The 57,033-nt window shown below is 63.5% G+C and carries 57 protein-coding genes and 1 pseudogene (2 of these 58 only partly in view); 20 read left to right on the top strand and 38 right to left on the bottom strand.

Annotated elements, in window-relative coordinates:
• A protein-coding gene (locus WD006_RS09260) for a lysophospholipid acyltransferase family protein (RefSeq protein WP_035820417.1) crosses the window boundary here: on the top strand, positions 1-627 show its 3' portion. It extends 273 nt beyond the left edge of the window; the window shows 627 of its 900 coding nt (coding positions 274-900); the start codon falls outside the window, past its left edge; its stop codon occupies positions 625-627.
• Positions 628-696: 69 nt separating this feature from the next.
• Here the strand turns inward: WD006_RS09260 and WD006_RS09255 are convergent, their stop codons facing one another.
• The 7 genes from WD006_RS09255 to WD006_RS09225 form a co-directional block, all read right to left on the bottom strand.
• Positions 697-1,512 carry a crotonase/enoyl-CoA hydratase family protein gene (locus WD006_RS09255; protein WP_029306974.1) on the bottom strand — a complete coding sequence of 272 codons (816 nt, stop codon included), beginning with the start codon at positions 1,510-1,512 and terminating at the stop codon, positions 697-699.
• Between the two features lie 165 nt (positions 1,513-1,677).
• Positions 1,678-2,856 carry an acetyl-CoA C-acetyltransferase gene (locus tag WD006_RS09250; protein WP_029306973.1) on the bottom strand — a complete coding sequence of 393 codons (1,179 nt, stop codon included), beginning with the start codon at positions 2,854-2,856 and terminating at the stop codon, positions 1,678-1,680.
• A 76-nt stretch (positions 2,857-2,932) separates the two neighbouring features.
• Complete coding sequence (locus WD006_RS09245; protein WP_008641302.1) at positions 2,933-3,715, bottom strand: SDR family NAD(P)-dependent oxidoreductase; 783 nt, start codon at positions 3,713-3,715, stop codon at positions 2,933-2,935.
• 82 nt (positions 3,716-3,797) lie between these two features.
• A complete protein-coding gene (locus WD006_RS09240) occupies positions 3,798-4,769 on the bottom strand; it encodes an NAD(P)H-dependent flavin oxidoreductase (protein ID WP_060784771.1) in 972 nt (323 codons plus the stop codon).
• Positions 4,770-4,846: 77 nt separating this feature from the next.
• Complete coding sequence (locus tag WD006_RS09235; protein WP_029306971.1) at positions 4,847-5,959, bottom strand: CaiB/BaiF CoA transferase family protein; 1,113 nt, start codon at positions 5,957-5,959, stop codon at positions 4,847-4,849.
• A gap of 147 nt (positions 5,960-6,106) precedes the next feature.
• Entirely contained in the window at positions 6,107-8,782 is a 2,676-nt protein-coding gene (locus tag WD006_RS09230) for a LuxR C-terminal-related transcriptional regulator (protein ID WP_175582364.1), read from the bottom strand.
• 133 nt (positions 8,783-8,915) lie between these two features.
• Positions 8,916-10,079 (bottom strand): acyl-CoA dehydrogenase family protein, encoded by a 1,164-nt coding sequence (locus WD006_RS09225; RefSeq protein ID WP_011519843.1) that lies wholly within the window; start codon positions 10,077-10,079, stop codon positions 8,916-8,918.
• 197 nt (positions 10,080-10,276) lie between these two features.
• Between WD006_RS09225 and WD006_RS09220 the strand changes: the two genes are divergently transcribed.
• Complete coding sequence (locus tag WD006_RS09220) at positions 10,277-11,824, top strand: long-chain-fatty-acid--CoA ligase (RefSeq protein WP_024569974.1); 1,548 nt, start codon at positions 10,277-10,279, stop codon at positions 11,822-11,824.
• Between the two features lie 48 nt (positions 11,825-11,872).
• On the opposite strand, the gene WD006_RS09215 is transcribed toward WD006_RS09220, so the two are convergent.
• The 10 genes from WD006_RS09215 to WD006_RS09170 all read right to left on the bottom strand — a co-directional run bounded on the left by WD006_RS09215 (position 11,873) and on the right by WD006_RS09170 (position 22,273).
• Positions 11,873-13,510: a 3-(methylthio)propionyl-CoA ligase gene (locus WD006_RS09215; protein WP_011519845.1), complete on the bottom strand. Its 1,638-nt coding sequence runs from the start codon at positions 13,508-13,510 to the stop codon at positions 11,873-11,875.
• Between the two features lie 170 nt (positions 13,511-13,680).
• Positions 13,681-14,187: a thioesterase family protein gene (locus WD006_RS09210; protein ID WP_051722992.1), complete on the bottom strand. Its 507-nt coding sequence runs from the start codon at positions 14,185-14,187 to the stop codon at positions 13,681-13,683.
• Positions 14,188-14,384: 197 nt separating this feature from the next.
• Positions 14,385-14,693: a putative quinol monooxygenase gene (locus WD006_RS09205; RefSeq protein WP_029306968.1), complete on the bottom strand. Its 309-nt coding sequence runs from the start codon at positions 14,691-14,693 to the stop codon at positions 14,385-14,387.
• 4 nt (positions 14,694-14,697) lie between these two features.
• Positions 14,698-15,288 (bottom strand): glycerol-3-phosphate responsive antiterminator, encoded by a 591-nt coding sequence (locus tag WD006_RS09200; protein WP_011519848.1) that lies wholly within the window; start codon positions 15,286-15,288, stop codon positions 14,698-14,700.
• 3 nt (positions 15,289-15,291) lie between these two features.
• A complete protein-coding gene (locus WD006_RS09195) occupies positions 15,292-16,845 on the bottom strand; it encodes an FAD-binding oxidoreductase (RefSeq protein WP_029306967.1) in 1,554 nt (517 codons plus the stop codon).
• On the bottom strand, positions 16,842-18,521 hold the full coding sequence (locus tag WD006_RS09190; RefSeq protein WP_029306966.1) for a glycerol-3-phosphate dehydrogenase/oxidase: 1,680 nt from the start codon (positions 18,519-18,521) through the stop codon (positions 16,842-16,844). The genes WD006_RS09195 and WD006_RS09190 overlap by 4 nt, the downstream gene beginning before the upstream one ends.
• A 22-nt stretch (positions 18,522-18,543) precedes the next feature.
• A complete protein-coding gene (locus tag WD006_RS09185) occupies positions 18,544-20,064 on the bottom strand; it encodes an FGGY family carbohydrate kinase (protein WP_011519851.1) in 1,521 nt (506 codons plus the stop codon).
• A gap of 4 nt (positions 20,065-20,068) precedes the next feature.
• Complete coding sequence (locus WD006_RS09180) at positions 20,069-21,523, bottom strand: MFS transporter (RefSeq protein WP_011519852.1); 1,455 nt, start codon at positions 21,521-21,523, stop codon at positions 20,069-20,071.
• A 63-nt stretch (positions 21,524-21,586) separates the two neighbouring features.
• Entirely contained in the window at positions 21,587-21,976 is a 390-nt protein-coding gene (locus WD006_RS09175; RefSeq protein ID WP_011519853.1) for a hypothetical protein, read from the bottom strand.
• Positions 21,977-21,982: 6 nt separating this feature from the next.
• Entirely contained in the window at positions 21,983-22,273 is a 291-nt protein-coding gene (locus WD006_RS09170; protein ID WP_011519854.1) for a hypothetical protein, read from the bottom strand.
• A gap of 374 nt (positions 22,274-22,647) precedes the next feature.
• On the opposite strand from WD006_RS09170, the gene WD006_RS09165 reads away from it, so the two are divergent.
• The 10 genes from WD006_RS09165 to WD006_RS09120 all read left to right on the top strand — a co-directional run bounded on the left by WD006_RS09165 (position 22,648) and on the right by WD006_RS09120 (position 28,721).
• Positions 22,648-23,115 (top strand): ester cyclase, encoded by a 468-nt coding sequence (locus WD006_RS09165; RefSeq protein ID WP_011519855.1) that lies wholly within the window; start codon positions 22,648-22,650, stop codon positions 23,113-23,115.
• Positions 23,116-23,400: 285 nt separating this feature from the next.
• The gene (locus WD006_RS09160; RefSeq protein WP_049799811.1) at positions 23,401-23,655 is read left to right on the top strand and encodes a hypothetical protein; all 255 of its coding nucleotides are present in this window, start codon (positions 23,401-23,403) and stop codon (positions 23,653-23,655) included.
• Positions 23,652-24,344 carry a 2OG-Fe(II) oxygenase gene (locus WD006_RS09155; protein ID WP_029306965.1) on the top strand — a complete coding sequence of 231 codons (693 nt, stop codon included), beginning with the start codon at positions 23,652-23,654 and terminating at the stop codon, positions 24,342-24,344. Before WD006_RS09160 ends, WD006_RS09155 begins: the two co-directional genes overlap by 4 nt.
• A gap of 2 nt (positions 24,345-24,346) precedes the next feature.
• Positions 24,347-24,991: a DNA oxidative demethylase AlkB gene (gene alkB, locus WD006_RS09150; protein ID WP_029306964.1), complete on the top strand. Its 645-nt coding sequence runs from the start codon at positions 24,347-24,349 to the stop codon at positions 24,989-24,991.
• Between the two features lie 84 nt (positions 24,992-25,075).
• The gene (locus tag WD006_RS09145; RefSeq protein ID WP_029306963.1) at positions 25,076-25,267 is read left to right on the top strand and encodes a hypothetical protein; all 192 of its coding nucleotides are present in this window, start codon (positions 25,076-25,078) and stop codon (positions 25,265-25,267) included.
• 48 nt (positions 25,268-25,315) lie between these two features.
• Positions 25,316-25,867 (top strand): methylated-DNA--[protein]-cysteine S-methyltransferase, encoded by a 552-nt coding sequence (locus WD006_RS09140; protein ID WP_035832360.1) that lies wholly within the window; start codon positions 25,316-25,318, stop codon positions 25,865-25,867.
• 2 nt (positions 25,868-25,869) lie between these two features.
• Complete coding sequence (locus tag WD006_RS09135) at positions 25,870-26,526, top strand: DNA-3-methyladenine glycosylase family protein (protein ID WP_029306961.1); 657 nt, start codon at positions 25,870-25,872, stop codon at positions 26,524-26,526.
• 83 nt (positions 26,527-26,609) lie between these two features.
• Positions 26,610-27,674 carry a bifunctional DNA-binding transcriptional regulator/O6-methylguanine-DNA methyltransferase Ada gene (gene ada / locus WD006_RS09130; RefSeq protein ID WP_029306960.1) on the top strand — a complete coding sequence of 355 codons (1,065 nt, stop codon included), beginning with the start codon at positions 26,610-26,612 and terminating at the stop codon, positions 27,672-27,674.
• Positions 27,675-27,688: 14 nt separating this feature from the next.
• A complete protein-coding gene (locus WD006_RS09125; protein ID WP_029306959.1) occupies positions 27,689-28,393 on the top strand; it encodes a 2OG-Fe(II) oxygenase in 705 nt (234 codons plus the stop codon).
• 19 nt (positions 28,394-28,412) lie between these two features.
• Positions 28,413-28,721: an Ada metal-binding domain-containing protein gene (locus tag WD006_RS09120; RefSeq protein ID WP_035832358.1), complete on the top strand. Its 309-nt coding sequence runs from the start codon at positions 28,413-28,415 to the stop codon at positions 28,719-28,721.
• 417 nt (positions 28,722-29,138) lie between these two features.
• Here the strand turns inward: WD006_RS09120 and glsA are convergent, their stop codons facing one another.
• Complete coding sequence (gene glsA, locus WD006_RS09115) at positions 29,139-30,137, bottom strand: glutaminase A (RefSeq protein ID WP_029306957.1); 999 nt, start codon at positions 30,135-30,137, stop codon at positions 29,139-29,141.
• A gap of 88 nt (positions 30,138-30,225) precedes the next feature.
• Positions 30,226-30,678, bottom strand: coding sequence for a PH domain-containing protein (locus tag WD006_RS09110; RefSeq protein ID WP_227874021.1), 453 nt, complete (start codon positions 30,676-30,678; stop codon positions 30,226-30,228).
• A gap of 898 nt (positions 30,679-31,576) precedes the next feature.
• On the opposite strand from WD006_RS09110, the gene WD006_RS09105 reads away from it, so the two are divergent.
• Positions 31,577-32,200 carry a RidA family protein gene (locus tag WD006_RS09105; RefSeq protein ID WP_231108854.1) on the top strand — a complete coding sequence of 208 codons (624 nt, stop codon included), beginning with the start codon at positions 31,577-31,579 and terminating at the stop codon, positions 32,198-32,200.
• A gap of 83 nt (positions 32,201-32,283) precedes the next feature.
• Here WD006_RS09105 and WD006_RS09100 read toward each other — a convergent pair whose 3' ends face one another.
• From WD006_RS09100 to WD006_RS09080, 5 genes and pseudogenes are all read right to left on the bottom strand, one after another.
• Positions 32,284-32,535 (bottom strand): DUF1488 domain-containing protein, encoded by a 252-nt coding sequence (locus WD006_RS09100; protein WP_008641190.1) that lies wholly within the window; start codon positions 32,533-32,535, stop codon positions 32,284-32,286.
• Between the two features lie 69 nt (positions 32,536-32,604).
• Positions 32,605-32,922: a hypothetical protein gene (locus WD006_RS09095; protein WP_008641189.1), complete on the bottom strand. Its 318-nt coding sequence runs from the start codon at positions 32,920-32,922 to the stop codon at positions 32,605-32,607.
• Positions 32,923-33,257: 335 nt separating this feature from the next.
• Positions 33,258-33,560: a hypothetical protein gene (locus tag WD006_RS09090; protein WP_011518271.1), complete on the bottom strand. Its 303-nt coding sequence runs from the start codon at positions 33,558-33,560 to the stop codon at positions 33,258-33,260.
• 465 nt (positions 33,561-34,025) lie between these two features.
• Positions 34,026-34,721, bottom strand: coding sequence for a hypothetical protein (locus WD006_RS09085; RefSeq protein WP_227874156.1), 696 nt, complete (start codon positions 34,719-34,721; stop codon positions 34,026-34,028).
• 32 nt (positions 34,722-34,753) lie between these two features.
• Positions 34,754-34,966 (bottom strand): annotated as a pseudogene (locus tag WD006_RS09080) (HAD domain-containing protein); the annotation flags it as partial.
• Between the two features lie 160 nt (positions 34,967-35,126).
• Between WD006_RS09080 and WD006_RS09075 the strand changes: the two are divergent.
• Positions 35,127-35,366 (top strand): helix-turn-helix domain-containing protein, encoded by a 240-nt coding sequence (locus tag WD006_RS09075; RefSeq protein WP_035832302.1) that lies wholly within the window; start codon positions 35,127-35,129, stop codon positions 35,364-35,366.
• 1,468 nt (positions 35,367-36,834) lie between these two features.
• Here the strand turns inward: WD006_RS09075 and flgL are convergent.
• From flgL to flgB, 11 genes are all read right to left on the bottom strand, one after another.
• Positions 36,835-38,073, bottom strand: coding sequence for a flagellar hook-associated protein FlgL (flgL, locus tag WD006_RS09070; protein ID WP_011518262.1), 1,239 nt, complete (start codon positions 38,071-38,073; stop codon positions 36,835-36,837).
• A gap of 55 nt (positions 38,074-38,128) precedes the next feature.
• The gene (flgK, locus tag WD006_RS09065) at positions 38,129-40,024 is read right to left on the bottom strand and encodes a flagellar hook-associated protein FlgK (protein WP_011518261.1); all 1,896 of its coding nucleotides are present in this window, start codon (positions 40,022-40,024) and stop codon (positions 38,129-38,131) included.
• Positions 40,025-40,289: 265 nt separating this feature from the next.
• Positions 40,290-41,312, bottom strand: coding sequence for a flagellar assembly peptidoglycan hydrolase FlgJ (gene flgJ / locus WD006_RS09060; RefSeq protein WP_029306952.1), 1,023 nt, complete (start codon positions 41,310-41,312; stop codon positions 40,290-40,292).
• Positions 41,312-42,496, bottom strand: coding sequence for a flagellar basal body P-ring protein FlgI (locus WD006_RS09055; RefSeq protein ID WP_011518259.1), 1,185 nt, complete (start codon positions 42,494-42,496; stop codon positions 41,312-41,314). The genes flgJ and WD006_RS09055 overlap by 1 nt, the downstream gene beginning before the upstream one ends.
• A 7-nt stretch (positions 42,497-42,503) precedes the next feature.
• On the bottom strand, positions 42,504-43,217 hold the full coding sequence (gene flgH, locus WD006_RS09050) for a flagellar basal body L-ring protein FlgH (RefSeq protein ID WP_011518258.1): 714 nt from the start codon (positions 43,215-43,217) through the stop codon (positions 42,504-42,506).
• A 6-nt stretch (positions 43,218-43,223) separates the two neighbouring features.
• Positions 43,224-44,009, bottom strand: a complete 786-nt coding sequence (gene flgG / locus WD006_RS09045) for a flagellar basal-body rod protein FlgG (protein ID WP_008641159.1) — start codon at positions 44,007-44,009, stop codon at positions 43,224-43,226.
• Between the two features lie 48 nt (positions 44,010-44,057).
• Positions 44,058-44,801, bottom strand: a complete 744-nt coding sequence (gene flgF / locus WD006_RS09040) for a flagellar basal-body rod protein FlgF (RefSeq protein WP_011518257.1) — start codon at positions 44,799-44,801, stop codon at positions 44,058-44,060.
• A gap of 26 nt (positions 44,802-44,827) precedes the next feature.
• Positions 44,828-46,075, bottom strand: coding sequence for a flagellar hook protein FlgE (gene flgE / locus WD006_RS09035; RefSeq protein ID WP_011518256.1), 1,248 nt, complete (start codon positions 46,073-46,075; stop codon positions 44,828-44,830).
• 73 nt (positions 46,076-46,148) lie between these two features.
• Positions 46,149-46,817, bottom strand: a complete 669-nt coding sequence (locus WD006_RS09030; protein WP_011518255.1) for a flagellar hook assembly protein FlgD — start codon at positions 46,815-46,817, stop codon at positions 46,149-46,151.
• A gap of 41 nt (positions 46,818-46,858) precedes the next feature.
• Positions 46,859-47,266, bottom strand: a complete 408-nt coding sequence (flgC, locus tag WD006_RS09025; RefSeq protein ID WP_104669945.1) for a flagellar basal body rod protein FlgC — start codon at positions 47,264-47,266, stop codon at positions 46,859-46,861.
• Positions 47,267-47,277: 11 nt separating this feature from the next.
• Complete coding sequence (gene flgB, locus WD006_RS09020) at positions 47,278-47,685, bottom strand: flagellar basal body rod protein FlgB (RefSeq protein WP_024570479.1); 408 nt, start codon at positions 47,683-47,685, stop codon at positions 47,278-47,280.
• A 275-nt stretch (positions 47,686-47,960) separates the two neighbouring features.
• Here flgB and flgA point away from each other — a divergent pair, with 275 nt between their 5' ends.
• The 5 genes from flgA to WD006_RS08995 all read left to right on the top strand — a co-directional run bounded on the left by flgA (position 47,961) and on the right by WD006_RS08995 (position 53,493).
• Complete coding sequence (flgA, locus tag WD006_RS09015; RefSeq protein WP_029306950.1) at positions 47,961-48,698, top strand: flagellar basal body P-ring formation chaperone FlgA; 738 nt, start codon at positions 47,961-47,963, stop codon at positions 48,696-48,698.
• A gap of 238 nt (positions 48,699-48,936) precedes the next feature.
• Positions 48,937-49,257, top strand: a complete 321-nt coding sequence (gene flgM, locus WD006_RS09010) for a flagellar biosynthesis anti-sigma factor FlgM (protein ID WP_017510998.1) — start codon at positions 48,937-48,939, stop codon at positions 49,255-49,257.
• A 7-nt stretch (positions 49,258-49,264) separates the two neighbouring features.
• Positions 49,265-49,729 (top strand): flagellar protein FlgN, encoded by a 465-nt coding sequence (locus tag WD006_RS09005; RefSeq protein WP_029306949.1) that lies wholly within the window; start codon positions 49,265-49,267, stop codon positions 49,727-49,729.
• Positions 49,730-49,850: 121 nt separating this feature from the next.
• On the top strand, positions 49,851-50,882 hold the full coding sequence (locus tag WD006_RS09000) for an FUSC family protein (protein WP_029306948.1): 1,032 nt from the start codon (positions 49,851-49,853) through the stop codon (positions 50,880-50,882).
• Between the two features lie 367 nt (positions 50,883-51,249).
• Positions 51,250-53,493, top strand: a complete 2,244-nt coding sequence (locus WD006_RS08995; RefSeq protein ID WP_029306947.1) for an NADP-dependent isocitrate dehydrogenase — start codon at positions 51,250-51,252, stop codon at positions 53,491-53,493.
• Between the two features lie 152 nt (positions 53,494-53,645).
• Here WD006_RS08995 and WD006_RS08990 read toward each other — a convergent pair whose 3' ends face one another.
• Both WD006_RS08990 and WD006_RS08985 read right to left on the bottom strand, forming a co-directional pair.
• Positions 53,646-54,791 (bottom strand): acyl-CoA dehydrogenase family protein, encoded by a 1,146-nt coding sequence (locus WD006_RS08990; RefSeq protein ID WP_011518248.1) that lies wholly within the window; start codon positions 54,789-54,791, stop codon positions 53,646-53,648.
• 23 nt (positions 54,792-54,814) lie between these two features.
• Complete coding sequence (locus WD006_RS08985; RefSeq protein WP_029306946.1) at positions 54,815-56,014, bottom strand: acyl-CoA dehydrogenase; 1,200 nt, start codon at positions 56,012-56,014, stop codon at positions 54,815-54,817.
• A gap of 193 nt (positions 56,015-56,207) precedes the next feature.
• Between WD006_RS08985 and WD006_RS08980 the strand changes: the two genes are divergently transcribed.
• Entirely contained in the window at positions 56,208-56,693 is a 486-nt protein-coding gene (locus WD006_RS08980; protein ID WP_017512617.1) for an LEA type 2 family protein, read from the top strand.
• A gap of 82 nt (positions 56,694-56,775) precedes the next feature.
• Here the strand turns inward: WD006_RS08980 and WD006_RS08975 are convergent, their stop codons facing one another.
• A protein-coding gene (locus WD006_RS08975) for a nucleobase:cation symporter-2 family protein (protein WP_011518245.1) crosses the window boundary here: on the bottom strand, positions 56,776-57,033 show its end. Its footprint extends 1,080 nt past the window's final position; 258 of the gene's 1,338 nt are visible here — the last part of the coding sequence; its start codon lies beyond the right edge, outside the window; its stop codon occupies positions 56,776-56,778.

The following is a 57,033-nucleotide window of genomic DNA, read 5'->3' as shown; positions in this document are numbered from 1 at the left end:
CAGACCCTGGCGGAAGGTCGCGGACTCATCATGCTGACACCGCACCTTGGATGCTTCGAACTGGCAGCCCGCTATGCCGCGGAGCGCATCGCGCTGACAGTCATGTTCCGACCACACCGCAAGCCGATATTGCGGGACTTGCTTGAATCGGTACGTGCCACCTCGAGTCTGAAGACAGTTCCCGCGACTTCCCAAGGCGTGCGCGCGTTCGTCCGCGCGCTGCGCCAGGGTGAAGCGATCGGGCTATTGCCCGATCAGGCGCCCAAGGGTGAAGGCGTGTGGGTACCGTTCTTTGGCCGCAAGGCCTATACGATAACGCTGCCAGGAAAGCTCGCAGCGCAAACGGGGGCGCCGCTGATCGTTGCCGCGGGCGAACGCCTGCCCGGTGGGCGTGGCTGGCGCATGCATGTGAAGCGCCTGTCAGGACCATTGCCGCCGACCGCCGAGGCGCAGGCAGCATGGATCAACGCCGAACTGGAAGAGATGATCCGGCGCTTTCCGCTGCAGTACCTGTGGGGATACAACCGCTTCAAGGTCCCGTCCGGCGCTCCGGCTCCCGATTCAGCCGTTGTCCCAGAACACGACGCCTCCGTTATCCAGGGTCCGCCAGCACCTCTCGCCCCTTGATGTACCCGAAGGGCGTCCGCGCACGGCCTGCCACAGCGGTAGCGCGCCCCCGAGACAAGACTCAAGCCATCACGGCAGGAATCGCGGCGCCCGGTTCTCCATATTGGCGCGTACCGCCTCCGTCTGGTTGGGCGCGCCGATCAGCGCGTCCTGCTCGACAGACTCGGCCTGGAGAATCGCCAGCGCGTCGCCATCCTCGGTGACCCGCATCAGGCGTTTGCCCGCACGAATCGCGTCCGGGCTCTTCATGGCGATCTCGCGTGCGACGGCCATTGCCGCGACCCTTGGATCTTCACACACGCGCGTGGCCAGCCCCAGTTCCACCGCCTCGGTGCCGCTGATGATGCGTCCCGTGTAGATCAGTTCGTTCAGCACATCTGGCCGTACGAGCCCGCGCGTCAGCAACATGCCGCCCATATCCGGCACCAGACCCCACTTGATCTCCATGATCGAAAGCTTGGCATCGGCCGTCACGTAGCGCAGGTCCGCGCCCAGCGCCACCTGGAGCCCACCGCCAAAGGCAGCGCCATGCACCGCGGCGATCACTGGCACGGGCAGTTCGCGCCAGACCATGCAGGCGTATTGCGGGTGATTCGACATGCCATGCGTGCGCGGCGTCAGCCGGCCACGCTTGAGCGAGGGGTCGGTCCCTTCGCCCAGACTGGCCATGCGGCCCATGTCCAGACCCGCGCAGAACGCCTTGCCTTCACCGGAAAGCACGACAGCACGCAGACCTGGCATCTCGGCCAGTTGCCGGCCCGTGTCGACCAATGCGTCGAACATCGCCTGATCCAGCGCGTTCATCTTGTCGGGGCGATTCAGGCGGACTTCGGCCACGCCTTCCTCGATGGTTACAACGATACGTTGGGAGTTGTCAGCAGTCATTCCAAGGGCTTCTCTTTGATACAGCATGTTGCAGCGGTCACATCCCGGATTTCGGTAACTGGCTTCCAGGACGCGCCGAACATGGCACCGCAGACCAAAAAAATCCCGTCGGACACGCTCCACGCGTGCACTCCGACGGGGCTTTGGAAAACGTGTGCCGCGCGGTCAGAGCCTTTCGACGATCGTGACGTTGGCCATGCCGCCGCCCTCGCACATGGTCTGCAGGCCGTAGCGCTTGCCGCGCTGATGCAGCGCATGGACCAACGTCGTCATCAGCTTGGTGCCCGAGCCGCCCAGCGGATGGCCCAGTGCGATCGCGCCGCCGTTGACGTTCAGGCGATCCGCGTCGGCGCCCAGCGCCTGCAGCCAGGCCAGGGGGACCGGCGCGAACGCTTCGTTGACCTCGTAGAGATCGATATCGTCGATCCGCATGCCGGCCCGCTTCAGCGCGCGCTCGGTAGCAGGCAGCGGGGCCTCCAGCATGACCACCGGGTCATGTCCGAGCACGCTCATATGGTGGATGCGTGCCAGCGGCTTGACGCCCAGCATCTTCAACCCGCGTTCGTTGACGACCATGACGCCGCTCGCGCCGTCGCAGATCTGGCTGGCGGTGGCCGCCGTGACGCTACCGCCTTCGGCGATCAGCTTTACCGAGGCGATGCCCTCCAGCGTCGCGTCGAAACGAATACCTTCGTCGATGGTGTGGAACTCGCCGAGATCGCTGCCGTCATTCATGCGCGCGGCCAGCGGCAGGATCTCCTGCTCGAAGCGCCCCGCCTTCGTGGCCGCGGCGGCGAGCTGGTGGCTGCGCAGCGCATAGGCGTCGAGCGCGGCCTTGTCGAGCTTGTACTTCTTCGCGATCATCTCCGCGCCGGTGAACTGGCTGAACTCCACGCCCGGATAGCGCGCCTGCATTTGCGGGCTGACGTAGTGGCCCAGGCCGTTCTTTCGCGGCAGCGTGCTCGGGGTGCCCATCGGCACGCGGGACATGCTTTCCACGCCGGCGGCTATCACCACGTCCATGGTGCCCGACATCACGGCCTGCGCCGCGAAATGCAGCGCCTGTTGCGAAGATCCGCACTGGCGGTCGACCGAGGTGGCCGGCACCGATTCCGGCAGCTTCGAAGCCAAGACCGCGCCACGCGCGATGTTCGAAGACTGCTCGCCCGCCTGGCCGACGCAGCCCATGATGACGTCCTCCACCATGCTCGGGTCGGCCCCGCTGCGCTCGACAAGCGCGTCGAGCACCTGCCCCGCGAGGTCCGCGGGATGCCAGCCGGACAGGCGGCCATTGCGACGGCCGCCGGCGGTGCGGACGGCGGAAACGATATAGGCTTCGGACATGGTGTCTCCAGTGATGAGATGACGGGCTGGCGCCCGATCTTACGTCGGGCCGCCACCCTGAAAGCGGGAATGCCGGTTAGCGCGCCGCCATGCGAATCGCGCCGTCCAGACGCACGGATTCACCGTTGAAGTAGCGGTTGACGATCATGGTCTCGGCCAGTTGCGCGTATTCGTCCGGATCGCCGAGCCGCTTCGGAAACGGCACCGACGCGGCCAGCGCGGACTTCACGTTGTCGGGCAGGCCCTGCATCAGCGGCGTGTTGAACAGGCCAGGCATGATCGTGTTCACGCGGATGCCTTCGCTCATCAGATCGCGTGCGATCGGCAGCGTCATGCCAGTGATCGCCGCCTTTGACGCACTGTAGGCCGCCTGGCCCATCTGCCCGTCCTCCGCCGCCACCGACGCGGTATTGATGATGGTGCCGCGTTCGCCGTCATCGAGCGGGTCCAGCGTCAGCATTCCGGCAGCGGATTTGGCGATACAGCTGAAGGTGCCCACCAGGTTGATCTGAATGATCCGGTTGAAGTTGGCCACGGGGAAGTGGCGGATTTCTCCCGTCGATTTGTCCCGGCCCGCCGTCTTGGCGGAGAAACCGGTGCCGGCACAGTTCACGAGCACGCGCTCCTGCCCATGTGCCGCGCGCGCCTTGGCAAATGCGGCGTCGACCTGCTCCTCGTTGGTCACGTCAACCTTGCAGAACACGCCACCAAGCTCGCGCGCCAGCGCTTCCCCCAGCTCCGCATTCAGATCGAACAGCGCCACCTTGACGCCGGCGCCGGCCAGGCGTCGCGCGGTGGCGGCACCCAGGCCGGAAGCGCCACCGGTGATGACCGCGGCAATGCTGGAATCGAGTTTCATTGCATATCCTTGCGTGAATGGAAGACTGCCGTCGCATCTGGCCAGCCGGCGACACATGCCGCCGGCATCGGCAATGCGGGGTTCAGACGAAATACTTGCGCGTCGCTTCGATGCGGTTCTGACAATCGCTGACCATGCGCGAGATCAGTTCCGCGCAGGTCGGAATATCGTCGATCAGGCCGATGCACTGGCCGGCGCTGACCACGCCGTTGTCGACCTCGCCCGATTGCAGCGCCGCGCGGCCACGGGTACCGGTCACCAACGGACGGATGTCGTCGAACACGCAACCGCCAGGGCGCCGTTCCATGGACACCACCTCCTCGGCGATGGCATTGCGGAAGACGCGCGCCGTGTTCTTCAGCGTGCGGAAGATCAGAGCGGTGTCACGCTCGGAGCCATTGACCAGCGCCTGCTTGATGTTGTCGTGGATCGGCGCTTCCTTTGTCACGCAAAAGCGCGTGCCCATATTCACGCCCTCAGCGCCCAGCGCCAGCGCGGCGGCCATGCCACGTCCGTCCGCGATGCCGCCGGATGCGATCACCGGAATCTCCAGCGCCCGTGCGGCGGCGGGAATCAGCACCAGCCCGCCCACGTCATCCTCGCCGGGATGGCCGGCGCATTCGAGGCCGTCGATCGAAACGATGTCCACGCCATTGCGTTCGGCGGAGAGCGCGTGTCGCACGGTAGTGCACTTGTGCACGATGGTCACGCCGGCTGCCTTGAAACGGGCGATGAAGTCCTTCGGGCTGTTGCCTGCGGTCTCCACGATGCGCACGCCGCCATCGATGATCGCGTCCACGTACTGGGCATACGGCGGCGGATTGATCGACGGCAGGATGGTCAGGTTCACGCCGAAAGGACGATCGGTCATCTCGCGTGTGCGGGCGATTTCGTTGCGCAGGGCATCCGGCGTGGGTTGCGTCAGCGCGGTCAGGATGCCGAGGCCACCGGCATTGGACACGGCCGATGCCAGTTCGGCCAGACCCACCCACTGCATGCCGCCCTGGATGATCGGATAGTCGATGCCAAGCAAACGCGTGACGCGGGTTCGCATGGGATTGCTCACGATAGTGACTCCTTGAATCAAGTTAGGACTGGTGCTGCCCCCACCAGTCTGCAAAAGCGTGTTGCTCAGCCTGCGCTTGCCGGCTGCAGCGCGCCCCAATGCGCTAGCGCGGCTTCGAGGGCAACCCTTCGTTCGGATTGCGGCGCGGCCGCAGGGGTGCGCGAGAAACGCGGCGCCGCGGCAGGCTGAACCACGCCCTGCAGCGTGACGAAGGCCTCGCGTTCGCGGTTGTGCGGGTGCTCGGGCGCCTCGTCCCAATCCAGCACCGGGGCGAAGCACGCATCGGAACCCTCCAGGAGCGCGCACCACTCGGCGCGCGTCCGGGTACGGAAGATGTCCGCCAGTCGCAGCTTGAGCAGCGGCCAGCGCGCGGTTTCCATCTGGCCGTCGAACAGCGGGTCTTCGATGCCGCAACGCTCGCGCAGCGCCGCGTAGAACTGCGGCTCGATCGCACCGACAGCAACATACTTGCCATCGGCGCAGGCATACGTGTCGTAGAACGGCGCGCCGCCGTCGAGCAGATTCTCGCCGCGCTGGTTGTTCCAGCGGCCGCCGGCCTTCATGCCGTACTGCATGGCGGAAAGCAGCGCCGATCCATCCGTCATCGCGGCATCGATCACCTGGCCACGTCCGGACTGGCGCGCCTCGTACAGCGCAGCCATCAGGCCGAACGCGAGCATCATGCCGCCACCGCCGAAATCGCCAACCAGGTTCAATGGCGGCACCGGCGCTTCGCCGGCCCGGCCAATCGCGTGCAGCGCGCCGCTGATGGCGATGTAGTTGATATCGTGGCCGGCGGCCTGCGCCAGGGGACCGTACTGGCCCCAGCCGGTCATGCGCCCGTAGACGAGCCGAGGATTGCGCGCGAGGCAGACATCCGGACCCAGTCCGAGCCGTTCCATAACGCCGGGCCGGAAGCCTTCCACCACAACATCCGCGCGGGCGATCAGTTCCAGCGCGGCATCTCTTCCGGAAGCCTCACGCAGGTCCAGCGGTATCGTGCGCCGGCCGCGTGCCAGCACATCCGCAGGATTCACCTTTGCCTCGACGCCCGGCGCCGTGGGGCGCGTGATCCGGAGCACATCGGCACCGTGATCCGCCAGCAACATGCAGCAGAACGGCGCGGGCCCCAACCCGGCGAACTCGACAACCTTCAAACCTTCCAGCGAACCTGCCATACCAGCCCCTATCGCGCCAGCGGCGCTCACATCACGGTCAACGCCGTTATGGTGCGTCAAACAAGGGGGGCAACGAATCGTCGGAAGCGACGAAATCCATGCGCGAGCGTTGCCTGGCGGAACACTCCTGAGCGTTCCGCAGCGGATTCAGGCAATCACACCCAGGCGGCGCGCGATGGCAACGGCCTGCGTGCGGCTGTGGGCACAGATCTTGTTGTTGATGTTGCGCAGATGCGTGCGCACGGTGCTGTCGGAGACGAACAGTTTCTCCGCGATGGCGCTGTTGGAATAGCCCTCGGCAAGCAGCTGCAGCACGCGGATTTCCTTTGGCGTCAGCGGATCCAGCAGTTGCGGCCGGTCTCCCGCGATTGGCTCCGGAGACTCCTCGAGCGGCCCACATGCCTGCACCAGCCGCAGCACGAATTCGGCCAGAACGGGATCGCGCTGGGCGCCGCCGCTCGACTCCAGCGTCCGCGAGAACTGCGCCAGCAGCGGCCCGATGCGATTGCCGCCTTCGTCGAGCAGCAATCGCGCGAAGCCTTCCGCGCAGGCAGCCTTCAGCACAGGCGCCAATATCGCCTGCGCCGCTGCAGGTTCGCCGGCGCGTTGATACGCCAGCGCGCACAGCAACCGCAGCTTCATGGCCCGTCGATGACGCCCATCGTGGTCGGCAAACTCGGCGGCTGCCCGCAGGCGGGCCACCGCGGCCTGTGCGTCGCCGGCCAGCGCCTCCCAGCGCAGTTGCGCGAGTTCCAGGTAATCCAGATCGTTGGCGATCAGGTGCAGACGGCCCACACGTTCCCACAGGGCCGGGTCGTCGGCACGCGCCAGTTCGTCCTTCGCGGCCCTGGTATGCCCCTGCATCAGCAGGATGCGGGCACGTTCGAGCTTGGCGCCGGCCGCCACGCGCGCCTGGCGTCTGACGTGGCCCAGATACTCGAGCTGCGTCAGCGTCTCGAACGCCTCGTCCACATCGCCTCTGGCAAAGGCAATGCGCGACAGCATGACGTGCCCGAGCGTGACGTGATCGCCCAGCAGCACATCGCGCGCAAGTGGCACATAGACCCGCAGCAGATGCGCGGCCTGGGCCAGATCGTTCGCCTCATAGACCGTGGCCGCATACATCACGCCGGCCCAGGCATTGCCGCCCGTGTAGCCGTAGTGTTGCGTGCTACCGCTACCAACAGCGATCCGCAGACGCGCCGTGGCCTCGCGCAGGCGCCCGCCCTGCAGGTCGAAGATGGCCTCGACGGTTTCGGAGTACATCATGTTGAAGGCGCTGCTGTCGGCGCCCTGCGTGCGGCGTGCGGTTTCCAGCAGACGGCGCGATTCGACATGCTGCCCCGACACCGCGAACACGTTCGCCATCGCATTGGCAAGCACCATGTCCGCGAAGGCCACGCCGGTGGGCCAATGCGTCAGGCATTCGCGCCCGACTTCCAGCGCGCGCTCGAGCTGGTCCATCATCGACAGCAGCGTCGGGCGCAGCGCGAGAACATGCGGACGCACCGCCGGATCGTTGGAATCCCGCAATCCGCTGCGTTCCAGCAGGTCCATCGCCTCCAGGGGGCCGCGCGTGAACGTCAGCGCCCAGATCCGGATGGCCTGCAGCGGCAGGTGATCGCGCAAAACGTCCTCGGGCAGCGCGTCGAACCAGCGTGTGAGCAGCCGCATACGCCCCTGCCCGAGCAGCGCCGGCGCGTGTGCGATCAGCAGCGTCACGGCATACGCGTAATCTCCGCCTTCGATCGCATGGTCGATGGCGGGCACGGGACGATCCTGTGACTGGAACCACCCGGCGGCGGCATGATGCAGGCGCGGCACCTCGGCAGGCGCTTCGCGTTGCAATTGCGCCTTCAGGAATTCGGCGATCAGGCTGTGGTAGCGCCACGCCCGTTCTTCACTCTCTATCGGCGCAATCAGGCTGGAAGCTTCGAGTTGCCGCAGGATCGCCTCGCAATCCACATCGGGCAGCAACACGTGACACAGCTGCGGGTTCAGATAGCGCAGGATGCTGGTGCGCAGCAGGAACTGGCGTACCGGCTCGGGCTGCCGGGCCACCACGTCTTCGGCCAGATAGTCGGCCACCGACCGGCTGGTGCCCGAGAAACGGTCGATGAACTCAGTATGCGCTTCGCTGCGCTCCAGCGAAGCCGATGCGAGCGACAACGCGGCCGCCCAGCCCTCCGTCTTGCGATACAGGCGCTGCAGATCATCTGCCGCAAGCGGCATCGGCCGCACGGTGCGGAAGAACTGCTCGGTTTCCTCGATCGAGAAACGCAGGGCCGTGGCATCGATTTCCAGCAACTGGCCGCGGGCGCGCAGGCGGCCCAGCCTCACATCGGGCGTGCTGCGCGAGCCGATGATGAGCTGCCCGTTATGCGGCAGATGGTCGATGATCTCGCGCACCCAGGCGATGACCCCGGGCTCCTGAAGCACTTCGAAATCGTCGAGGAAGAATGCGAACGGCTCCGGGTAGCCTGCCAGGCAGTCCATGCTCTGCAGCGCGGCTTCGCCGGTGGTGCGTGGCGCGGGCCGGCCAATATCCGCGATGGCGTCGTCCCCGACGATGGCCGCCAGCGCCGCCTCGAAGCCGGACAGGAAGCGTACCGGGTCGTTGTCGGCGTTATCGAGCGTGAGCCATGCGGTTGCCACCGAGGCCGCCTCCAGCCGCGCGCGGTACTGCAGCATGGCGGTCGTCTTGCCGAACCCCGCAGGCGCCCTGACGATCACGAGCCTGGCCGACGACGCGGCGCGCAGCATGTCGCCAACGCCTTGCCGGATCACCTGGGATGCGGGGGCAACTGGCGGCCTGAGCTTCATGCTCGGCACATGCCGTGTCATGCTCGGCGGCGAAGTCATTTGCTGGAAGATTGGGCTGGACGCGAACTGGGCAGTTTAGCAAAGCGTCCCTCCTATGTCGCCGCCTGATCCATCCTTGGCCCATCCGTGGGCTCTAGTCCATTCTCTCCGTCAGACCCAACGAGCGGCTGATGATCTCGAGCATGATCTCGGACGCGCCGGCAAAGATCCGCGATACGCGTGCGTCGCGATACATGCGGCTGATGCGGTATTCGTCCATATAGCCCGAGCCGCCGTGCAGTTGCAGACAGTCGTCGATCACGCGGTTCTCCAACTCCGTGCTCAGCAGCTTGGCAGACGCCGCCGTGACGGCATCCAGCCGGCCGGCGTTGTGCTCCATGACGAGCGCATCGAGCCAGATCTGCATGGCGTCGAGCTCGGCGCGGCGGCGGGCCAGCACGAAGCGTGTGTTCTGCAGGGCGCCGATCGGACGACCGAATGCGCGGCGCTCCTTGACGTAGGGCAGCGTCAGATCGAACGCGGATTGCGCGTGCGCGATCGACTGGCACGCGCACAGCAGGCGCTCCTCTTCAAGGCCCTCCGCCAGATAGGCAAAACCGCGCGCCGGATTGCCCAGCACGTTCTCGTCCGGGACGAAGACATCGTTGAAGAACAGTTCCGCCGTGTCCTGCGCGTCCAGTCCCAGCTTTTTCAGACGACGGCCCCGCTCGAATCCCGCCATGCCGCGCTCGACGACGAACAGGCCGAAGGCACGTCGCTCGTCGGGATTGGTACGCGCGACCACGATGACGGCATCCGCGTTGTGCCCGTTCGAGATGAACGTCTTGGCGCCGTTGATGACCCAGCCGCCGTCGCGCCGCTCGGCACGTGCGCCGATCCCGGCCAGATCGGAGCCGGCGCCCGGCTCTGTCATGGCAATCGCCAGGATCGTCTTGCCGCTGGCCGCGCCGGTGAGCCACCGGCGCTTCTGCGCCTCCGTGCCCAGCCGGCCAATATATGGCGCGACCAGCCGCGAATGGAGCGTCAGATACACGCCGACATCTCCGTGGCGAATCAGCTCTTCGAAGAGGATCTGTTCGTAGCGGAAATCGGTCACGCCCGCGCCGCCATAGGCTTCATCGGCCCACATCAGCAACAGGCCCTGCTCGCCGGCTTTCTCGAAGATGGCACGGTCGCAGCAGCCCTGCTCGCGCCACTGGTCCACATACGGGGTGATTTCGTTCTGCACGAAACGCGCGACCGAAGCACGGAACTGCTCGTGATCGGCATCGAAGATCAGGCGGCGGGTCTGGGACATGGTGATGGAAGGAAGGGATACGACCGATGGCCGATCTTAGGACCGGTGCCACAGCCGTGCCTCGTCGAATCCGACGAATCTCCCCTAGGGAAAATCCGGAGCCGCAAGATCATCCATTCCGACGACGCGCCAGCCGTATCGCCGCCTGACAATGCTTCGCAGGCAGTGCTCCGACAACCGATAACGGGAGACAGTTCGTGTATCTGACACAGGCTCTGCACAAGGCATTCCGCGAAAACCCGTCTGGCGTCGCGACGATTTTTGCGCAACGCAGCACGACGTTCTCCCAGCTCATCGACCGGGTTGCAAGACTGGCCAGCGCCTTGCGTGGCCAGGGCGTTGCTGCGGGCGACCGGGTCGCCATGCTGGCGCTCAACTCCGACCGCTACGTCGAGTACATCTTCGGCACGCTCTGGGCCGGCGCGGCGCTGAACCCCGTCAACACCCGGTGGAGCGTCGCGGAAATCGCCTACTCGATGGAGGATTGCGGCACCAGCGTGCTGCTCGTGGATGACAACTTCCTGGATCTGATCGGGCCATTGCGCGAGCGTTGCCCCTGCATCCAGACCATCATCTATTGCGGCGACGCCGAGACCCCGGCAGGCATGATCGACTACGAGCAACTGGTGCGGTCGAGCGCGCCGATTGCCGACAGCCTGCGCAGTGGCCACGATCTTGCCGCAGTGCTCTACACCGGCGGCACCACCGGCGCACCCAAGGGCGTCATGCTGTCGCACGCCAATATCGCCAGCAACGTGCTGTCGTCACTGGCAGCGGCATCGCGCCCGCCAGTGACGTCGATCCTGCAGATGGCGCCGATGTTCCATATCGCGGCGCTCAGCTTCGTCTTTCAGGCCGTGACGCGCCTCGCCACGCAGGTGATCCTGCCCGGGTTCGACCCCAAGGCAGCGATTCGCGACCTCAGCCGCTACCGCATCAACGAGGTTTTCACCGTCCCGACGATGCTGAAGATGATGCTCGACGATCCCACGTTCGCCGACCATGACCTGAGCAGTCTCAGGAACATCATCTACGGCGCTGCCCCGATTGACGGCGCACTGCTGCAGCGCGCCATGGCGCAGATTCCGTCCAGCCAGTTCCTGCAGGCCTATGGGATGACGGAGACCTCGCCTGTCTCGGCGATACTGGCGGCCGATTGTCACGTCGTCGGCAGTCCGAGGCTGAAGGCGGCCGGCCGCCCGGCGCCCGCGTGCGAAGTGCGCATCGTCGATCCGGCAACGGACGAAGACTGCCCGACGGGCACGGTGGGCGAGGTCGCGGTGCGCGGCCCGGGCGTGATGCTGGGCTACTGGAACAAACCGGAAGAAACCGCCCGCGCGTTGCGCAATGGCTGGATGCACACCGGCGATGCCGGATACCTGGATGCGGACGGCTTTCTATACGTCACCGATCGCATCAAGGACATGATCATCAGCGGCGGCGAGAACGTCTATTCGACCGAAGTCGAGAATGCGATCCTCACGCACCCCGCGGTGCAGCTGTGCGCGGTGATCGGCATCCCTGACGAGAAATGGGGGGAAGCTGTGCATGCGGTCATCGTGGTCCGCCCCGGTCACGAGCTGTCTGTCGATGCGGTGCACGCGCATTGCCGCGAGCGGATCGCCAGCTATAAATGCCCCCGCAGTGTCGAGTTCCGCGCCGACATGCCGCTCTCGGCGGCGGGCAAGCTCCTCAAGTACAAGCTGCGTGAAGTCTACTGGCAGTCGCGCGACCGGCGGATCTGAGCGGTAGCAAGGCAGACGTGGCGCGGGCAATGCCCGCGCCTGCCCGATTCACGCCGTCGGCAATCGATAGTTGCGGTAGTCCTCTCGCAACTTCGTCTTGAGCAGCTTGCCAGTCGCGGTATGCGGCAGCTGATCGACGAACACGACATCGTCCGGCACCCACCATTTCACGACGCGCTCGCTCAGGTACTGCAGCAACTCTTCGCGCGTGACATCCTTGCCGGGACGCTTCACCGCCAGCAGCAGTGGGCGCTCCTGCCACTTCGGATGCGCGACGGCAATGATCGCCGCCTCGTGCACGGCAGGGTGGCCGATCGCCGCGTTTTCCAGGTCGATCGAGGAAATCCATTCCCCACCCGACTTGATGACATCCTTGGCACGGTCCACCAGTTGCACGTACCCGTCCGGATCGATGGTGCCGATATCGCCAGTGGGAAACCAGCCGTCCTTGTCCAGCACCTCGCCACCCGTGTGCTTGAAGTAGCCGCTTGCGATCCACGGCCCGCGCACGTGCAGATGACCGAAGGCGCGTCCGTCGTGCGGCAGTTCCTGACCATCGTCGCCGATGATCTTCAGACCTACGCCCCATACCGCGCGTCCGGCCTTCATCTTGATCGTGGTCTGCTCGTCCTTTGGCAGGGCGGCATGCTTGGGCAGCAGGCGGCCGGTGGTACCGATCGGGCTGGTTTCCGTCATGCCCCATGCCTGCAGGTACTCGACGCCAAAGTCGCGCTCGCAGCGCTCGATCATGCTGCGCGGCGATGCGGCGCCGCCCGAGCCGATGATCTTCAGGCCAAGCGCCTTCATGTCGATCTCCGGGTGCTCGTCCAGGAACTGGAAGAGCATGAGCCAGACTGTAGGCACCGCCTGGGAGACAGTTACGCCTTCGTCGCGCATCAGTTCGTAGAGCGATTGACCATTGAGGTGTGGCCCGGGCATCACCATCTTGGCCCCGACCATGGCCGCCGCATACGGCATTCCCCAGGCGTTGGCATGGAACATCGGGACCGCCAGCAGCACAGACGTTGACGCGCCCACGGCGAACGCATCCGCCGCGCACGCCACGAGCGAATGCAGCACGGTAGACCGATGCGAGTACAGCACGCCCTTCGGATTCCCGGTGGTGCCCGACGTGTAGCACAGCGACGACGCCGCGCGCTCGTCCAATTCCGGCCAGTCATACGTATCGCTATGCTCCGCAAGCAGGTCCTCGTAGCAAAGCAGGTTGGGCACGTCGATCGCCGGCATGTTCGCCCGCTCCGTCATGGCGACGTAGTGCTGGACGGATTTCAAGGCCGGCGCCAGCTTCTCGACCAGCGGCGCGAAGCCAATATCGAAGAACAGGACCTTGTCCTCCGCGTGGTTGACGATGTACTCGATCTGCTCGGGGAACAGACGTGGATTGACCGTGTGCAGGATCGCGCCCGAACCGGACACCCCGAAATACAGTTCGAAATGACGATGCGTGTTCCAGGCAAGCGTGCCGACACGGTCCGCCACCCCGACACCGAGACTCGCCAGCGCGTTGGCAACGCGTTTGGCACGCCGATGGATCTCGGCATAGTTGGTACGGTGGATCGGGCCCTCTACCGTTCTCGCGACGATCTCCCGCGTTGGATGGTACGTAGCCGCGTGCTCGATCAGCGATGAAATCAACAGCGGTCGGTCCTGCATCAGTCCCAGCATCGTGTCTCCTCCACTCTATGTATCGGTGTGCTTGTCGGTGTGCTGCCAGGATGCGGCGGGGCCCGGGCCTGGCTTTTCGTCGTTGGCTTTCCCGCCAGCAGTGTCGGCCGCGCTGGCCCGGCAGGTAATCGTCGAAAGCGACGAATTTCGGCGCTGACGGGTGTTCGCGCTCAGCGCTTCAGGGACAGCAGGGTGCGGCAGCCGGCCGGCAGCGGATGCGCGGCGTGAGCCTTGACGGCGAGCGCCAGCTGCTCGGCAAGCGCCCCGGGGAACGGTGCCGCCCTGCGCGTTTCCAGGTTCACGTGTACCGAGAGCTGTTCCATGGTGGCCGCCACGTATCCCTCGGTGGCATGGGAGAGTTCCATCAGGCAAAGCAGACGCTTGTCGTCGGACTGCAATGCGCGCACGCGCAGCACAACCGGAGATCCGACCAGCAGTTCGCGGTAGTAGGCCACATGGATGTCGACAGTGTAGATCCCGCAGCGGGTGGCCTCGGTGTAGCCGAGCCCCACGCCGAGTTGCTCAAGCAGCTTGAAGCCCTCGCGGTCGAACACCTCCACATACCGGGCAGCGTTCATATGACCGTACTCGTCGATCCAGCCTTTTTCCACTTCGAATGTCGAGCTAGGAAGTTCAGGCCTTTCTGACCATGCGGACCATGCGGACCATGCGGACATGCCGTCTCCTGATCTGCGCAGCCTTACACATTGGCTGCCGATGTTGTTGTCCGCAAATGGTACGCCAATGCCTCAGTATTCGGCTGCCCCGCTGATCCTCCGCGTATACCCCAACATTTCCGCATATCGCGGACTCATCTGGACCGGCGGAACGCAAGTTTGCAGTGCAGCAAAGGGGCGCATTGCATGGCTCACAACTAGACCGCCTGTGCCTCCACCCAGTGGCTTTCCACCATGCGCCGATCCAGCAGGGGGATGATGGTCCCGAAGCCAAGGTGCTGAAAGTGCGCCGACTCGCGATGAGCCATCAGTCCGTCGGCATCCCGATACTTCTCCAGGATCACGAAGTGGTTGGGATCGGCGGGCGAGCGGAAGTACTCGTAATAGAGATTCGCGGACTCGGTGCGCGTGGCCTCGGCCAACTCGGCCAGAAGCCGCGACACCTGGTCGCCGTTGCCCGGCTTCGCGTGGTAGTGCGCGATGACCTGCAGATAGGAGGTGGTCAAGGGATTATTTCCTGATTGTCTTGGCTTGCGGATCACATGCCCACAAGCGCTGATCGCTGGTCGATACCGCAAGCGCATCATGGGCGATGGCGCTGCGGATATCGTCCTGGGTGCTGACAAAGCCGGACGCCACAATGGGCGGCAGCCCTTTGCGAACGGACCCGGGCAGGTGCTGCAGCATTGGCGCCGGCATCAACTGGACCAGGTTCGCATCGCTCTGTTCCAGCGCCTTGACGCTGCGTGGCCACGTGGACCGGTCGGTCACAAAGACTTTCTGCATGGTCATCATCCCGGCCCGATTGGCACGCTGGATGGTAGCCACGCGCGTCGACACCAGGCTGGTGACGCCGATGTCGGCCAGGTACTCGACGCCGCCCTTGTCCTGCGACAGCCCTTCGCAACTATCGATATTGACGATCACGTACTTGCCGGCCTTCGTCAGCGTGGCAATCACGGGCTGCAGCCGCCGCAGTTCCACGTTGGCGACAATCGAGACTTCCGCCTCGCTGTCGATGAAGGCATCGATCTGGTCCGCGCCGTACAGCGTGGCGATTACAGGGTGTCGTGTCAGGCGGGCGCCGAGAGACCTGTCCATGGCTTACTTCTTCACTTCGTGGGGCAGCACGTCCGAAAGGCCGAGCTTGCCCGGATTGAGGATGTTTTGCGGATCAAGTGCCCGCTTCACTGCCACCAGCACCGGGAACGCCGTGTCGAGCGACGGCGCCATGTAGGGCGCGCGCAGCAGACCGATGCCGTGATGGTGGCTCAGCGCCGCATTGTATTGGATGAGCACCGCGTTGGCCGCATCCCATGCCGCGCGATACCACTTCTGGCGATCTTCCACGGCCACGTCACCGCGCAACGAAAAATACAGGCACGCGCCATCCACATAGGCATGCGACTGGTGCGCGGAACCCGCCAGCGTGCCGGGCACCGCGTTGATCGCCGCCACCACGTCGGTGTAGATCGCGGCCAGATCGCTCCACGGGCCGGCCATCTCTAGCGTGTCGGCCACGAAGCCGGGGCTGCGCTTGAAGCCTTCTGCACTCTTGCCAGTCAAGTAACGCGTGTCGAGCCAGCGCTCGAAGATCGCGTCGCCATCGAGCCTGTCACCAAGTTCGGCGCAGACACGCTCGCTGATCGCCATCACGGCGTCGACCATTTCCTTTGCGCCTTCATCGGCCACCAGCAGCACATTGGTCTCGGGCAGGCCGAACTGCACGCCGCTTTCGAGTTCGTCGTAGAGACGCAGCGCGGCGGGATTCGCGCCACGTTGCATGATCTCGCGGCACGCGTCGAGGCCGATCGCGAAGGTCTTGAAGCCGTAGGCAATAGCGCGACCATAGTCGGGCAGCCGATGCAGCTTCAGGCGCACGCGCACGATTACCCCGAGCGTGCCTTCCGATCCGATAAACATCTGCATCAGGTCCGGGCCCAGCGCGGCGCGGGGATAGCCTCCCACGGTCACCAGGCTGCCGTCGGCCAGCACCACGTCCATGCCGACCACCATGTCCTCGATCTTGCCGTAGCGCGTGGAAAGCTGGCCTGCGCCGCGGCATGCCACCCAGCCGCCGACCGTGCTGATCGCGTACGACGACGGCCAGTGGCCCATCGTCATGCCGTACTCCTGCTGAATCGTCTGCTCGAAGATATCGCCGAACATGCCCGACTCCACTTCGACGATCTGGCTCTCGCGGTCGAAGCCCAGCAGCCTGTTCACATCGCACACATCGAGCACGATGCCACCGCGCACGGGCAGCGCCGCGCCAGTCACGTTGCTGCGGCCGGCCGATACGGTCACGGGAATGGCTTTGGCGTGCGCAATGCGCATCACTGCCTGAATCTGCTCGATCGTGGAGACACGCACGATCACGCCACGCGGCGTGGCGGGCTTGCCGCCCGTCTCGGTCATCATCGAGCCAGCCCACCAGTCGCGCGTCCACTCAACCACGTCACTGGTGGCGGTCAGAACGTGATCGGCGGCCTTGCGCAACGCGTCGAGCGTGTCGTTGTCGATCGCGACGGCATCCCGCTGCAGGCCCGGCGCGTCTGGCGTCGCCGTGATACTCCCGGCAAAGTGAGGCGGCGTGTGCTTGCCGACGACGTAGTTGCCACGGTTGTAGCCGCGCTTGATGGCTTCCTTGCTGATCATGTTGCTTCTCCCATTAGGACGGATTTTTCGAGGGCGACAGCGGCCAGGTAGTCACTGACCTGCTGCGCGACGGCCTGCCCGGAAAGTCCGAGCTCGGCCTGGAGGATCTGGGCCACGCGTGGCGCGGCCTGCGCCGATGCGTCACGCGCCATCAGCCGCGCGCGAATGCGGCGCGACAGCACGTCGTCGACGGTGCCGGCCATTTCGTGACGCACGGCATAGACGATCTCGGCTTCGGAATGCGGCAAGCCTTCGACAATGGGCCGCGCGAGCGCCGGGTCGGCCTGGAGGATGTCACTGACGAAACGCGCCTCGGTGCCATAGCGCTCGCCCAGGTGCGCGGACATGCCTCCCGACGCAACGATGGCTTGTGGATCGTATCCGGCAGCGCCAAGCAGAAAGGCCGACTTCGTCCGGCATTTCGCACGCTTGCCAAGAACCTTCTGCGCCGCGTCGACGGTCTGCTCCGCCATATGGCGCGAAGTGGTGAGCTTGCCGCCGACGATCGTCACCAGCCCATCACCAGCGATATGGATGTGATGGTCGCGCCGGACTTCCAGCGTCTTGCCGCCGGGCGGTGCCACCAGTGGACGACAGCCAGCGATGCTGCCAACCACGTCTTCTGGCGCGATATCGGTCTTCAACGCCGAACGCGCGCCCTCCAGCAGGAAATCAAGCTCCTGCCGCGTGCACATGACATTGTCGAGATCGCCTTCGTAGTCTTCGTCCGTAGTACCCAGGTACGAGACGTTGCCCCAGCGCGTGATCGTGGCGCGACGACTGCGGCCCGGCACGGGAATCGTCACCGTGCAGTCATTGCGGATCTTGAGCCACGGAATGGCGACGTGAACTCCCTTGGCGGGCCGGATGTTCAGGGTCTTCTGCTCGCCCTTTCTGCCACCGGTCCAGTCGCGCAGCCACACGCCAGTGGCCATGATGACCACGTCCGCGCACACGCGGATCTCGCGGCCATCGGCTTGAATGATCGCGCCGTCCACCTTGCCGCTGGCATGACGCGTGATTTCCGTGACCAGTGCGTGGTTGGTCACCACCGCTCCGTGAAACGCGGCGGTGCGTGCGATGTTCAGCGTCAGCCGCGCATCATCGACGCGCGCATCGAAGTACAGGAAGCCGCCCTTCAGATGTTCATCGTTGAACGTCGGACAATGCGACAGCACTTCCGCCTTCGTCAGCTTCTGGTGCAGGATGCCTTCACGCCAGCCGCCGGCCAGATCGTAGGTCCACAACAGACCTTCGAAGGCCTTGGCCAGGCGCTTGTCGAACACACCGTCACGTTCCATCACCGGAAACAGGAACGGCAGGCGCTGGACCAGGTGCCGTGCATTGCGGCGCAGCCGCTGACGCTCGAGCAGCGAATGGCGGACAAGACCGAGGTTGCCTTGCTCGATATAGCGCAGGCCACCGTGCACCATCTTCGATGACTTGGATGACGTCCCCGATGCGAAATCGTTCTTCTCGACCAGGGCCACGCGATAACCACGCAGGCTGGCGTCCAGCGCCGCGTAAGCGCCGGTGACACCGCCACCGACGATGAGGATGTCGAATGCTTCCGATTCCAGCCGGTCGAGCTGTTCACTGCGCACCAGCCGAAGCGGCTCGACGCGGGTCATGGCGGCGCGCTCGCGGTTTGCGCTGCGGGATGGAAAACCCATCATGTTGCTTGCTTCTCCTGATCGGTCAATGCGCGGCAAATGCCTGCACGTGGGAAAGCTCGGAAGCGACACGCGCGTGCCAGAGCGCACGCCGTTCCTCCCGTTCGTCGTCGCCGATGCGCGGCATGAACACCGCATCCGGCAACGTGGTGGTGCGGGCTTGCTGCAGCGAATCCCACATCAGCCCCGATGCGCCAGCCAGATAGGCAATGCCACGCAGGCTGGCCCGGTCGGTCTCCTGCATCCGATGAATCGGCAGGCCCGTAAGGTCAGCCTGCATCTGCAGCAGCGCGTCGCTGCCCGACAATCCCCCGCCGACGACGAGATCACGCACCGGCACGCCGGCAATATCGCGGTTGGCATCGATGCAGGACGCCACGGAATGCGCGATGCCTTCCAGGATTGCGTAGGCGATCTCCGCCTGAGTGGTGGCCATCGACACCCCGTTCAACGCAGCGCGCGCCTCGGGCCGCATCTGCGGCACACGCAAGCCCGTCAGCGCGGGAATGAACGTCACGCCGCGCGATGACGGCACCGACGCAGCCAATGCGCTGATCTGCTTCGCGCTTTCGAACCAGTGCAGCTTGTCGCAAACCCAGTTCAGCGCCGAGCCGGTAGTAGCCACGAACGTTTCCACCGAAAAGTGCGAAACCCCCTCGAAGCGACGTGCCGTCATCGTCAGCGTGCTGTCCGACTGCCCGCTGCGCTCGGGCAGGTCCGGGCCGATGACGAGATCAACAAAGCTGCCGGTGCCGTGCAGGCACATCGACTGGCCGGCGTCGAGACAACCGAGGCCGACTGCGCCCGCCAGTTGGTCGCCCGCGCAGGCGAGGATCGGCACGTCGACGCCAAGCAGGTCGCGGCGCGTGCGCCCGAAGTCGTCGGCATCCTGGCGCAACTCTGGCAGCAACTCTTGCGGGAATCCGAGCGCCTCGACCCACTCCGTCAGGTAGCGGTGTTCACCAAGAACATAGGCACTGCACGATGTGGCATTCGTCGGTGTGGTCACACACGCGCGTTCGGTGGACAGGTGCCACAGCAGCCAGCTATCGACGGTGCCGAACGCAAGCCGGCGATCGCGCCACGCATCGGCGACGGCGCGCGTCTCCCGCAGATGTCGCGCGGCCCACAGGTAAGCCGAGCGCACGCCGGCTGGACGACCAACGGTGGCGCGCAAGCGCGGGTCCCACGTGGATGCCATCTGATCGAGGTCCGCCGCGTACCGCGTGTCCTGCCAGACCATTGCGGGCACCAGCGCACGCCCCGTTACGGTGTCCCACAGCACGCCGGTGGAGCGCTGCGTGGCGATGGCCAGCGCGACGATGCACAAGTCGTTGCGTTCGGCTTCGGCCAGCGTGGCGCGGCAGACTTCCAGTGTCTTTTCCAGCAGCACGTTGGCGTCCTGCTCCACCACGCCGGGACGCGGTGAATCCACCTGCAGCGTGGTGTACTGCTGACACGAGACGTGGCCGTCGCTGGCAACCACCGCGGCACGCGTACCAGACGTGCCTTCGTCGATCGCCAGGATGACGTTCCTGTTTTTCATGGTGTTACTTCTCTGTAGCGGGATGCATGAAGCCGGCGCCGTCGCGTGCATCGCTGCGGAACTGCGGCGCATCGGCTTCGTTATCGGGATGAATGGCCGTGCGCGTGGGGTCCCAGCGAATGAGGAAGCAGATAATGCTGGCCACCAGCGGCACGACGGAGAGAATCAGGAAAGTGGTTTCGAGCCCGTAGCGCGCGCGAAACAGCGGGAATACCAGCAGGCCCAGCGCGGCTCCGATGGCACCCAGCGCGCCGATAACGCCGTTGGCGCCCGCGCGCAGTTCGCTGCGGAATGACAGCGACGACAAGCTCTTGCCATTGGCGCCAGGGCCGCCCGAGTGGAACAGGATGAACAGCGACGGCACGACCACGGCCACCCATGTGGGCATCTTGCCGTTGAACAGGCCAAGAATCAGCAGCATCACGAACACCGCCGCGAAGCCGTACGCGGAAGCACGGCGCAGGCCGAGCTTGCGGCCGATCACCGGTGACAGGAAGCCACCGAAGATGCCACACACATTGAACACCAGCGCGCCAATCGTGGCATAGACAAAGTCCTTGCCGAACAGCGCCGCGCTGATCAGCGGCAGATACCAGCCAATGCCGAAGTACTGGATCGACTGACCGATCTGCACGGTGGCCGCCAGAATCGTGCGGGGCAAATAGATGCCACGGAAGATCAGCAGCACGTTGGCGAGACCGCGGCGTGCCATGTTGGTCACCGGAACGCGCTCGGCCAGTGGCGCAGCTTCGAACGGACGACCGTAGATGCGTGTCATGGCCTGCGCGGCGGCTTCGAGGCGCTCCTTGCGCGCCAGCCATGTCGGGCTTTCCACCAGGAACAGTACTTGCAAGATCAGGATGCCGACGCCAAACACAGCCGTGGCCGCCACCGAGTAACGCCAGATCGTGTCACCGACTTGCCACGAGTAAAACAACAACGCGAGCAGCAGGTTCAGGCAAACAGCCGTGTACCACATGCCCTGCCAGGTATTGAGACGGCTCTTGAGCTTCACGGGCGTGAACTCCGCCAATACCGCCATGGCAATGGCGAAGTCGATACCGTACGCGGCACCGACGAAGAAACGTCCCACGAGAATCGCGTTGAAATCGGGCGCGAATACCACCAGCAAGGCACCCACGACGGCAAAGACCTTGGCCAGGATCAGCGGTTTGACACGGCCCCAGCGGTCAGCCATCCAGCCACCCAGCGGATTGAAGGCGATGGCCACCCACGAAGCGAACGACGTCAGCAATGCCACCTGCGCCGGTTCCAGCTTCAGGTCGCGCGTCATGGGCCCTAGGCCCGCGCTCAGTGCGGAATTGGAGAATGCGTCGAGGAACAGTCCGCCCAGTGCCAGCCACCAGATGACGCCGGCGCGGCCGCGAATGCCTGGACAGGAATCTATGAAGGCGATGACATCATCGATGCCACGTATCTTGATGGCAGAGGTTTGCACGGCGGTCTCCTTGTCGTTGTTCTGTAAGAGGCCGCAGCAAACTGCACGCGCTAAGAGACCATCTTACAGATGGTCTCTTATCTGAATCTGCCCAGCGAATGTATGCGCTCCGCCAGGTGGTGTCAACCGGGAAAACCCGGTTGTGCCGGGACGATTCGCTACAAGAATGGATTGCCGGAGGCGCGGGAGGATCTCCCTTGCGCTAAGCGGCACGAGAAGCTGGCGCGCCAACGCCTCAGAATAGGCGCGGCTCTGCGCGATTGCGATAGCCTTCTCGATGCCGAGCGGGGTGGGCTTGCCCGCCATGTCGGTGACGACGATTTCAGTGTTGTCAGGCAGCACCGCCATCCACTCGTCATGCGGAGTTGGGTCGGGCCGGTGAATGGGAAAGAACTCGCTGGGAATGGCGAGCACTGTCTGCGCGTGCAGGCTCGAGTCTAGAAGCGAGCTCACGTGGACTCAACGCGCAATGGCTGCTGCTGCATGACCATCCAGTCGCGAGCAATGTTCGATAGCTTCAATCGTCGCTCGCCGGAAGCGGTCGCCAGTCGAGATCTTCGGCGCGGCGGGCGCTGCTGCCGCACTTGCCTCTCTGGCGATGCGTGCCGATCTTGCCAGCAGCGCATCGGCGTCGAACCGGTGGTGGCTCCCGAACTGCGCCTGCTTTTGCGTGAGGCGGGCCAACTGGTCACGCAGCCAAACGTCGCCGCGATCTGCGAACGCACCTGGCTGGATCAAACGAATGGACATGACGGACTCCCCTTGCGTCCAGCCAAAGGCCGGTGACGCGCCTGACTCGTGGAAGCGAGACGTCGTATTTCTCGCTTGGAACGAAGAGTAGTGATCCGCCTTTGATGGCGCTCTCTGTTTCTTGCGCTAGAAATACTCCACCCCTTGCGGTGCCCTTTTTAACTTCAACAGGAACACCAAAGTCAGATCAAGGCGGTAGTCGCCACGCGCGCAGCACGACAAAGACGTCCGCGAGTTGCGCGGCGTGTGTCGTAGAACATCTCCGAACTTCGTCGCAAGAACCGGAGTTTTGAATCGCGAAGCGATGTCTACTCTTTCGCTCAGATCATCGAGCGGTTTCGTTGATCTTCCGAAACTATCCATGAGGATTCCAAATGAGCAAAGAAGACGACAACAAGGCCGTCGTCGGCCGGTGGTTCACCGAATTCTGGGGGAAGAATCCCAATCTGGCGGTCATCGACGAAATCGCCGCGCCCGACATGCTGCTTCACTATTCGCTGCATGAGCCCCGTCGCGGCCGCGCGGACATCAGGGCATTCATGACTGACTTCCGTAAGGCGTTCCCCGACCTCAACTTCTGGGGCACTGCGGACCTGATCGCGGAAGGCGACTACGTGATTGGCCAATGGGAAGGTGGTGGCACGCACACCGGCCCGGCGCACGATGACTTCCTGATCGGTGGCCTGCCTGCTGCAACTGGACGCAAGATGCACTTCACCGGCACTACGGTGCTGAAGGTGATCGACGGCAAGATCGCAGAGGAGCGCGGACTGGACGATGGCGTTACCGCGCTGACGCAACTCGGTCTCATCAAGGCCACCACCAAGAACGGCGACGCTTGATGAGTACTAAATGAGGCAAGTTGTTCCGCGCCTTTCTGGCGCGGAACAACGCTCCCGATCGGCACAAGTAGGCCTGCAATTCTTGCGGGCCTACTTCATCTACGAGCACGTATTTTCTTTACGCGATCTTCCGAGTTACACCGCAGGAAACGGAGCGTAGTAAATCAAGTTCGGCAGTACATTTGGATTACCTTCGCTTTGTGAGGCGGGCGGCATTCCATCAACGCCAGCCTCTCATGGCTGGCGCTCTTGTTTGCTTTACCCCTACTTCGATGGATCTGCACCATGACTAAGACTGCAAGCACCGACCCTGTTGCGCAATCACTGCTGGCTTGGGTGACGGCGGTGAAGCATGGCTTACCGCCGCGGGATGTCTCCACGTCGCGCCTTGATGGAATGCGACTTGAAGACCTCGTGTTGCGTCTTCTCGATCTGGACATCGAGCAGGCCGCGAGATTGGATGTCCTGGCGGATTCCGGCTCACCAATCGAGCGAAGCCCGATACGCTTCTATGAGACATTGCAGCAGGCTACTCCATGACACCCGAGGCCTACGACTGGATGAACATCGGGATTTCGCTCGATGCTAATGGAAACGCCGTGCTGCCTGGCCTTCTGACGGTGGAGCAATGCGATGCACTCGCGGCACTCTACCCCAATGAGAAAGGCTACCGCACACGGATCGTCATGGCTCGTCATGGATTCGGGCGCGGCGAGTACAAGTACTTCGCTTATCCGTTGCCGCCGCTGCTCGAACAGCTACGCCACGCGCTGTACCGCCGGCTAGCGCCGATTGCCAATCGCTGGAATCTGCAGTTGGGCATCGACGTGCAATACCCGGATGATCTGGTCGCCTTCCTGCGGCGGTGCCACCAGGCGGGCCAGACCCGGCCGACACCGCTGATCCTTCAGTACGGTGAGGGCGACTACAACTGTCTTCACCAAGACCTGTACGGCGAGCACGTTTTTCCGCTGCAGGTGGCCATCCTGCTGTCGGAGCCCGGCAAGGATTTCGCTGGCGGAGAGTTCGTCATGACAGAGCGCTCCACAAAAGGTCAGCGCGCGGATGTGGTTTCGCTGCGTAAGGGTGACGCGGTGGTATTCACCGTGAATCATCGGCCTGCGATGGGACGGAGTGGCGCTCGCAAAGTCTCCATGCGCCATGGCGTCAGCCGCATTCTCATGGGCAAGCGCCACACTGTGGGCCTGATCTTTCACGATGCAAGGTGAGCATGGGAACGCTCGAACTCTTTGAGGAAACTGCGGAGCACCACCGTCTCGGTCCTGCCGCAGTGGTGCTGCGCGGATTCGCGCTGCCTTATGTGCCCGATCTGATGCCTGCCATTGCGGGCATCGAGACGACTTCGCCCTTTCGGCATATGGTCACGCCGGGCGGTTTCACCATGTCGGTGGCGCTAACGAATTGCGGCGCGTTGGGCTGGACGACCGACCGGCGCGGCTATCGCTACACCACCGTTGATCCCGATACGGGCAAGCCCTGGCCGGTCATGCCGGAGGTATTCTTTCGGCTGGCAAATGAGGCTGCTGCTGAGGCGGGCTTTGACGACTTCGAGCCCGACGCCTGCCTGCTCAATCGCTACCTGCCTGGCAGCAGACTTGCGCTGCACCAGGACAAGAACGAGCAAGCCTATGAGACGCCGATCGTTTCGGTATCTCTGGGCATGCGGGCTACGTTCCTGTTCGGCGGTCATGCGCGCACCGCCCCCACGATCAAGGTACCGCTCCACCACGGGGACGTAGTGGTGTGGGGCGGCGCCGATCGTCTGCGCTACCACGGCGTAATGCCGATCAAGGATGCACCTCATGCGCTGCTGGGCAGCCAGCGCATCAATTTCACTTTCCGAAAAGCGGCCTAGCTAGCTCCTGGAATTCAACCGCAAGAGACGGAGTTTCCTCCCGCGGTGGATTCACTAGAGTGACAGTAGCAGCCGAGGTTTCCTATGAGCAGGATTTCCGCGGAACCGCCGGGTCAGTTGGCTGACACGCGCCGCCAAGTCGAAGCCTATTGTCAGTCGTTGGTCGATACCGGCGAAGCGCGATGGCGGATCAACAATGACGGTGATACCGAGCTGCATATGAAAGGTGGCGAGGCTTACCTCTTTGGCAAGTTCGGCGTGACGCGGCTGACGTGATCCACGAACGAGCGATTCGATTCATTCAAGAAGGAGTACACCGTGAAGATGTTTCTCAGCCAACTGGATTCGCCGCTGGGTGCCATGCTGCTCGTGACCGATGCGCGGCGGGTCGTGCGTGCGCTCGACTTCGCCGACCACAAGTCACGGCTGTATCGCGGTCTGCGCGAGCACTATGGCGAGGTGGAACTGACTGAGATCCCTGCCCCGGCCGAGATTGCCGATGCACTGGCCCGCTACTTCCATGGCGAGCTGGAGGCGCTGAAGGTGCTGCGGACTGCGACGTCTGGTTCGGAGCTGCAGCGCCGGGTCTGGGCCGCGCTGCGCCGCATCCCTGTGGGCACGACCACGACCTACGGCAAGCTAGCCAAGACGCTGGGTTTCGACGACCCGCGCGCGGCCGTCGAGATCGGCGCGGCCAATGGCGCCAATCCGATCGCCATCGTCGTGCCGTGCCACCGCGTCATTGCGAGCAATGGCGACCTCAAGGGCTATGCCTGGGGCCTGCACCGCAAGCGCTGGCTGCTGGAGCATGAGAATGCGATGGTGGCAAAGAAGATGCAGCCCGAGACGCAGACCGCCATGCTGCCGGGGTTTTGATCTTGAGCGGAATTCATGCGAAGACTATTGCCGCCGACCTGTCACCACTCGCCTACCGCCGGGCCGTCAAGTTCCTGTCCGAGTTGGACGAGGACTGGGCTCTCCACATTGCCGCCATCGGACCATGTCGCCATGAGGCCAAGCCTGCACGCGAGCCCTATGAGGCGCTGGTGCGGGCCATTGCCTATCAGCAACTGCACGCCAGGGCGGGAGATGCAATCCTGGGCCGCCTGCTGGCGCTCTACCCCGGCGTGTCTTTTCCGGCGCCAGAGCAGTTGCTGGCCAGCGACCCTGAATTGCAGCGCGCCTGCGGCTTTTCGGCAGAAAAGCTGGCCACCATTCGGCGGATTGCCCAGGCTACAGTCGAAGGCCTTGTGCCGAACCTCGAAGAGGCCCGGCGTCTGCCTGACACTGCGCTGATCGAACGCCTGACGTCCCTGCGAGGTGTCGGGCTCTGGACGGTCGAAATGTTCCTGATCTATTCGCTGGAGCGATCCGACGTCCTGCCAGTGGACGACTTCGGCGTGCGGGAGGGTTATGGACGCCTGAAGAGTCTGGAGAGGGCCCCCACGCCGCGTCAGATGCGCGAGATCGGAGAGGCCTGGAGCCCTTTCCGGACGGTGGCCGCCTGGTATCTGTGGCGCTTGCCCAGTCGATAGATATCGGCCGCAAGAATCGGAGTGCTTGCGATGGAAAGCCCGCGTATTCTGGCGGTGTGATTGATGATGACGAGATTTCTGCGATGAAGACGACCATTGCCTACGAAACGGAAGACGACCGCTGGACGGCCGTACAGGCACGCGATGCTGGCGCCGACGGCCATTTCGTTTACGCCGTGCGCACCACGGGCGTGTACTGTCAACCAAGTTCGTCGGCTCGGCTGCCCAAGCGCGAGAACGTGGAGTTCTTTGACTCGGCCGAAATCGCCGAGGCTGCGGGCTACCGCTGCAGCCGCCGTGCTCATGGTGACCAGACCAGTGCAGCAGCCGAGCGCGCTGCATTGGTGGCCCGAGCCTGTCGCATGATTGAAGCATCGGAGACGCCCCCTCAGCTCGATGACCTGGCGACTGCAATCGGCATGAGTCCGTTTCACTTCCATCGCCTCTTCAAGGCTGAAACGGGCTTGACGCCCAAGGCCTACAGCTCGGCCTATCGCGCCCGCAAGCTGCGCGAAGAACTGAGCAGCCCGGAAGCGTCAATCACGAACGCTATCTACGACAGCGGGTTCAATTCAAACAGCCGGTTCTACGAAGCCTCCGACCAGTTGCTGGGCATGCGCGCGCGGGATTATCGCTCCGGTGGTGTCGGTGCTGTTATCCGCTTCGCCGTGGGCCAGTGCTCCTTGGGCGCCATTCTGGTTGCGCAGAGCCAGCGCGGCATCTGCGCAATCCTGCTGGGCGACGATCCCGACCAGCTGGTGCGCGACCTCCAAGACCAATTCCGCAAGGCCGAGATCGTCGGCTGCGACGGTAAGTTCGAGCAGTTGATTGCCCAGGTGGTGGGCTTTATCGAAGCGCCTGCGATGGGATTGCACCTGCCGTTGGACGTGCAGGGTACCGCCTTCCAGGAGCGCGTCTGGCGCGCGCTGCGCGAGATCCCGCCGGGTACGACCGTGAGCTATGCCGAGATCGCCGAGCGCATCGGTTCACCCAAGGCGGTACGCGCCGTCGCCCAGGCGTGTGCCACGAATCACATCGCGGTGGCTATTCCCTGCCACCGCGTCGTGCGGCGTGATGGCGATCTGGCCGGCTACCGCTGGGGTGTGGATCGCAAGCGCGAGCTGCTGCGCCGCGAAACCCAGGTTTGATGGGAAGGTGTCCCATGACTGCGTTCGACGCAACCCTCGATCGCCTGAATTGGGTGGACATCGGCCTGCAACTCGATGCCGAAGGCTATGCCGTGCTGCCTGGCCTGTTAGGTGCAGATGCGGCGCGCGATCTGGCGCGACTGACCTCTGCGTCTGGTGCCGATCGAGTGGCTTTGGCATCCAGTGGCCTCGGGCGCGGTGAACTGCTGGTCTTCGGCACGGGTCTGCCGGCGCCGCTAGAGCAGTGGCGCACAGCCCTCTATCGTCGTCTGGTCATCGTTGCTAACCGTTGGAACGAAACCATCGGCGTGGATCATCGATATCCGGCCGAACTGGAAGACTTCTCGCGGCGCAATCGGAAGGCAGGCCAGACGCGGGGGCAATCCCACCTCAGTCGGCTCAGCGTCGAAGATCATGTATTGCTGCATCAGCGCAATGAAGGCGAGCAGGTGTTTCCCATGCAGATCGTCGCCGTGCTGTCCGAGCCGGGCGTCGATTTCCAGGGGGGCGAGTTCGTGTTGACTGAGCAGCGCCCGCGCATGCAGTCGCGCCCGGCAGTGTTGCCGCTCAGGATCGGCGATGTGGCTGTCATCACCACGGCGGAGCGCCCCTTCAAGGGTACCAAGGGCTACTATCGCGTCAATCTCAAGCACGCCATCAGCCGCGTCCGCAAAGGCGAGCGCATTGGACTGGAACTGTCGTTCCACGATGCACCGTGATGCAGAAGAGGTGCCGCACATGCCGACCCTGGACAAGACATTCATGCTGATCGGATCGGATGGCAAGCCGTACTCCAGCGCCATGCCCGGCATCTTCGGAGGCCATCGAGGCCGCAAGTTATACGGGCGCATGGATTGCCGTGCCGCGCTGCAGGCGATTGCCCGTGGCACGTATGTGAAGCACCGCGTTTTCTTTGCCGACGAGGCCACGGCCATCGCCGCCGGCTACAGACCGTGCGCCATTTGCATGCCCCAGGAATATGCGACGTGGAAAGTGAACCAGCCCACCAAGTCCTCGGGCAGTACCCGAAAGGAGGCACGCTCATGAGCGCACGACTGCCCATCTCCGCTAGTGCGGACAACCTCATGCCGCACGACCTACCCGAAGCCCGTATTGCCGCAGCCAACTGTACTGAGACAACGAGAAGCGTGCTCCCTGACACGCAAAGCGCTTTGCGATGGAAAGAGCACCGTCGGCCGTGTTTCTGCAGTGGCGTGCCCGTAAGGACGCCATGCGACGGGTGGAATTGAAGGGCAACGACTCCTCCTGACACCGAGCAGTCACCACTGCCGCCATTCAGGTAGTAGAACTTGAACGACCACTACCGGGCCGTCTTTCGTCATTTGGCTGGTGGTGCCTGAGCGTCGCCGAAGGGGCAGAACCGGCCCCCACCAAGTCCCCATGGCCGAGTCCGGCCATCTGTGAGCAGTTGAGTGCATGCCATTCGAGGCCGTGTCGGCGGCGCTACAGGTGCGCGGCTGGCGCAGAGATGAACAGGTTCAGCCCCAATCGTTCCGACAGGAAGCGCATGACAAGCTGCCCGCGCACGCTGTTGCCGGCGGCATCCAGTGGCGGCGAAAAGGTCGCGACCGCGCCCTTGCCGGGGGCGATCGTTAGTATGCCGCCGCTCACGCCGCTCTTTCCAGGCAGGCCCACGTCGTAGAGCCAGCTCCCTGATCGCTCATAAAGCCCTGCCGTCGCCATGACCGCCAGTACTCGCTGGCAAGTCGCGGCGCTCACAACCTGCTCGCCGGTGAGCGGATGGACACCGCCGCCGGCCAAGGTTGCGCCCATGAGAGCGAGGTCCCGCGCACTGACCAGCAATGCGCACTGGCGAGTGTAGACCTCAACCGCCTCATCCGGATCACAGTAGAGACGCCCGTGCCCGCGCAGGAGGTGCGCCAATCCGGCGTTGCGCTGGTTGTTGGCCGCCTCGGACTCGTACACGTGCTCATCGCACGCCAGCTCGCGGCCCGCGAAGCGAGACAGACCCTGGCGAACGTGGTGCCAGCGGTCATCTGCACCAAAGCCGGGTATCAGGCTAGTGGCAGCGATAGCGCCGGCATTGACCAACGGATTGCTGGTGCCGTCGGTGCGCAGTTCCATCGCCATGATGGAGTTGAAAGGCAGCCCTGTAGCGTCTACACCGAGCCGCGTTGCGGCTTCGGCCGCCCCGAGGGCCTCGCATACCAGTGCGAACACAAATGGCTTGGACACGCTCTGGATCGAGAAAATCTCAGCCGCCTCGCCGACCATGAACGCGTGGCCCCGAGTATTGGCGACACAGATGCCAAAGGCGGACGGGTCCGCCTCGGCCAGGGCCGGGATGTAGTCAGCCAGTTTTCCGCCCGCTTCCTCCCGAAAGTTCTCATAGGCCGCTTCGACCAGCGAGCGGATCTCCTCCGGCCCGGGCAGCGTGCCAGTGGAGACGAAACGTGCTGTTGGAGTGGATGACGAGTTCATGCCTTGGCCAACCAATATGGGATGAAGCGGGTGGGCTGAATAAGTCCCGGATTGATCATGTCTCCTCCCCTATTAACACTTCCCTGTGTCAGGCGTGCGCCACCAGGTGGCGGCTCTCAGAATTGCGAACGCCCTTGGAATCCCTATGATTCTCCACGCAGCGCCGAATCTTTTCACGCAACACATAGGCGTTCGGGATGCCATGCAAGTGGATGTCCGGCGAAGCGCCATTCGAACTCACAATTGCTATGTTGGCCAGTTTTAGCAGCCACAGGAGCAACGGCTGCGTCAGTTGAATGTCGCGCACAAGGGACAACTCCACTTCATCGAGTTTCATGGACATGATGCCACTACGTACCGTCACGCGCTTAGTGGTTACCTCTATCCTGGTCGTCTGAATTCTCAGGTAACTGAGCGCTGCGATGATGACGGCCGCAGGTATGAGAAACGGTATGAAGCACATTACGACGCAAAGCACAAAGACAGGAAGGTTAGCGGCCTGCGACGGGCGTCCAGACCACAAGAGCGCTTCGTTGGACATTTGAACTCCGTAGTTTCAGAAGGGGGCTGCGACGCGCGAAGTTCCAGCGCCTGCAGAACTCACTCCGAAAGTAGGCGTAACGCGGGCGCACGACTTTTCCTGAGCCGCCCCCGACTTTGCATTCGGCGCCAGTTGGCGACAGGAGTGCCCTGGCATCCACACTACCGAGTACCGTGCAGCCGAAAGGGGTGAAGCCATCTGCACGTTGGTCGCAAATGCCACTAGGCTCCACCACCTCGAAGAAGAAAACGACGAGCCCATCCAACAAGACCTGCCCCCCCGAAACGGGCGTGCCGCACAAGCAGCCTTACGAACAGTCTTACAAGCAGCCGTACACGCCGACCGTCTCGCCAGGCAAGCTTGCGCCGCCCTGCACGGCGCGATCGGCGTGACGGAGGAGTTTGATCTGCAGTCGCTGACGCGACGGCCTCTCGAATGGCGAACCGCGCACGGGTCGGAGGCTTGCTGGGCTGCCGTGATCGGCGATGCATAGCTAGCGGACCAGATTGCGATCGTGGACTTTGCCAGAGGGCTCACGCCGTAGCGAAGGAACAGTGCCCTCCAGTCCGCGCGAAACAAATATTACCCGGGCATAAGCGCAGGGAAACCGTGGAAACCGCCACAACTTCTGGATGCAGAGTCCGGATCAGCAGGTCGCCGTCAGCGTCGTATGCGCTCCCGACGCTTCGTCGCCAGTTCGGCGAACGCTGCGTGCGCAGGAGATAGCCTCTCGAAGTTCAAGGCATTAGCGCGCTGCCCCTCGGCAGCCAGGCGCCGCCTTCAGATCATTGCAATGCGATCACATACCGACAGGCGCAGCTTGTCGCGCGCTAACATTCAACGCTGACGGCACACGCCCACCCTCGAGCCCGAGGCACTTGATTCACACGGCATCCCCATGGTCGTGCGTGAGATGCGGCTGGAGTCATGCGTAACAAGCCCACACTGGGCCTTGAAAACGCCAGCGATCACAGTGCATTGCATCGAGCGACGCGGTGAGGACGGCTTTGGCGAAGGCGATTTCAAGGCGCTGTTCGAATCCTGGGAGCAGAGTCAGGTTCGGCGCGGCCCGCTCACCGGTTCCCACATCTTCAAGGTACACATCATGCAATCCAAGACGACAATCACCCTTGCGGATCCGCACCCCGTTCTCGGCAGCACCCAAGTTTTCAAGACTTTCAACTACGCGCCGGCTGTTGCGGCAGGTGGCCTGCTATTCATCGCTGGCCAAATTGGCATTCGCGCAGACGGGACCGTGCCCGAGACTGTGGAGGAGCAGATCGATCTCGCGTTCCAGAGGCTGCGCGCGATTCTGCAGGCGGCTGGCCTTGGATTTGAGGATCTGGTTGAGCTGGTCAGCTATCACGTAGATGTCGACAAGCAACTCACGGCGTTCCGTGAGATCAAGGACCGATACATCAAAGCGGATGCACCGGCCTGGACGATACTGGGCGTGGCCGCGTTGGCCAGGCCGACGCTATTCGTCGAAATCAAGGCTGTTGCTGCAACGCGCGCCGTGTAATTGGTCAATCGGGGAACGCTGCGGATTCAACCAGTCGACTGCACACTCCGTGGAGGCGACGAATGACGCCATCCTCCCCTCCGTCAGTGCAGCGTGTAGAGAGTCTGTCGCCCTTTGGCATAGAGGTCCATGGCGATCTGCAGGATCTCATCGCGATGCCGGTCGAAGGAGTCCAGCATCCTCGCTTCACCGGAACCGAGAGCGGGGTCGAAACTCATCAGTACGCGATCCTCCACCAAGAAGGTAATCTCGCCTGTGTTGTCATAACCCCAGAACCACACGCCACGCTTGGCCTCATCATAGGTGCGGCTTGGATTGGGAAAGGTAAGTGTCATGTGTCGTCCTGTGTCCAACGCCTTTGATTAACCGCGTTGCGCGCACACTACCACCGCGATGCGCCCCAACTAATGCGTATCGCGTTTCATGCTCTCGGCTTCCATCGCGGCATGCAATTCCTCATATGCCTCGACTGGCTCCATGTCCTGATCGACGAACGCGGCTGCGCGCTCTGCTGCGGCTAATGCGTCGCGTGGGATGTCGGTCTGGCTGTCATCCTCGGTACTTGGCGGCAGCAGCATATCCTCAAGCATCCCCCGCAACTCCGGCGTATTCCATGGCTTGCCCAGCCTGCTCTTCCTGTTCAGGTAGTGACGGATTTCCGAGTCTTGCTCGGCGGTGAGCGGCAGCCCCCGAAAAGTAGGGTCAGTGTTGTGATGGATCATGATGCGCCTCCCGAAGCGGTGTGCGCCCGCAATATAGAGATATCGACGCCCTGCGGTGTACGTTACAAGTTACGCATGATCACTGTGCCGCGTGTCCGCGGCACAGTGATTTACGTCTTCCTCTTGGCGACACCTTCGTTCCCAACGCGCGAATGCGTCGTGCCAAATGGGGTTCCCGGCACGGCTGGCTTCTTGGGCTGCTTGGGCTTTTTCGCTTCGCGAGTGCTGCGTAGTTGACTCTTAGCCATGGTATTGCTCCTGATTACCTTGCTTGCCAAGGTGCGGCAGTACCAGCATACGCGCTTGGAAGCGCCAGCAGGATGATTCTCTTGACGCTAGAGAGAAACAACGGATTCGCCCGCAACCAGTCCGTTGATGATGTCTTCGCCAAACTGCACCGCTCCCCTACGCGCGGTACCGATGTTCTCCCAAAGCGCATTTTCAAGCCGGAAAACGCGGGTATGTTCGCTACCGGGGCGATACCCTGCCCGGCAGATGACGATCGACGCATTGAACCTGCCGTCCGGCTTGACTCGCGGCCAGGTCTGAACAGGCTGGTTCTTGTAGACCAGAGGATAGAGGTCGAAGCCCTTGTAGAAGGCGAAGGGTGGGGCGTTACTGATACTGGCAATGCTCACGACTGCTCCATGCGGCGTGGCGCCGCTGTTGCCCAGTTACGTCATGGGCTGTGTTGAGAATGCCTGTTGACGACAACAACGCTCAAAGTGAAACAACGGATTGGCCGAGAATTGCGCCGTTGATGATGTCCTCGGCATAGCGAAGCACAACGTGCTCACCTCCGGCGAGGTCCGTCTTCGCGACAGATCAACACAACGGCGTTAACAATCGGTCTGGCCTGTGCCCCCGTCGGGCAGGCTCCGTTGCCGTTACGGCTTCCATTAGCCACTGTACTCTACTGGTGAGGCGAGGAGTGCTTTTATTCCACCGGGGAGAACAACTGCGCGACCGGCGAAGAAGCGAATCAATCGGCCCCGCAACCTGACCTTCCTCCCTCCTTAACGTACCGTATGACAACCGTGGCGAACCGGAGGCCGCTCTGCCTTGAAAGCCGCCATTGTGTTTGCACTGGGTCGATTGGCAGTTCAGGGGCGGCGCCGACCTCCTGGGACCGGCGTAGCGGAACTAGGATTCGACAGGCGCTTGCCCGCCAGAAGCAGGCGTAAGAAAGCGCCCACAAACGACGCCAGTTCAGCGCCAAATGGAAAACTGCACAACGGCAGTAATTGCGCATGGGCGATCGAGCCCACCGTCACGCCTGCGGCCGCCGACAGGACGCCCATGACGGCTTTGCACAGATCAGCAAAACCCAGCTTCTCAGGGTTGAAGAAGACCAGCTTGAACGCCTTGCACAACTGTCCCCAGATCTCCCGAATGATTTTGATCGTTGCCTTCTGTGTGGTGGCAAAGATGTTGAAAACCGTGGTCGTCAGGCTCGATACGATGCCACCAAAAATGCCGTCCTTGAAGCTGGTCAGGAAGTCCTTGAAGCGCAACCGAATACGACGCCAGATACCCCGAAAGGTGCTCTGGATGTCTTCGACGAACTTCTCGAAGCTGAACTGTCTTTTAAGGGTGTCCAGAATAATCGGAACTTGCGCGCGTAGCTCGAACCAGACCTCCGCCATGACCAACCCAAGCATTTGGCGAGTGCCCATCTTGAAGCCAGAAAGACCCGCAGCAAAGCCGGTTTGCTGCATGAACTTGCTGCCACCGTAATAGGCACGATCGATTGCTCCATCGTACTCCCCTCGGGATGCCGCACCATTGCCGAATGCCACGTCGCGCCAATAACTCGTGCTTGCAGCATGGCCGGCAGAAAAGCACGCGCGCGACTGAAGCTCTTGAGGACCGGAACCCACGAAGTAGACAGGACGATTTTGGCGTCCGGATACGGTGCGAGAGCTTCTTCAAGGATCGGGGCCCACATGAATAGTGTCCCTGCCGCGCGAAGCTCGGGACGGCCTTTCACCAAGTAAGCGGCGTCCGGATGCAAGACACCGTCATAGTCCAAAAACACAATCATCGCCGCCCTGGCTTTCTCTGGAACGGAGTGGCGCAGGCCTATGGCTCTAGCTCGGCACACCCCAAAAACAAGGCATTATAGATTTATATACAGTAGATGTATATCAAGTAGAGTTCAGTGCGTGTAGATTTTTAATCGTGCTTTGCGCACTCTGCGCCTCATGGCAAAGAGTGCAGAAAAGACCTACGCGCGGCTCCGGGTTGCGTCCAACCTACGTAAGGTGCGGGAAAAGGCTGGCCTTTCCCAGGAAGATCTTGCCGTTAAGGCGGGATTCCATAGGACCTATGTGAGCCAGATCGAGCGCGCAGTGAACAATGCCACCATTGACAACATCTGCAAGCTCGCAGAATTTCTGGGGGTCGATGTTCACGAGTTGTTCGTCGATCCTGATCAGCAATAGATCTTCGCCGACCTAGCGCCCGATCCCCTCTCCCCGGCGCCCGCGATCCCGCAGGTCGACGCCGTCCTTTTTTGGACCACCTGAACGGTCACCTCCTGCGCGGCGATTGCGTCTCTTGGTAAAAACTTAATTAGCGCAGCCCAGCAGCCTCACCGCGCGGTATGAGCGAGCGATGATCCTATGCGATGAGAAAGAACCACTCGCGCACAGTACGGCGCGACTTGACCGGCAAACGGGCGAGCGCGGGGTGGTCTGTCGTCGTGATCAATTGGTGGGGGAGCAGGAAACGTGACAGCCGCCCGTTGCCATCCATAAAGGGGGCAGGAAGACGAAACCGAACGAGAAAAACGCGGCGACCAGGCAAGGGCCGATGGGCCGCCCCAGATGGGCCAGCCGTACATCTGCGTTGACCAAGCGCCCCAGACACACAAAAGCCCGCGGGCGCGGGCTTTTGGCGGCCATCAGTGACAACTGGGATGACCTCATAGGCTAGGCCTGAACCCATTCTAACAACACAGCCTCGCGTGATCAAAATGTTGGCGAGTCCTTGAATCTCGGCGTCACCCGGAATCTTCGCCTGTACCGAAACGCGCCGCCCAATACGGCTGAGTCTTTCCCGCCTGGTCCACACTATCAATGAACGCTACGAGATAGTTATCCCACTCCTCGGGGGAACGGAATCCATCGTTCCTGACGATATCCATCGTGTCGTCCACATCGGTTCTGATGATCAGGCACGGCGTATCCGATGTATATCTTGGAGTAAAAATGGCTTTGAAACCCTGCGTTGAATGTAAGCGCGAAATCAGCAGCTCGGCGAAGGTTTGTCCCCACTGTGGGCATACGGATCCCCATCACAATGAACTTCACGGGCGCATATTTATGGTACTCGCATGCTTTGGCGGGCTGGCGTTTCTTTGGTTCAAGTATGGTCACTGATCTCGCCGGACGAGTTTGGCAAGTAAGCCCAAAACGAACTCGTGTTAGTCATTCGAGGGCAATAGCCTTGAATACGGTTGGCAGTCGCCCTCGGCAAAGTGAGACTCGACGTTGCCTCGCTGCTGGCACTGTCGATCATCACTGATCAGATTAGGGCGCCCGAAAAGGCAAAAAGACCCGCCCCATGGAGAGTGGAGCGGGTCTCTTCTACAACTAGTTCGGAGAGGTTCCAACCATTCAGCTAGAGCCGGCGTAGTCGCACAGCCGAGGCATCTACCGTGAACTATAGTGTAGAGAAGTCGTCGCGACTCTTGAGTCCGTCGCCGGGCTAACCAAACATTACCTGCGCTCACGAAACCCGGCCCACGCGAGAAGAAGCATGCCGCTTGTCAACGCCTTGGGGTTTTGTCAAAGCCTTACACGACAAGGCCTTTAAGGCGAAGTTGGCAGTTTGACAAACGTCGAATCCTCAGTTTGCCAAATACTATTCTCTCAAGACACGCACCGCTCATGGCGAGCGGAGCCCCGATCACCTCAAATACTGAAACAGGTTCATCCCCTGGATCTGCATGAACGATTGCTGGGCGCCCTGGAGTGCAGTCTGGCGCTGGTAGTACTCGGTGATGGCCGACGCGTAGTTCAGGTCCTGCAGGTCGGACAGCGCGGACTTGCTGTTCAGGTCGCGGTTCTGGCCGATCGTGTCCAGCGCGTCGAGTTCCTGCATGCGCGAGCCCACCGACGACCGGACCGTCAGCACGTTGTCGAGTGAGTTGCCCATCTGGCGAATGCCGGTAGCCAGCACGTTCTGCAGGTTGGCGTTGGCGGCATCCGTGTTCGCGCCGGTGTCGATCGGCTTCTTCAGCGCGCTGATGACGTTCTGCAGGTTCGCGAAGATGTCCGCGCCGGCCTGTTGCGCGGGCACGGCCGTTAGCGAATCGCCAGCGGCCGGCGTGCCCTTGACCGTGAACGACACGCCGCCCACGTTGATGGGCGTGCCATCAGAGTAGGGCTGCGCCGTGCCAATCGCGGTACCCGTGGTGGCGTTCGACACCTGGTACTCCATTGCCCCGGTCGTGGCATTGGGCTGGAAGGTCAGCTTCAGCGGCGTGCCATAGAGCGGGTTGGTCGGATCCGAAACGGAGATCGGCCCATACGTGGCGGTACCGGCGTTGCCGGCATTGCCATTGAGCACGTAGCCGGCGTTGGTCGTCACGCTCATGAAGACCTCGGCGCCGGTGTTGCCCGATTCCATCTGGCGCGCGACGTCAACCTGCAGCAGCTGATGGCTGTTGTCGCCCTGGTACACAGCCGCGCCGGCGGCGTTCTTCGCAAACGGTACCGTGTTGGCCTGCAAGCCCGCGAACAGGTAGTTGCCATTGCCGTCGTCGGCGTTGGCCAGGCCCATAAGCTGATCGTACTGCCCCTGCAATGCCGTGGCCAGCGACGCGCGGTCGGTGTCGCTCATCGTGCCGTTACCGGCGTTCACCAGCAGCGACTGGATATTCTGGATCGTGGTCGTGACCGACTGGAGCGTGTTCTCCTCCAGGCCCAGCGATGCGTTCGCCTGCTTGCGGGTCGTGGCGTACTGCCCGTTCACGGACTGGGCCTGGGCGACACCCAGCGCGCGCGTGGCAGCCACGGGGTCATCAGACGGTGTCAGGATGCGGCGGCCGGTGCCAAGTTGCTGTTGCACATACAGCAGCTTGGACTGCTGGTTGTTCATCGAGGCCAGGCCTTGCTGGTACAGGGTGGAGGTAGCGACGCGCATGGCGTGATTCCTTCGTATCCGTTTGAACTAACTGTCAGTGGAGAACGTGGCCCGGTCAGCCGATGCTGAGGAGCGTGTCGATGATCGTGCTGGCCGTCTGGATGACCTTCGCATTCGCCTGATAAAGCTGCTGGAACTTGAGCAGGTTCACCGTTTCCTCGTCCATGTTCACGCCGGACACCGACTGCTGTGCCGACGTAACCTGCGTGGTGATGCTGTCCTGCGACTCCGAGGCAATGCTTGCCGACTTGGCATCGCTGCCCACCTGGTTGACCAGCGACGCATAGGCGTCGTTGAAGCTGGACGTGCCGTTGATCGTCTTGGCGGTCTGCAGCTTGGCCAGCGCCAGGGCGTTGCCGTTGTCAGCCGTCGCGCCGGAGTTGCTCGACAGCGTGAACGTGTCGCCCGCCTTCGGCGTGCCGTCGAAATGGAAGGTCAGCCCACTGAAGGTGTAGTCGGTGCCGGTACCGCTGGCGGCAGTGCTGGTCGGGGTCACTACGTTACCCAGGGCATCGGTGAACGTGTAGCCGGCGCCCGTGTATTTCGCCGTGATCTTGCCCGACAGTTGCGTGAAGCCCTGCGCCACGCCGCTGAGCTTGGCCGTGCCGGATCCGGTGTTCTGCGTGCTGGCGTCGGCGCGTGCCGGCGAAGCGGCGGCCACCTTGGCCGGGTCCGTGATCAGCGTGCCGAAGCCTGCCGCGGCATTGCGTGTCGGCTGGATCAGGAACGAATCGTTGGCGCTCATCGGTCCGTTGAGACTGACGGAAATGCCGTCCGCGGAGATGCCGCTCAACGAGGTCGACGTCGCCACGACGGTGTTGTCCGACAGACGCGTCAGCGAGTAGTTCGTGCCGTCGAACTTCAACGAGTAGTCACTGGTAGTCAGGCTGCCGGCGTTGGTGATCGTGGCCGTGGCGACCGCGTTCGACTTATTGTTCGCGTTCGCGTACGTCGTCGGCTGGCCCAGCGAGAAGAGATCGGTGCCCGTTGCGCCGTTCAGGTCGATACCGAGCTTGTGCTGGTTGTTGAACACCTGGCCAATCGCCAGCGACAGGCGGCCGATGGCGTTCTGCGCCTGGTCGAGCGACTGGCTGCGGAAGCGCAGCAGCCCACCGATCGAGCCACCGGTCACCGAACCGTCTTCCGACTGCACCGTGTTGCCATTGGGCAGCGTGTAGCCGATCGTGATGCGGCTCGGGTCCGCCGCCGATGGCACCGCGGTCATATCGTACGATTCGGAGCCCATCACCAGCGGCTGGCCGTTACCGACGAAGACGTTATACGTATTGCCATCCTGCACCACGACCTTCGCGCCCACCAGCTTGGTCAGCTCGGACACGGCCTGGTCGCGCTGGTCCAGCAGGTCGTTGGGAGGCTGGCCGCCCGATGCGGCGGTCAGTTGCGAGATCTGCTTGTTCAGGCTGGCGATCTGCTTGGTGTAATCGTTGACCTGACGCACCGACGACGTGAGCTGCGTGTTGATGCCGTCCTGAAGCTGCTTGAAGTAGTCGCTCGACGCCTTGACCTGGCCGGTCAGCGCCTGGGCGGCGGACAACATGCCTTGCCGCGCCGCGGTGTCGCCCGGCGTGTCCGATACCGTCTGGACTGCGGCAAAGAACTTCTGCATCAGCGGGGCCAGGCCCGCGTTCTGATCAGCCAGCAGGTTGTCGATCTGCGAGATCTGGCTCGAGAACGTGGACAGCTCGCTGCTGGCCGATGTGGCCGTGCGAAGCTGGCCGGTCAGGAAACCGTCGTAGACGCGCTGCACGGTAACAGTGCTGGAGCCCTGGCCGAAGAATCCAGAGCCCGTGAACTGGCCGCCGGCCGACGCGATGATCGTGCTCTGGCGCGTGTAGCCCGGAGTCGCGGCATTGCTGAAGTTGTGGCCAGTGGTCGTCAGCGCGTTCTGCGCCACGTTCAGGCCCGACAGACCGATATTAAACAGAGACATGTTTGTCTGACTCCGGATCGAATGGCAAGCCGGCGGCACACGGCCGACGGCGGTGGATGTGCTGAATAACGGCCGGAACGCCGCTCAACTTTAGCGCGGCAAATCGTGAAGATGCGGGGTAGTTGTGAGCGCGTACTCTCGTGAAGAATTGCTTCCACAAACGCCAATAGCGCGACTGACAAGCGCCGCGCCATGCAGGTTCACCGATTGTTTTCTCCCCTCACCCACAACGCGGCATAGGGGACCAACCCGCTATCGCAATGCTTCAGGTTGAAACCTTCTTCATGATCCGGACGAGCTTCTCGCCGTAGGCCGGATCGGTGGCATATCCCGCGCGCTGCAAGCCGTGGGCGGCCTCGTCGGCGCTGTTTGCCGCCAACACGCCCGCGTAACGCGGATTGGAGGTCAGCAGCCGCGCATAGTCATTGCAAGCCTCTTCGTAGGAGCCATAGGCTCGGAAGCGGGCACGCACCTTCTGCGGCTGGCCATCGACGTATTCGGTGGTCAGTACCTCCGTCGTCGGGCCCTTCCAATTCGCACCGGCCTTGATACCGAAGACGTTGAACGACGTCGAGCCATCCGCATTCAGGATCTCGCGGCGTCCCCAGCCCGATTCGAGCGCGGCCTGGCCAACGATCAGCTTGGCCGGCACGCCCGATGCGCGCGACGCGACCATTGCCGGGCCTGCCATGCGGTTGACGAAGCTGCTGATGTGTTCGGGTGTGTCGTTGGGCAGTTGTCCCAGTTGGGACTGGCCATTGCCCTGCCAGTCGGCCTGATTCTGGTACTGGCGCACGCCGGCGGTCGGGTTCCACGCCGGGCCGGGCAACGTCGTGCCCACCGGCAATGCCGGGCCATCGGCATCTGTCGCGCCACGGCCGTCAAGCAGCCCGGCCATCTGGGCGTCCTGGATGCTTGCCGCGGTGACCCCGCCAGCCGTAGCCATGTTCGGCGGTAGTTGCTGGCCCGTGGCGCGCGCAAGCTGGCGGATCATGACATCGGCCAGGCCGATACCACGTGTGGAGAGCTGTTGCGACAGCTGCTGGTCCATCATCGACATGTAGAGCTTGGTCTGCTCGTTGTCGAAGAGGCCGTCAGACGGCGTCGCGTCGCGCATGCTCTTCAGCACCATGTTCGTGAACACGGCTTCGAACTGCCTGGCGGCGGCCTGCAGCGAACTGCTGTTGTTGCCGGCGCGCGCCTGGTTCTTGAGCGCCTCGAACCCTTGCGTGTCGAGCGCGAAGCGCTGCGAGATATCGGACTGCCCGGAGAGCGTCTCGCCCGTCATCAGATGATCTCCAGCTCGGCGCGCAGGGCGCCCGCGGCACGCATGGCTTCCAGGATCGTCTGCAAGTCGGCCGGGGTCGCGCCAAGCGCGTTCAGGCCCTTCACCACTGCCGCCAGCGATGCGCCGGCCTTCACGATCTGGAGTGATCCGCCGCCCTGCTTCATGTCGATCTGCGACACCGGGGCCACCACGGTCTGACCCTGGCTGAACGGCCCGGGCTGGCTGATGACCGGCTGCGTGTTGATCACGACCGACAGGTTGCCGTGCGCGATCGCGCAGTCTTCCACGGTCACTGCCTGGTTCATCACGATCGAGCCCGTGCGGGCATTCAGGATTACCTTGGCGGCGGCCTTGGCCGGCGTCACGTCGAGGTTCTCGATCCGGGCCATGAATCCCACGCGCGCCGATGGCGCCTGCGGCGTGCGCACCTGCACCACGCGGCCATCCATGGCGGCAGCCGTTCCCGCGCCCAGATTGCGGTTGATCGCCTCGACCACGCGCTCGACGGTGCCGAAGTCGGTGTCCTTGAGCTCGAGGTTCATGAAGCCGCCTTCCGGCTGGAAGGAAGGCACGGCGCGCTCTACGATGGCGCCGTTGGCGATGCGGCCCACGGCGAGCTGGTTGATCTGCACCTTGCTGCCGTTGGCCGATGCACCCGCGCCGCCCACCAGCATGTTGCCCTGCGCCACGGCGTACACCTGCCCGTCGATACCCTTGAGCGGCGTCATCAGCAGCGTGCCGCCGCGCAGGCTCTTGGCGTTACCCATCGACGACACCACCACGTCGATCTGACTGCCAGGCTGTGCGTACGCCGGCAGCGCTGCGGTCACCATCACCGCCGCCACGTTCTTGAGCTGCATGTTCTTGCCCGCTGGCAGCGTGATGCCAAGCTGCGACAACATGTTCTGCAAGCTCTGCGTGGTGAACGGCGTCTGCATGGTCTGGTCGCCGGTATTGTCCAGCCCCACGACCAGGCCATAGCCCACGAGCGGGTTGTCGCGCACGCCCTGGAACGTCGCCAGGTTCTTCAGGCGTTCCGCATGTGCGTGGCCAAAGCCCAGGCCCAGGAAGAGCGCGAGCAGCAGGCCAGCAAGAAAGACCGCACGACCTGAGCGGGAATGAAGGCCGGGCGGGGTGCCCAAAAGCGAGCCTGGCTTGTGGAAAGGCATCGGAGGCAAAAACATGGCGAAATCAGAACGGAAGGACATTGAGGAAGAAGCGCTGCAGCCAGCCCATGTTCTGTGCTTCGTCGATATACCCCTTGGCGGTGTACTCGATACGCGCGTCCGCCACCTGGGTGGAGAGCACCCCATTGTCGCCAGTGATCGTGCGCGGATTGACTACACCCGAGAAACGAATGAACTCCGCGCCCTGGTTGATGGCCATCTGCTTTTCGCCGGACACCACCAGGTTGCCGTTGGGCAGCACCTCCAGCACGGTCACCGTGATGGTGCCGTTGAACGTGTTGTTCGCGGAGGACCCGCCGCTGGCCTTCAGCGTGTTGGTACCGCCGATGTCGGCGTTCGAAGCGGAGCTGAACAGCCCAGCCAGCGCGCGCGGCACCGCGTTGAAGCTCAGCGTGCTGTTGCCGGCGCGGCTGGCGTTGGAGCCCGAGTTCTTGCTGGCGTTGATGTTCTCCGTGATCACGATGGTCAGGATGTCACCAACATTACGTGGCCGCCGGTCCTCGAACAGCGGATTGCCCGCCGCGTAGGAAGACGCAAAGATCGAGCCCGTGGGCGCGCTCACCGGGCGCGATTCGGCGCGCGCTGTGGTGGGCAGTTGCACGAGCGGCTCCTTGGGCATCATCGCGCAGCCGCCGCTGGCCAGCGCGGCCAGGCCGACGATGGCGTGTGCGACGAATGCGACGATGCGAGAGCCAGAGCGAGTGGCGGCCATGGTCATTGCCATTTATCCCATCTGGGTCAGACGCTGCAGCATCTGATCCGACGTCTGCACCGCCTTGCTGTTGATTTCGTACGCGCGCTGGGTCTGGATCATGCTCACCAGTTCTTCCACCACGTTCACGTTCGACGCTTCGACGTAGTTGTTCTGCAGCGTGCCCGCGCCGTTCAGGCCCGGCACCGTGGTGTTCGGCGCGCCCGAGGCATCGGTCTGCACGTACAGGTTCTCGCCCATGCTTTCCAGCCCGGTCGGGTTCGGGAAAGTGGCGAGTTGAAGCTGGCCCACCGTGGCTGCGTTGGTCGAGCCCGGCTGCATCACGGTCACCGTGCCGTCACGCGCGATGTTCACCGAGGTGTAGTTGGCCGGCAGCGTGATGGCCGGATTGATCACGAAGCCGCTCGACGTGACCAGCTGACCGTTCTGGTCCACCTGGAACGAACCATCGCGTGTATAGGAGGTGGTGCCGTCTGGCATCGTCACCTGGAAGAAGCCGTTGCCGATGATGGCCACGTCCTTGGCGTTGCCCGTTTGCTGCGGGTTGCCTTGCGTGTGGATACGCTCGGTTGCCACGGGACGCACACCGGTACCGATCTGCATGCCGGACGGCAGCACCGTCTGGTCCGACGACATCGCGCCCGGTTGGCGGATCGTCTGGTACATCATTTCCTCGAACACGGCGCGGCTGCGCTTGAAGCCCGTGGTGGACACGTTGGCCAGGTTGTTCGAGATCACGTCCATCTGCGTCTGCTGCGCATCAAGACCGGTCTTGGCAATCCAGAGAGAGCGGATCATGGTGTTCCTTGTCTTAGCTTTTCCGCGCTGGCTTCAAGCCCGCGCGCTTCAATTGTTGGAGAGCAGCGCGTTGGCCCGCTGATCGTTGCTGTCGGCGCCCGTGATCATCTTCATCTGCATTTCGAAGCGACGCGCGTTGGCGATCATTTCCACCATGGACTCGACCGGGTTGACATTGCTGCCTTCCAGCGCGCCGGAGATTACGCGGACGTTGGGGTCCTGCTGAAGCGGGTCCACGCCCGGACGCAGGCGGAAATAGCCGTCGTCACCGCGCGCCAGCCCTTCGGGCGGCGGCGTGACGACGCGCAGCTTTCCTACCTGGGCCAGGCCGTTCGCGGCCTCGCCCGGGCCACGCGCGGTCACGGTTCCATCGGTGCCGATCGACACCGTGGAACCGGGCGGAATCCCGATCGGACCGCCGTCGCCCATCACCGGCAGGCCCAGCGAGGTCTGGAGCTGTCCGTCCGGCGACACCTGCAGCGATCCCGCTCGGGTGTATGCCTCGGAGCCGTCCGGCATCTGCACCGCCAGCCAGCCGTTGCCCTGCAGCGCCACGTCCAGGTTGCGGCCCGTGTAACTGAGCGGACCGGCTTTCATGTCGGCGCCTGGCGTCGAGGCCAACGTGAAGGCGCGTGTTTGCGTCTCCTGCCCCACCACCGGCACGGCGCGGTACATGTTGACCTGCGCCTTGAAGGCCGTTGTGGAAGCATTGGCCAGGTTGTTCGATACCGCGGCCTGCTGGTCGAGTATCTGCTTGGCGCCCGACAGGGCGGTGTAGATCATGCGGTCCATGACGCTGCTTGAAGTTCAGGCTGAGATCAGAGGTTCACCAGCGTCTGCATGACCGTGTCCTGCGCCTTGATGGTCTGCGCGTTGGCCTGGTAGTTGCGCTGGGCGACGATCAGGTTCACAAGCTGGCCGGACAGGTCCACGTTCGACTCTTCCACCGAGCCCGACTGCAGCGTGCCCATCGAACCGCCGGCCACGCCGAGCAGTTCCTGGCCCGAGGCGCCGGTGGCGGACCACACGTTGTTGCCTTCCGGCTTCAGGCCTTCGGCATTGCCGAACGCGGCCATGGCGATCTGGCCCAGCGACTTCGTCTGCTCGTTCGAGAACGAACCGAGGATCGTGCCGTCTGACTGCACCGAGAAGCCCAGCAGCGAGCCCGACGTGAAGCCGTTCTGCACGATGCTCTTCGGGTCGTTGTCCGCGCCGAACTGGGTGGTGCCCGACAGATCCAGCGTAGCCGTCATCGCGGCGGCGCCATTGGCGGCCGGCAGCGTGACCGTCGGCATCGTGGTGGCGCTCGGCGCCTTGAGCATGCCGTTCGCATCGAAGGACAGCTTGACCGTCTGCAGCACGTTGCCGGACGCGTCGGTCACGTTCATGTCCCAGTCCGTGCCGCCGAATGCGTTGGGCGGTGCCGGGGTCGTCGCCGGGATGCTCTTGCCGAAGTACGCGGTGAGCTGCTGCTTGTTGCCCAGCGAGTCATACACCGTCATCGCCGTGCTGTAGTTGAACATGGTCGAGTTCGGCAGCACGGGCGGCGTGGCGCCCGGCGTGCTGACGAACGCGTTGGTCGGTACCGTGCTGCGCGAATCGAGCTGGAACTGAGCCTTGATGTTCGTGGTGGCCTGCGGCGGCATCTGCGCGTTGCTGATCACGATCGGCTGCGGCGCCACACCGCCGGCCGTGGTGCCGGCCGGGTAACCGGTGACCTGCAGGCCCGACGCATTGACCAGACGGCCATCGTCCAGGCGCTGGAACTGGCCATTGCGCGAGTAGTACACCCCGCCGTCCGTGCTGGCCAGACGGAAGAAGCCGTTGCCGTTACTGATGGCCACGTCGAGGTTGCGTCCGGTCGACGAGATATTGCCGTTGGTGAACGACTGCACCACCGAATTCACGCGCGTGCCCAGGCCGATCTTCGAACCTGCGTAGACATCCGCGAACTGCGCGGTCGATTGCTTGAAGCCAACCGTGTTCGCGTTGGCGATGTTGTTGCCGATCACGTCCAGGTTGGACGCCGCGGCGTTCAGGCCGCTTACCCCTTGACCAAAACCCATGATTAACCCCTATGTAGGCTGTCGTTCGTGAAATGCCCGCGCGTATGCCGGACCGGGTGATATGTGAATGCGTTCAGGAAATGCGGCGTACGTCGTCGACGCTGGCAGTCTGGCCGTTGCCGAGGTCGACCAGCACGCCCGAACTGTCGCCGCTGATCGCTTGCACCTTGCCGTAGACCAGCGCCACCGGCTTCACGTCCTTGCCGTTGGCTGTCGCGGCCACCTTGAAGCTGTAGTCGCCATCCGCGACCGCGTTGCCCTGGTCGTTCTTGCCGTCCCAGGCAACATCCTTCACGCCAGCGGTCTGGCCCTTCATGTCGATCGTGCGCACCACGTTGCCGCTGGCGTCGAGCACCTGCACGGTCACGCTGTCGGCGGTCGAAGGAATGTCCACGCCAATCTGGCCCGGCACGCCGCCGGACACGCTCACGGCAGAGCCCGGCACCATCACGGTCTTGCCGATCAGGTTGGCGGAGTCCATCGCACGGCTGGCGGCGGTCTGCTGCAGCAGCTGAGTCATCGTGGTGTTCATCGTCTGCAGGCCGCTGACGGTGCTGATCTGCGCGAGCTGCGAGGTGAGCTGCGAGTTGTCCAGCGGATTGAGCGGGTCCTGGTTGTTCATCTGCGTCACCAGCATCGTCAGGAACTGGTTCTGCAGATCGGCGGCGCTGGCGCTGCCGTTCTGCAGCGCCTGGTTCACGGCCGAAGTAGTGCTGCTGCCAACGTTGGAAGTGGTGGTCATGGTGGGTTCCGGCTAGTCCTGGAGATTCGGAAGGTTGGGCTTCACTGACCGATGGTCAGCGTCTTCAGCATCATGTTCTTGGCGGTGTTGAGCACCTCGACGTTGGCCTGGTACGAACGCGATGCGGAGATCATGTTGACCATCTCTTCCACCGGATTCACATTGGGCATCGTCACGTAGCCGTTGGCGTCCGCGAGCGGATGGCTCGGGTTGTGCACCATGCGCGCCGGCGCGGAATCTTCCATCACCCCAGCCACCTGCACGCCGCCAACATCGCTCTGGCCGGGCGTGGGCGCCATCTCGAAGATCACCTGCTTGGCGCGATACGGCTGCCCGTTCGGAGCCACCGCGCTGTCCGCGTTGGCCAGGTTCGAAGCCGTCACGTTCATGCGTTGCGACTGTGCGGCCATCGCCGAGCCCGCCACATCGAAAATGCTCATCGTTCCCACGGCAGTCTCCGTCAGCTCTGGATCGCGGCCAGCATCGTCTTGATCTTGGAACTCATCACCGTGAGGCCCGCTTCGTAGTGGACGGTGTTGTCGGCAAAAGCGACGCGCTCGGTATCCATTTCGACCGTGTTGCCGTCGATGCTCGACTGCAGCGGAATGCGGTAGTCGAGTTCATGGCCGGTGGACGTGGGCGCCTGCCCCGGCAGGTGACGCACGGACGTGGTGGACAACGACGTGCCCTCGCTGCGCTGGCCGCGTTCCACCGACTGGGCCAGCGTGCTGGCGAAGTCGAAGTCGCGGGCCTTGTAGCCCGGCGTGTCGGCGTGCGCGATGTTCGAGGCAATCACCGATTGCCGCTGTGTCCTCAGGCTCAGGGCGTCCTGCTGGAAGCGGAACGCTGCGTCAAGTTTGTCCATGATGTCTGCCTTTCCTGCGTGGCTTCAAATGGCTGCATTGCGGGGAGAACGCCGTCGCGTGGCCAGGTATACGTGTCCGGCGCCGCAGTCGGGCTTCTTCAGGGTTGCCATCTTAGGGGTCGGGTTGTCACGCCAATCGCTGGAATAGGGACGGGAAACCCGCGCATTTCCGCTGCGGTCTCTCGCGACACGCTGCCTACAATGAGCCCCACTGAATGACAACGGCGCATCGCGCACTGGCGGCGCGCCACACTTACATCCTTGCTGGGATGAACGCCATGAATCTCTATCGCCAGGCCGCCGCGCTGTTGGCGCTGGCCGGCATTGCCATGAGCCAGCCAGTGCTGGCCGCGCCCGCCGTTGCCACGCCTGTGACGGCACAAACCCCATCCACACCGTTTGTCGATGACCCGGCCCGCGTGGCCGTGGAGCAGTTCCTGCTGCGCCAGGCCAGCGGCCTGCCCGGCAAGGTCAGCGTCCAGGTGGGAACGCCCTCGGGCGGCCGCGCGCCGGAGTGCGTCGATCCGCAACCGTTCCTGCCGCCCGGCGCGGCACCTTATGGCCGCGTCAACGTGGGATTGCGCTGCGGTGGCGACCGGCCGTGGACCCGCTACATGCAGGCGCGCGTGTCGGTGCTCACTGACTACTATGTGGCCGCGCGCGCGATGGGCCCGGGAGAAACCATTACCGCCGCCGATCTCGAGGTCCGTCAGGGCGATCTGGCCATGCTGCCGCGCGCCGTGGTGACCGACCCGTCGCAGGTGGACGGCGCCGTCTCCGCCAATCGCATCGCGGCCGGTTCGCCGATGCGCACCGACCTGGTCCGGAAGCCGATTGCGGTGAAATCGGGCCAGACCGTCAACGTGACCGTGGAAGGCGATTCGTTCCAGCTCAGCAGCGAAGGCAAGGTGCTGACCGACGCCGCCACCGGCAACATGGTCCAGGTGCGGCTGCGCAACGGCCAGGTCGTCAGCGGGCTGGTTCGCAGCGGCGATACGGTCGTGCTGCAGCAATAAGTCGATGAAAATTGCGGCTTCGGCACTTTTCGCCGTGGCCTGAAGTCCCCGGAAGTTAGTCGTCACACGGGCTGGAGGCCTTGGCACAACAGGAAAATGGCAGCGTCACAACCGGCACGGGCCGGGCGTGCGAAAATGCCGCGGAACTGTCAGGCGATCGCGCCGCACCACACCGGAAATACCTAAAGTTTCCGGCGGCGCATCCGATAAGCCAGAGGAACCCAGCAAGGATTTCACCGTGAAGATCAACAATTCCCCCTCGTCCCGGCCCGCCGAGCCGTCGGCATCCGAAGGCGGCGCCCGTCCGGCCGCCAGCGGTGCCGCCGCGTCGTCGGATCCCACCGCCCTGACCGGCGTGCGTGTCAGCCCGCTGGCCGCGCAGGTTCGGGAAATCGGCACGCGCCTCCTGCAGGACAGCGACAGTGATATCGATGTCGCTAAGGTTGCGGAAGTGCGCAAGGCGATTGCGGAGGGCCGGATCCAGATCGATCCCAGCAAGATTGCCGACGGCCTGCTCGCATCGCTTCATGAGCTAAGCCAGGGCGGCAGCAAACCCTGAACTTCACATGACCCAGGCAGCCCTGATCCAGACCCTTTCGATTGAAGCCGGCGCCATTGCGGCCTTTGGCCGCGCCCTTGCGGATGAACGCGAGGCCATCAAGCGACAGGACTTCCAGGCATTGACCGATCTGCTCGGCAAGAAGATGGAACTGGCTCAGGCGCTGACCCGCGCCACCGCCGCGCGCGAGGCGCAGATGATCGCGCTGAAGCTGCGCGTGGGCGCCGGCGGACTGCTGATCGGCGGCCCGCTCGAACCCGGCGTGGCCGAAGCGTGGCGCAAGGTGGTGTTCTTTGCCCACAAGGCCCGCGACGCCAACGAACTCAACGGCGCCATCGTCAACGCGCACCTGGAATTCACGCAGGAAGCGATCCAGGTACTGCGCCAGGGCGGTGCCGGCCCGAACGAAATGTACGGCCGCAATGGCAAGGCAAGCGCCACCGCGGGCTGCGTCAGTCTGGCCGCCGGCTGACACACACCCCGACCGCGACGGGTGCGGCCCCGCACCCAGGTATTCCTGCGCCGGGATGTAAACATTGCGGAACCCGGGTTCCGCTCTATACACTCGAAGCGTTCACTTCTCGGTGATCGCCATGTTCGAGGCACTGCGAAAGACAACCAGCGCGCTGTTCGACCCCGACCGACGATTCCGGCAGGCCCGCATCTTTCACGCCGTGCGCGTGGCGCTGGCCCTGCTGGTCTCGATTGCGCTCACCACCGGCATTCACATCCCGCACGGTGAGTGGGCCACCATCACCGTTCTGGTCGTCATCGGCGGCCTGCAGCACCACGGCAATATCCGCCGGCGCGCCGCCGAGCGCGGCGCCGGCACGGTGATCGGCGCATTCCTCGGGCTGCTTCTGATCCTTCAGGAAGCCTATTTCCACATCCCCGTACTTACCTGGCTGCTGCTGGCCGTGATCTGCGGCTACTGCGCTTACCACGCCGTGGGCAAGGGCGGCTACATCGCGCTGCTGGCGGCCATTACCGTCGTCATCACGGCAGGCCATGGCAACCAGCATGTCGAGGATGCCCTGTGGCGCACGCTCGATGTGCTGATCGGCACGGTGATCGCGCTGGCCTTCTCGTTCGCGCTACCTGCCTATGCGTCCTACTCCTGGCGCTTTAAGCTGGCCGGCATGCTGCGGAGCTGCGCGGCCGTGCACGCGAAGATCGCGCGCGGGATGCGGGACGAGAAAGAGCGGCAGCAGGACATGATGAAACTCTCGGCGTCGCTGGTGCAGTTGCGCAGCCTGATCCCATCGGTCGCCAAGGAAACGGGCGTGCCGACGGCCGATCTCGAAGAGGTACAACACAGCGCGCGGGTCTGCATCAGCGCGCTGGAAATGCTCGCGGCCATCGACCCCGTGGCGGCCGAGCCGACGGACGAGGAACGCCACATCCGCGATCTGCTGCTGGAAATGGCCAGCGCGCTCGAGTCCGGCGACGAATCCATGGTGCAACTGAACCTGCCGCTGCCCGAACCGCATCCGGATGACCCCTCGATCGGCCACAGCTCCCATACCTTCCTGACGCTGCACCTGGCCGCCGAGATCGGCCATCTGCGCGATCACCTTGCGCAAATGGCCCGGCAGAGCCGCTTCCCATACAACGGCACGCACTGAGCAACCGGCCCGTGATGCCGATTCCAGTGAACGTGTCTGTCCGCCCATCCAAATCGAAAAAATGCGCCTTGAGGCACATGGACGAGCCATTATTCCCGAGTCCGCCAGTCGGACTCTTCTATAAGATATAAGAATGATGGTTTTTCATCGATTCCTGTCATTGGCTAAATCGATGATTTTGAACGCAAATGGCAGCATGAAGACGGGGTGATAGCCAGACCGATGGTGAATGCGGCTGCATACATTGCGTAAATTTCACATGAAGGATTGCACCTCCGCCATGCAAAATCAGGCAAAATTCGAGTCTTGCCTCGAACCGCGACCCGGAAGAGGCATTTCCCAACCCGAATCTGATGCGAGATAAGCGATGAGCAACCAGCAGCCAACCATCATTTACACCCTAACCGACGAAGCTCCGCTGCTGGCCACCAGTGCCTTCCTGCCCATCATCCGCACGTTCGCTGGCCCGGCCGGCGTGAACGTCGTGACCAGCGACATCTCGGTCGCTGGCCGTATCCTGGGCGAATTCCCCGAATTCCTGACCGAAGCACAGCGTGTGCCGGACAACCTGGCCGAACTGGGCAAGCTCACGCAAGACCCGGACACCAACATCATCAAGCTGCCGAACATCAGCGCCTCGGTGTTCCAGCTCATCAGCGCGATCAAGGAACTGCAGTCGAAGGGCTACAAGATCCCCGACTTCCCCGAAGATCCGAAGACCGAAGAAGAGAAGGCCATCCAGAAGCGCTACTCGAAGTGCCTGGGCAGCGCCGTGAACCCGGTCCTGCGCGAAGGCAATTCGGACCGCCGCGCGCCTGCCGCCGTCAAGAACTACGCGCGCAAGCACCCGCACAGCATGGGCGAGTGGAGCATGGCCTCGCGCACGCACGTCGCCCACATGAAGCACGGCGACTTCTACCATGGCGAGAAGTCGATCACGCTGAACGGCGCACGCGAAGTCCGCATGGAACTGCTGACCAAGAGCGGCAAGACCATCGTGCTGAAGCCGAAGGTCGCGCTGCTGGACGGCGAAGTCATCGACAGCATGTTCATGAGCAAGAAGGCCCTGCTGGACTTCTATGAAGACCAGATGGAAGACGCGCGCAAGACTGGCGTCATGCTGAGCCTGCACGTGAAGGCGACGATGATGAAGGTGTCGCACCCGATCGTGTTCGGCCACGCCGTCAAGGTCTTCTACAAGGATGCGTTCGCCAAGCACCAGAAGCTGTTCGACGAACTGGGCGTGAACGTCAACAACGGCCTGGTCGACCTGTACACCAAGATCGAAACGCTGCCGGAATCGAAGCGCGAGGAAGTCATCCGCGACATGCACGCCTGCCACGAACATCGCCCGGAAATGGCGATGGTGGACTCGGCCAAGGGCATCTCGAACCTGCACGCGCCGAACGACGTGATCGTCGACGCATCGATGCCGGCCATGATCCGTATCGGCGGCAAGATGTGGGGCGCGGACGGCCGCACGAAGGACACCAAGTGCCTGATTCCGGAATCGACGTTCGCCCGCATCTATCAGGAGATCATCAACTTCTGCAAGACCAACGGCGCGTTTGATCCGGTGACGATGGGCACGGTGCCGAACGTCGGCCTGATGGCCCAGAAGGCCGAAGAGTACGGTTCGCACGACAAGACGTTCGAGATTCCCGAAGACGGCGAAGCCCGCATCGTCGACAACGCCACCGGCGAAGTGCTGACCGCCCTGACGCAGCAGGTTGAAGCAGGCGACATCTGGCGCATGTGCCAGGTCAAGGACGCCCCGATCCGCGACTGGGTGAAGCTGGCCGTTACGCGCGCCCGCAATTCGGGCATGCCTGCCGTGTTCTGGCTGGACCCGTACCGTCCGCACGAGGCCGAGCTGATCAAGAAGGTGGAAACGTACCTGAAGGACTACGACACCAACGGCCTGGACATCCAGATCATGTCGCAGGTTCGCGCCATGCGCTACACGCTGGAGCGCGTGATCCGCGGCCTGGACACCATCTCGGTGACCGGCAACATCCTGCGCGACTACCTGACCGACCTGTTCCCGATCATGGAACTGGGCACCAGCGCCAAGATGCTGTCGATCGTGCCGCTGATGGCAGGTGGCGGTATGTACGAAACCGGCGCGGGCGGTTCGGCACCGAAGCACGTCGCGCAGCTGGTGGAAGAGAACCATCTGCGTTGGGACTCACTGGGTGAATTCCTGGCCCTGGCCGTGTCGCTGGAAGAGCTGGGCATCAAGTCCGGCAACGAACGCGCCAAGATCCTGGCCACGACACTGGACGCCGCCACCGGCAAGCTGCTGGACAACGCCAAGAGCCCGTCGCCGAAGACCGGCCAGCTCGACAACCGCGGCAGCCAGTTCTACCTGGCCATGTACTGGGCCCAGGAACTGGCCGCGCAGAAGGGCGACGCCGAGCTGGCGAAGATCTTCGCGCCGCTGGCCAAGACGCTGACGGACAACGAGTCGACCATCATCGGCGAACTCGGCGCGGTGCAGGGCAAGCCGGTGGACATCGGCGGCTACTACATGCCGGACGCCGCCATGCTGGAAGCCGTGATGCGCCCGAGCCAGACGCTGAACTCGGCGCTGGCGGCAGTGAAGGCCTAAGTCGCGCTCGCCTCGCCGCTGGCCCGGTAGTTCTGGCTGGCGGTGGTGGTTGAAAACAGAAAAGCCCCGGAGCAGGAATGCTCCGGGGCTTTTTCTTTGATGCTCTGCCGACTTAGGAGCGGGCTAACGCGCCGTCGGTCCCCATCTCGCGATCACGCCATCGCCGCCTGAATGGCCTCGGCGCAGATTGCCTCGTGCCGATCCGCCGAGCCGAAGATCAAATCCGCAACAATGGCGCGCTTGTAGTAGTGGCCGATCAAGTACTCGTCGGTCATGCCGATGCCACCGTGCAACTGAATGGCCTGCCCGCAGACATACCGGGCAGCACGGCCGACAAACGCCTTGGCCTGGGAAACCCGATGCAACAGCGTGGCTTCGTCCTCATGGTCGATGGCTGCCAGTAGCGAGAACAGCATGGAACGCGCCAGCTCCATCTCCGCGGCCATGTCGGACATGCGGTGTTGCAGCGCCTGGAAGCTGCCGATGGGCACGCCGAACTGCTTGCGCACCTTGAGGTAATCCGCCGTGACCTCGACGGCTTTCTCCATGCCGCCGACAAGCTCCGCGCACAGCGCCGCCGTCGCATGCGCCAACCCGTGGCGCAATGCCCGCAAACCTTCGCCCGGCTGGCCGAGCATGGCCGAAGCCGGCACGCGCGCCCCATCGATCTCCAGCTCCGCCGCCCATGTGCCGTCATGTAGTGGCAGCGCGTGGCACGTCAGACCCGGCGTGCCGGCGTCGACGAGAAAGAGCGTGATCGCAGACGGCTCCCCACTATCGGCAAGGCGCGCCGACACGATGAAGGCATCGGCGTCCACACCGCCCAGCACCAGCGTCTTGGTGCCACGCAACGTGTAGCCGTCCGTGCCAGCCTCGGCAGACGTCGAAAGGATCTCCGGCATTCCACGCGCATCGGCCTCGCTGTACGCAAGCGCGTAACGTCGTGTCCCTTCGGCCAGTGATGGCAGCAGTGCCTCTCTCTGGCTCGGCGTGGCTGCGGCCAGCAGCGTCTGCGTGGCCAGCACGCCGCTACCCAGAAATGGCTCCAGCACCAGGCCACGCCCGAGTTCCTGCGCGATCAGGGCGGTGTCGATCACCGAACCGCCCAGGCCGCCGCAAGTCTCCGGCAGCGCGGCGGCAAGCCAGCCGTTCTCGGCAAAGGTCTGCCAGTGACGGGTACCGCCAGTCTGGCCCGCCTGGATCAACGCGGTGCGGGCTTCGAATGCATATGCCTTCTCGACGAAGCGGCGGGCGCTGTCCTGCAGCATTTGCTGCGCATCATTCAGCTTGAAATGCATGGATATGGAACACTCGTGTCGGGTCAGAACTGAAACAGCGACTTGGCGATGATGCCGCGCTGCACTTCGCTGGTACCACCGTAGATCGTGGTGGCCCGCCGGAAGAGCATGTCGGCCGCGATGGACTGCGCCACCTCCTGCATCGGCAGCGACCGGGCGCCTGCCGTGGCCGCGTGCGATCCCGGATACGCCACCGCGCCATGGTCGCCGAGCGCCTCGACAAGGAACTCGCTCATCTTCTGCTGCAGCTCGGTACCTCGCACCTTGAGGATCGAACCCATCGCGTGAGCGGCGGGACTATGGTCCGCCTCCATGGCCGCCACACGCTGCACCATCACCGTGATCGCCTGCAACTCGGCCTCCAGGCGCGCCAGGCGCAGGGCAAATTCGTGCCGGCCGATCAAGGTCCCGCCGCCCGCCCCCCGCGTGGCAGCCAACGCACGCAATTGCCGCTGGAATCGCTGCAGCGTCGGCAGGTCCGCCGTCGACGCGTGCTCGTTATTGAGCAGGAACTTGGTGAGCTTCCACCCCTCGTCCTCGGCGCCGACGAGGTTGCTCACGGGTACCCGTACGTCCTCGAAGAACGTCTCGTTCAGATGATGCGCGCCGTCGATGCTGATGATCGGCCGCACGGTGATGCCTGGCGTCTTCATGTCCACCAGCAGGAAACTGATCCCGGCCTGCTTCTTCACCTGCGTGTCGGTACGCACCAGCAGAAAGATCCAGTCGGCCTCATGCCCATAGCTGGTCCAGATCTTCTGACCATTGACGACGTAGTGATCGCCATCGCGCTCGGCGCGGGTCCGCAACGAAGCGAGATCCGACCCGGAACCCGGCTCGGAGAAGCCCTGACACCACATCCGCTTTCCGGCGAGAATCGCCGGCACGTGGGCGGCCCGCTGCTCCGGCGTCGCGAAATAGTTCAGCACGGGCCCCACCAGCTTCTGCGCGAAGCCATCCTGCGTCGGCGCGCCCGCGGCGCTGCACTCCTCGTCGAAGATCAGCCGCTGCGGCACGGTCCAGCCGGTACCGCCGTGCTCGCTGGCCCAGTACGGCGCGCCCCAGCCCTTGGCGTGCAGGATCCCCTGCCAGCGGGCCAAATCCGCGCGTGGGGAGCGAAAGCCACCCTTGCGGCGCGGCAGGTCGGGGGGAAGACTCTCGCGCAGGAACTCGCGCACCTCCTGCCGGAATGCCTGCAGGCTGGGGTCGGGTCGGAAATCCATCTGAAGCTCTCCTGATCAAGCCAATGGACTTCACAGTAAGCGGCCAGACGTTGAAAGACAGCCCCCCGCTACTGGTGGGGGGGCCAATATGCGCCAGGCCCCGTCGCCACATGACTTCGCTATTCCATATGCCGGGTCTCGCCGGAAGCACTACACTAATCCTCACCCGCAGACTCTCCAGACGAGGCCCACCATGCAGGCTCCCGACACACGGCGTTCCATTCGCCTCTACGTCCTCTGCCTTTGCATCCTTGCCTGGCTCGGCGGCTGCGCGGCGCTGACGGGTCAGGAACCGCTGCGGGTTGCCGTAGCTGGTGTCGAACCGATACCGGGCGAAGGGCTGGAGATGCGCTTCAACGTCAAACTGCGCATCCAGAATCCCAACGATGCGCCGATCGAATACAACGGGGTGTCACTGGAACTGGACCTGAACGGCCAGTCCTTCGCCAGCGGTGTCAGTGACCAGAGCGGGACCGTGCCCCGGTTCGGCGAAACGGTGATCGACGTGCCATTGACCGTCCCCGCGTTCTCCGCCGTGCGTCAGGCGTTCGCCTTCGCCGGCGGCGTGAGTTCGGGCAACATTCCATATGAAGTGCGCGGACGACTGGCAGGCGGCTTTGCTGGCGGCACGCGCTTCACCGATCATGGAAAGCTGTCGCTGCCGACAGGGGGCACTTGAGTGCTGATCCCACAAGTCAAACGCCCCGAAGCATCGCTGCTCCGGGGCGCCGATCAAGCACGATTATCTTCCGCTGATCACCTCAGGCAAGCTCCTGCACCAGCGTCTCGCCTTCGACTTCCTCGTCTATCGCATCGACCTCGCGGCCCGGCAGGCACAGGTTGAGCACCACGGCCACCAGCGCGCCGACGGTAATCCCGGAACCGAATACTTCCTTCACGAACGCAGGCAGCTTGGCGAGCAGATCTGGACGGATCGTCACGGCCAGACCGCAGCCGATCGACACGGCGATGATCAGGCTGTTGCGCTTGGTCGGTGCGGAATGGCCCAGCATGCGGAT

Origin of the sequence: Cupriavidus sp. Met-2 (assembly GCF_049843575.1) — a bacterium.
GTDB classification, from domain to species: Bacteria; Pseudomonadota; Gammaproteobacteria; order Burkholderiales; family Burkholderiaceae; genus Cupriavidus; species Cupriavidus metallidurans.
The sequence above is the reverse complement of the archived record's forward strand: the minus strand, read 5'-3'. Positions and strand labels throughout refer to the sequence as shown.

Coding starts and splice junctions, on each gene's coding strand:
- WD006_RS09240 (WP_060784771.1), bottom strand. CDS start 4,769: ATGCGAACCCGCGTCACGCGTTTGCTTGGCATCGACTATCCGATCATC.
- flgL (WP_011518262.1), bottom strand. CDS start 38,073: ATGCGCGTCGCTACCTCCACCCTGTACCAGCAAGGCCTGGCCTCGATG.
- WD006_RS09255 (WP_029306974.1), bottom strand. CDS start 1,512: ATGACTGCTGACAACTCCCAACGTATCGTTGTAACCATCGAGGAAGGC.
- WD006_RS09200 (WP_011519848.1), bottom strand. CDS start 15,288: ATGGACAGGTCTCTCGGCGCCCGCCTGACACGACACCCTGTAATCGCC.
- WD006_RS09030 (WP_011518255.1), bottom strand. CDS start 46,817: ATGACCACCACTTCCAACGTTGGCAGCAGCACTACTTCGGCCGTGAAC.
- WD006_RS09105 (WP_231108854.1), top strand. CDS start 31,577: ATGGTCGTGCGTGAGATGCGGCTGGAGTCATGCGTAACAAGCCCACAC.
- WD006_RS09005 (WP_029306949.1), top strand. CDS start 49,265: ATGACCCAGGCAGCCCTGATCCAGACCCTTTCGATTGAAGCCGGCGCC.
- flgE (WP_011518256.1), bottom strand. CDS start 46,075: ATGGGTTTTGGTCAAGGGGTAAGCGGCCTGAACGCCGCGGCGTCCAAC.
- WD006_RS09215 (WP_011519845.1), bottom strand. CDS start 13,510: ATGCTGGGACTGATGCAGGACCGACCGCTGTTGATTTCATCGCTGATC.
- flgJ (WP_029306952.1), bottom strand. CDS start 41,312: ATGACGGGCGAGACGCTCTCCGGGCAGTCCGATATCTCGCAGCGCTTC.
- WD006_RS09075 (WP_035832302.1), top strand. CDS start 35,127: ATGGCAAAGAGTGCAGAAAAGACCTACGCGCGGCTCCGGGTTGCGTCC.
- alkB (WP_029306964.1), top strand. CDS start 24,347: ATGGGAACGCTCGAACTCTTTGAGGAAACTGCGGAGCACCACCGTCTC.
- flgG (WP_008641159.1), bottom strand. CDS start 44,009: ATGATCCGCTCTCTCTGGATTGCCAAGACCGGTCTTGATGCGCAGCAG.
- WD006_RS09185 (WP_011519851.1), bottom strand. CDS start 20,064: ATGAAAAACAGGAACGTCATCCTGGCGATCGACGAAGGCACGTCTGGT.
- WD006_RS09155 (WP_029306965.1), top strand. CDS start 23,652: ATGACACCCGAGGCCTACGACTGGATGAACATCGGGATTTCGCTCGAT.
- WD006_RS09000 (WP_029306948.1), top strand. CDS start 49,851: ATGTTCGAGGCACTGCGAAAGACAACCAGCGCGCTGTTCGACCCCGAC.
- glsA (WP_029306957.1), bottom strand. CDS start 30,137: ATGAACTCGTCATCCACTCCAACAGCACGTTTCGTCTCCACTGGCACG.
- WD006_RS09225 (WP_011519843.1), bottom strand. CDS start 10,079: ATGTCCCAGACCCGCCGCCTGATCTTCGATGCCGATCACGAGCAGTTC.
- flgA (WP_029306950.1), top strand. CDS start 47,961: ATGAATCTCTATCGCCAGGCCGCCGCGCTGTTGGCGCTGGCCGGCATT.
- WD006_RS09250 (WP_029306973.1), bottom strand. CDS start 2,856: ATGTCCGAAGCCTATATCGTTTCCGCCGTCCGCACCGCCGGCGGCCGT.
- WD006_RS09140 (WP_035832360.1), top strand. CDS start 25,316: ATGTTTCTCAGCCAACTGGATTCGCCGCTGGGTGCCATGCTGCTCGTG.
- ada (WP_029306960.1), top strand. CDS start 26,610: ATGAAGACGACCATTGCCTACGAAACGGAAGACGACCGCTGGACGGCC.
- WD006_RS09170 (WP_011519854.1), bottom strand. CDS start 22,273: ATGTCCATTCGTTTGATCCAGCCAGGTGCGTTCGCAGATCGCGGCGAC.
- WD006_RS08985 (WP_029306946.1), bottom strand. CDS start 56,014: ATGGATTTCCGACCCGACCCCAGCCTGCAGGCATTCCGGCAGGAGGTG.
- WD006_RS09195 (WP_029306967.1), bottom strand. CDS start 16,845: ATGATCAGCAAGGAAGCCATCAAGCGCGGCTACAACCGTGGCAACTAC.
- WD006_RS09095 (WP_008641189.1), bottom strand. CDS start 32,922: ATGATCCATCACAACACTGACCCTACTTTTCGGGGGCTGCCGCTCACC.
- WD006_RS09235 (WP_029306971.1), bottom strand. CDS start 5,959: ATGGCAGGTTCGCTGGAAGGTTTGAAGGTTGTCGAGTTCGCCGGGTTG.
- WD006_RS09165 (WP_011519855.1), top strand. CDS start 22,648: ATGAGCAAAGAAGACGACAACAAGGCCGTCGTCGGCCGGTGGTTCACC.
- flgH (WP_011518258.1), bottom strand. CDS start 43,217: ATGACCATGGCCGCCACTCGCTCTGGCTCTCGCATCGTCGCATTCGTC.
- WD006_RS09210 (WP_051722992.1), bottom strand. CDS start 14,187: ATGTCCGCATGGTCCGCATGGTCCGCATGGTCAGAAAGGCCTGAACTT.
- WD006_RS09120 (WP_035832358.1), top strand. CDS start 28,413: ATGCCGACCCTGGACAAGACATTCATGCTGATCGGATCGGATGGCAAG.
- WD006_RS08995 (WP_029306947.1), top strand. CDS start 51,250: ATGAGCAACCAGCAGCCAACCATCATTTACACCCTAACCGACGAAGCT.
- flgK (WP_011518261.1), bottom strand. CDS start 40,024: ATGTCTCTGTTTAATATCGGTCTGTCGGGCCTGAACGTGGCGCAGAAC.
- flgF (WP_011518257.1), bottom strand. CDS start 44,801: ATGGACCGCATGATCTACACCGCCCTGTCGGGCGCCAAGCAGATACTC.
- WD006_RS08990 (WP_011518248.1), bottom strand. CDS start 54,791: ATGCATTTCAAGCTGAATGATGCGCAGCAAATGCTGCAGGACAGCGCC.
- WD006_RS09230 (WP_175582364.1), bottom strand. CDS start 8,782: ATGAAGCTCAGGCCGCCAGTTGCCCCCGCATCCCAGGTGATCCGGCAA.
- WD006_RS09145 (WP_029306963.1), top strand. CDS start 25,076: ATGAGCAGGATTTCCGCGGAACCGCCGGGTCAGTTGGCTGACACGCGC.
- WD006_RS09100 (WP_008641190.1), bottom strand. CDS start 32,535: ATGACACTTACCTTTCCCAATCCAAGCCGCACCTATGATGAGGCCAAG.
- WD006_RS09055 (WP_011518259.1), bottom strand. CDS start 42,496: ATGTTTTTGCCTCCGATGCCTTTCCACAAGCCAGGCTCGCTTTTGGGC.
- WD006_RS09190 (WP_029306966.1), bottom strand. CDS start 18,521: ATGATGGGTTTTCCATCCCGCAGCGCAAACCGCGAGCGCGCCGCCATG.
- WD006_RS08980 (WP_017512617.1), top strand. CDS start 56,208: ATGCAGGCTCCCGACACACGGCGTTCCATTCGCCTCTACGTCCTCTGC.
- WD006_RS09245 (WP_008641302.1), bottom strand. CDS start 3,715: ATGAAACTCGATTCCAGCATTGCCGCGGTCATCACCGGTGGCGCTTCC.
- WD006_RS09110 (WP_227874021.1), bottom strand. CDS start 30,678: ATGTCCAACGAAGCGCTCTTGTGGTCTGGACGCCCGTCGCAGGCCGCT.
- WD006_RS09160 (WP_049799811.1), top strand. CDS start 23,401: ATGACTAAGACTGCAAGCACCGACCCTGTTGCGCAATCACTGCTGGCT.
- WD006_RS09125 (WP_029306959.1), top strand. CDS start 27,689: ATGACTGCGTTCGACGCAACCCTCGATCGCCTGAATTGGGTGGACATC.